General features: G+C 54.5%; 48 protein-coding genes and 2 pseudogenes. 19 read left to right on the top strand and 31 right to left on the bottom strand.

Annotated elements, in window-relative coordinates:
• The 3 genes and pseudogenes from JI62_RS22830 to purE all read right to left on the bottom strand — a co-directional run.
• Positions 1-393, bottom strand: a pseudogene (locus tag JI62_RS22830) (sensor domain-containing diguanylate cyclase); the annotation flags it as partial.
• 279 nt (positions 394-672) lie between these two features.
• Positions 673-1812, bottom strand: coding sequence for a 5-(carboxyamino)imidazole ribonucleotide synthase (locus tag JI62_RS04680; protein WP_088699051.1), 1140 nt, complete (start codon positions 1810-1812; stop codon positions 673-675).
• A gap of 11 nt (positions 1813-1823) precedes the next feature.
• Positions 1824-2339 carry a 5-(carboxyamino)imidazole ribonucleotide mutase gene (gene purE / locus JI62_RS04675; RefSeq protein ID WP_022522693.1) on the bottom strand — a complete coding sequence of 172 codons (516 nt, stop codon included), beginning with the start codon at positions 2337-2339 and terminating at the stop codon, positions 1824-1826.
• Between the two features lie 219 nt (positions 2340-2558).
• Here purE and JI62_RS04670 point away from each other — a divergent pair, with 219 nt between their 5' ends.
• The gene (locus tag JI62_RS04670) at positions 2559-2831 is read left to right on the top strand and encodes an XRE family transcriptional regulator (RefSeq protein WP_008958942.1); all 273 of its coding nucleotides are present in this window, start codon (positions 2559-2561) and stop codon (positions 2829-2831) included.
• A 168-nt stretch (positions 2832-2999) separates the two neighbouring features.
• On the opposite strand, the gene chrA is transcribed toward JI62_RS04670, so the two are convergent.
• Both chrA and ilvD read right to left on the bottom strand, forming a co-directional pair.
• The gene (gene chrA, locus JI62_RS04665; RefSeq protein WP_170938475.1) at positions 3000-4193 is read right to left on the bottom strand and encodes a chromate efflux transporter; all 1194 of its coding nucleotides are present in this window, start codon (positions 4191-4193) and stop codon (positions 3000-3002) included.
• Between the two features lie 112 nt (positions 4194-4305).
• A complete protein-coding gene (gene ilvD, locus JI62_RS04660; RefSeq protein WP_088699049.1) occupies positions 4306-5988 on the bottom strand; it encodes a dihydroxy-acid dehydratase in 1683 nt (560 codons plus the stop codon).
• Positions 5989-6159: 171 nt separating this feature from the next.
• On the opposite strand from ilvD, the gene JI62_RS23180 reads away from it, so the two are divergent.
• Entirely contained in the window at positions 6160-6753 is a 594-nt protein-coding gene (locus JI62_RS23180; RefSeq protein ID WP_430750711.1) for a type II toxin-antitoxin system RelE/ParE family toxin, read from the top strand.
• Positions 6754-6936: 183 nt separating this feature from the next.
• On the top strand, positions 6937-10566 hold the full coding sequence (gene recC, locus JI62_RS04645; protein ID WP_088699048.1) for an exodeoxyribonuclease V subunit gamma: 3630 nt from the start codon (positions 6937-6939) through the stop codon (positions 10564-10566).
• 53 nt (positions 10567-10619) lie between these two features.
• Here recC and pncB read toward each other — a convergent pair whose 3' ends face one another.
• Positions 10620-11801 (bottom strand): nicotinate phosphoribosyltransferase, encoded by a 1182-nt coding sequence (pncB, locus tag JI62_RS04640; RefSeq protein ID WP_088699047.1) that lies wholly within the window; start codon positions 11799-11801, stop codon positions 10620-10622.
• Between the two features lie 118 nt (positions 11802-11919).
• Here pncB and JI62_RS04635 point away from each other — a divergent pair, with 118 nt between their 5' ends.
• The 5 genes and pseudogenes from JI62_RS04635 to JI62_RS22415 form a co-directional block, all read left to right on the top strand.
• The gene (locus JI62_RS04635) at positions 11920-12213 is read left to right on the top strand and encodes a nucleotidyltransferase domain-containing protein (protein WP_088699046.1); all 294 of its coding nucleotides are present in this window, start codon (positions 11920-11922) and stop codon (positions 12211-12213) included.
• Between the two features lie 11 nt (positions 12214-12224).
• Positions 12225-16097: an exodeoxyribonuclease V subunit beta gene (gene recB / locus JI62_RS04630; RefSeq protein ID WP_088699045.1), complete on the top strand. Its 3873-nt coding sequence runs from the start codon at positions 12225-12227 to the stop codon at positions 16095-16097.
• A 20-nt stretch (positions 16098-16117) separates the two neighbouring features.
• On the top strand, positions 16118-18412 hold the full coding sequence (gene recD / locus JI62_RS04625; RefSeq protein WP_088699044.1) for an exodeoxyribonuclease V subunit alpha: 2295 nt from the start codon (positions 16118-16120) through the stop codon (positions 18410-18412).
• A 205-nt stretch (positions 18413-18617) separates the two neighbouring features.
• Positions 18618-19478, top strand: a complete 861-nt coding sequence (locus JI62_RS04620; protein WP_088699043.1) for a hypothetical protein — start codon at positions 18618-18620, stop codon at positions 19476-19478.
• Between the two features lie 30 nt (positions 19479-19508).
• Positions 19509-19772, top strand: a pseudogene (locus tag JI62_RS22415) (ATP-binding domain-containing protein); the annotation flags it as partial.
• Between the two features lie 218 nt (positions 19773-19990).
• Here the strand turns inward: JI62_RS22415 and JI62_RS04610 are convergent.
• From JI62_RS04610 to JI62_RS04560, 10 genes are all read right to left on the bottom strand, one after another.
• A complete protein-coding gene (locus JI62_RS04610; RefSeq protein ID WP_141101299.1) occupies positions 19991-21847 on the bottom strand; it encodes a hypothetical protein in 1857 nt (618 codons plus the stop codon).
• Entirely contained in the window at positions 21748-24426 is a 2679-nt protein-coding gene (locus tag JI62_RS04605) for a hypothetical protein (protein WP_088699040.1), read from the bottom strand. The genes JI62_RS04610 and JI62_RS04605 overlap by 100 nt, the downstream gene beginning before the upstream one ends.
• Positions 24427-24861: 435 nt before the next feature.
• Positions 24862-25602, bottom strand: coding sequence for a hypothetical protein (locus JI62_RS04600; RefSeq protein ID WP_141101298.1), 741 nt, complete (start codon positions 25600-25602; stop codon positions 24862-24864).
• Between the two features lie 228 nt (positions 25603-25830).
• Positions 25831-26199: a hypothetical protein gene (locus JI62_RS04595; protein ID WP_088699038.1), complete on the bottom strand. Its 369-nt coding sequence runs from the start codon at positions 26197-26199 to the stop codon at positions 25831-25833.
• 90 nt (positions 26200-26289) lie between these two features.
• Complete coding sequence (locus tag JI62_RS04590) at positions 26290-27213, bottom strand: hypothetical protein (protein WP_088699037.1); 924 nt, start codon at positions 27211-27213, stop codon at positions 26290-26292.
• Between the two features lie 222 nt (positions 27214-27435).
• Positions 27436-27759 carry a DUF427 domain-containing protein gene (locus JI62_RS04585; RefSeq protein WP_088699036.1) on the bottom strand — a complete coding sequence of 108 codons (324 nt, stop codon included), beginning with the start codon at positions 27757-27759 and terminating at the stop codon, positions 27436-27438.
• 359 nt (positions 27760-28118) lie between these two features.
• Entirely contained in the window at positions 28119-29078 is a 960-nt protein-coding gene (gene mmuM, locus JI62_RS04575) for a homocysteine S-methyltransferase (RefSeq protein WP_088699034.1), read from the bottom strand.
• Positions 29075-30517, bottom strand: coding sequence for an amino acid permease (locus JI62_RS04570; RefSeq protein ID WP_088699033.1), 1443 nt, complete (start codon positions 30515-30517; stop codon positions 29075-29077). The genes mmuM and JI62_RS04570 overlap by 4 nt, the downstream gene beginning before the upstream one ends.
• 202 nt (positions 30518-30719) lie before the next feature.
• Entirely contained in the window at positions 30720-31322 is a 603-nt protein-coding gene (locus tag JI62_RS04565) for a glutathione S-transferase N-terminal domain-containing protein (protein WP_088699032.1), read from the bottom strand.
• Positions 31322-32554, bottom strand: coding sequence for a YbfB/YjiJ family MFS transporter (locus JI62_RS04560; protein WP_088699117.1), 1233 nt, complete (start codon positions 32552-32554; stop codon positions 31322-31324). The genes JI62_RS04565 and JI62_RS04560 overlap by 1 nt, the downstream gene beginning before the upstream one ends.
• A 149-nt stretch (positions 32555-32703) precedes the next feature.
• Between JI62_RS04560 and JI62_RS04555 the strand changes: the two genes are divergently transcribed.
• Positions 32704-33588, top strand: a complete 885-nt coding sequence (locus tag JI62_RS04555) for a LysR family transcriptional regulator (protein WP_088699031.1) — start codon at positions 32704-32706, stop codon at positions 33586-33588.
• Positions 33589-33598: 10 nt separating this feature from the next.
• On the opposite strand, the gene JI62_RS04550 is transcribed toward JI62_RS04555, so the two are convergent.
• The 4 genes from JI62_RS04550 to JI62_RS04530 form a co-directional block, all read right to left on the bottom strand.
• A complete protein-coding gene (locus tag JI62_RS04550; RefSeq protein ID WP_240513133.1) occupies positions 33599-35026 on the bottom strand; it encodes a quinone oxidoreductase family protein in 1428 nt (475 codons plus the stop codon).
• Between the two features lie 83 nt (positions 35027-35109).
• Entirely contained in the window at positions 35110-35808 is a 699-nt protein-coding gene (locus JI62_RS04540; protein ID WP_088699030.1) for a haloacid dehalogenase type II, read from the bottom strand.
• Positions 35789-37006 (bottom strand): MFS transporter, encoded by a 1218-nt coding sequence (locus tag JI62_RS04535; protein WP_088699029.1) that lies wholly within the window; start codon positions 37004-37006, stop codon positions 35789-35791. Before JI62_RS04535 ends, JI62_RS04540 begins: the two co-directional genes overlap by 20 nt.
• Before the next feature lie 35 nt (positions 37007-37041).
• Positions 37042-37377: a zinc ribbon domain-containing protein YjdM gene (locus tag JI62_RS04530; protein ID WP_088699028.1), complete on the bottom strand. Its 336-nt coding sequence runs from the start codon at positions 37375-37377 to the stop codon at positions 37042-37044.
• A gap of 101 nt (positions 37378-37478) precedes the next feature.
• Between JI62_RS04530 and JI62_RS04525 the strand changes: the two genes are divergently transcribed.
• Positions 37479-37868, top strand: coding sequence for an ester cyclase (locus JI62_RS04525; RefSeq protein WP_088699027.1), 390 nt, complete (start codon positions 37479-37481; stop codon positions 37866-37868).
• On the opposite strand, the gene JI62_RS04520 is transcribed toward JI62_RS04525, so the two are convergent.
• The 3 genes from JI62_RS04520 to JI62_RS04510 form a co-directional block, all read right to left on the bottom strand.
• A complete protein-coding gene (locus JI62_RS04520; protein ID WP_088699026.1) occupies positions 37856-39475 on the bottom strand; it encodes an ABC-F family ATP-binding cassette domain-containing protein in 1620 nt (539 codons plus the stop codon). The two genes, JI62_RS04525 and JI62_RS04520, sit on opposite strands and share 13 nt — an antisense overlap.
• Before the next feature lie 175 nt (positions 39476-39650).
• Positions 39651-40121 (bottom strand): GNAT family N-acetyltransferase, encoded by a 471-nt coding sequence (locus JI62_RS04515; protein WP_240513132.1) that lies wholly within the window; start codon positions 40119-40121, stop codon positions 39651-39653.
• On the bottom strand, positions 40093-40467 hold the full coding sequence (locus JI62_RS04510; RefSeq protein ID WP_088699024.1) for a winged helix-turn-helix transcriptional regulator: 375 nt from the start codon (positions 40465-40467) through the stop codon (positions 40093-40095). Before JI62_RS04510 ends, JI62_RS04515 begins: the two co-directional genes overlap by 29 nt.
• A 90-nt stretch (positions 40468-40557) precedes the next feature.
• Here JI62_RS04510 and JI62_RS04505 point away from each other — a divergent pair, with 90 nt between their 5' ends.
• On the top strand, positions 40558-40884 hold the full coding sequence (locus tag JI62_RS04505; RefSeq protein WP_088699023.1) for a nuclear transport factor 2 family protein: 327 nt from the start codon (positions 40558-40560) through the stop codon (positions 40882-40884).
• Positions 40884-41657: an SDR family oxidoreductase gene (locus JI62_RS04500; protein ID WP_088699022.1), complete on the top strand. Its 774-nt coding sequence runs from the start codon at positions 40884-40886 to the stop codon at positions 41655-41657. The genes JI62_RS04505 and JI62_RS04500 overlap by 1 nt, the downstream gene beginning before the upstream one ends.
• A gap of 134 nt (positions 41658-41791) precedes the next feature.
• Here JI62_RS04500 and JI62_RS04495 read toward each other — a convergent pair whose 3' ends face one another.
• The gene (locus JI62_RS04495) at positions 41792-43477 is read right to left on the bottom strand and encodes a methyl-accepting chemotaxis protein (RefSeq protein WP_240513131.1); all 1686 of its coding nucleotides are present in this window, start codon (positions 43475-43477) and stop codon (positions 41792-41794) included.
• Between the two features lie 575 nt (positions 43478-44052).
• Here JI62_RS04495 and JI62_RS04490 point away from each other — a divergent pair.
• The 4 genes from JI62_RS04490 to JI62_RS04480 all read left to right on the top strand — a co-directional run bounded on the left by JI62_RS04490 (position 44053) and on the right by JI62_RS04480 (position 46900).
• Complete coding sequence (locus JI62_RS04490; protein ID WP_088699021.1) at positions 44053-45108, top strand: ABC transporter substrate-binding protein; 1056 nt, start codon at positions 44053-44055, stop codon at positions 45106-45108.
• Positions 45109-45177: 69 nt separating this feature from the next.
• Complete coding sequence (locus tag JI62_RS22570; protein ID WP_170938474.1) at positions 45178-45345, top strand: hypothetical protein; 168 nt, start codon at positions 45178-45180, stop codon at positions 45343-45345.
• A gap of 86 nt (positions 45346-45431) precedes the next feature.
• Positions 45432-46262: a helix-turn-helix transcriptional regulator gene (locus JI62_RS04485; protein WP_088699020.1), complete on the top strand. Its 831-nt coding sequence runs from the start codon at positions 45432-45434 to the stop codon at positions 46260-46262.
• 29 nt (positions 46263-46291) lie between these two features.
• The gene (locus JI62_RS04480; RefSeq protein WP_088699019.1) at positions 46292-46900 is read left to right on the top strand and encodes a LysE family translocator; all 609 of its coding nucleotides are present in this window, start codon (positions 46292-46294) and stop codon (positions 46898-46900) included.
• Positions 46901-46913: 13 nt separating this feature from the next.
• Here the strand turns inward: JI62_RS04480 and JI62_RS04475 are convergent, their stop codons facing one another.
• The 3 genes from JI62_RS04475 to JI62_RS04465 are packed head-to-tail and all read right to left on the bottom strand — an operon-like array spanning position 46914 to position 48386.
• Positions 46914-47273: a VOC family protein gene (locus tag JI62_RS04475; RefSeq protein ID WP_088699018.1), complete on the bottom strand. Its 360-nt coding sequence runs from the start codon at positions 47271-47273 to the stop codon at positions 46914-46916.
• A gap of 42 nt (positions 47274-47315) precedes the next feature.
• Positions 47316-47636 (bottom strand): hypothetical protein, encoded by a 321-nt coding sequence (locus tag JI62_RS04470; RefSeq protein WP_088699017.1) that lies wholly within the window; start codon positions 47634-47636, stop codon positions 47316-47318.
• A 24-nt stretch (positions 47637-47660) separates the two neighbouring features.
• Entirely contained in the window at positions 47661-48386 is a 726-nt protein-coding gene (locus JI62_RS04465) for an ArsR/SmtB family transcription factor (RefSeq protein ID WP_088699016.1), read from the bottom strand.
• A gap of 75 nt (positions 48387-48461) precedes the next feature.
• On the opposite strand from JI62_RS04465, the gene JI62_RS04460 reads away from it, so the two are divergent.
• A complete protein-coding gene (locus JI62_RS04460) occupies positions 48462-48809 on the top strand; it encodes an NIPSNAP family protein (protein WP_088699015.1) in 348 nt (115 codons plus the stop codon).
• The gene (locus tag JI62_RS22825) at positions 48806-48991 is read left to right on the top strand and encodes an antibiotic biosynthesis monooxygenase family protein (RefSeq protein WP_240513130.1); all 186 of its coding nucleotides are present in this window, start codon (positions 48806-48808) and stop codon (positions 48989-48991) included. Before JI62_RS04460 ends, JI62_RS22825 begins: the two co-directional genes overlap by 4 nt.
• A 171-nt stretch (positions 48992-49162) precedes the next feature.
• Here JI62_RS22825 and JI62_RS04450 read toward each other — a convergent pair whose 3' ends face one another.
• The 4 genes from JI62_RS04450 to trpB all read right to left on the bottom strand — a co-directional run bounded on the left by JI62_RS04450 (position 49163) and on the right by trpB (position 52919).
• On the bottom strand, positions 49163-49954 hold the full coding sequence (locus JI62_RS04450) for a carbon-nitrogen hydrolase family protein (RefSeq protein WP_088699014.1): 792 nt from the start codon (positions 49952-49954) through the stop codon (positions 49163-49165).
• A gap of 59 nt (positions 49955-50013) precedes the next feature.
• Entirely contained in the window at positions 50014-50634 is a 621-nt protein-coding gene (locus JI62_RS04445) for a LysE family translocator (RefSeq protein WP_088699013.1), read from the bottom strand.
• Positions 50635-50805: 171 nt separating this feature from the next.
• Complete coding sequence (gene trpA / locus JI62_RS04440) at positions 50806-51645, bottom strand: tryptophan synthase subunit alpha (protein ID WP_088699114.1); 840 nt, start codon at positions 51643-51645, stop codon at positions 50806-50808.
• Between the two features lie 44 nt (positions 51646-51689).
• The gene (gene trpB, locus JI62_RS04435) at positions 51690-52919 is read right to left on the bottom strand and encodes a tryptophan synthase subunit beta (RefSeq protein WP_088699012.1); all 1230 of its coding nucleotides are present in this window, start codon (positions 52917-52919) and stop codon (positions 51690-51692) included.
• 106 nt (positions 52920-53025) lie between these two features.
• Here trpB and JI62_RS04430 point away from each other — a divergent pair.
• A partial coding sequence (locus JI62_RS04430) for a LysR family transcriptional regulator (RefSeq protein ID WP_240513129.1) occupies positions 53026-53799 on the top strand: 774 nt, incomplete at its 3' end.

The following is a 53799-nucleotide window of genomic DNA, read 5'->3' as shown; positions in this document are numbered from 1 at the left end:
CCCCGCCGCCACACCAGATAGAACAATGGCTAAAGCTGCAGCCTGCTCAGGCCGTTCACCGTCAAACATTAGCAAGCCGCCCGCGCCCCACACGCATCCTGTCAGAAATACCGTAAGGACAAACAAACGCAGCCAACGTGGGTGCTCTTGGTCAGTTGAAGAGGCGCGTAAAAAGTAGACGGCTATTCTTAAGCGTAACCCATAAACCAATAATATCGCCATAAGCCAGCCCAGCAGTACAACGGCGCTCACCATTTCTTTCATAAGAAATGCTAATAAAATAGCGCCTAAGACACCCGCGAAAACGGGCTGCCAAACATTGCCATATAGCAAACGTATTTTTTCGTTACGAAGATGTTGTGAACGATTTTTCGCGTCGAATGAATCATCCATTTACAACCTTCCATTTGTTTTTTGCAACATGTCGAAAAACTTAGAAAAAACAAGTAATTCATATAAAAGCGTCGAGCTAGGTTAGGTGCAAAAGAAGAGGCTCGGATAACCTGATGAGGTCAGAATAAAGAAAAGGCTAATACTTAGCACTTCAAAAATTGTTAAATTTCATGAACTTCAAAAAACGCTAATTTCACTACCTATCTAAAATTAAATGCACCTCAGCTCTTGGAAGTTACTCCAATAGCTGGGTGCAGCTTAAACGGACAGTTTTAGAAATTACTGCTTAATGGAAAAGCTTAAGGCTGGAGGCGGCGCCTCCGGTAGTAAGGCACTGCAGGCGTTCACTTTTTCCAGCAGTTCGGCATGGTTGGGCGCGAGGATATTGACGTGGGCGAGCTTGCGGCCGGCGCGCTCAGCTTTGTCATAGCGATGCAGGTGGGTATTAGCAAGCGCCAGAATCGCGGCGTTGTCGCCTTCACGACCAACCACATTAATCATGCAGGTGGGCGCAATCGCCTGGGTATCGCCTAAGGGCAAGCCCTGTATCGCGCGCAGATGGTTTTCAAACTGGCTGGTCACTGCGCCATCCATCGTCCAGTGGCCGGAGTTATGCACGCGGGGTGCCATTTCGTTAGCGAGCAGGCTACCATCGCGGGTTTGAAACAGCTCTAGCGCTAGCACGCCCACGTAATCAAGCTCATCCAACAGCGCACGAATATAGCCATCAGCGGTTTGCTGCACGCTAGCATCCAGATCCGGTAGCGGCGCCACGGAGTAGCGCAGGATGCCACCCACATGCTGGTTTTCGGCCATGGGATAGAACACCACCTCACCATCGCGACCGCGCACGGCAATCATCGAGACTTCCCGCACGAAATCGACAAATGCTTCAACAACTAACTGAGAGTGGCCAATAGCACTCCACGCGTCGCCAGCCTGCTCGGGCTGCTTCAAGACTGCCTGGCCTTTACCGTCGTAGCCTTCAGTGACCGATTTAGCCACTACCGGGCAACCCAATTCACGGGCGGCCGCTTCGAGCTGCTCGGCGCTCTCGACCACCCGGTAAGCGGGCGTGGGGATGCCTAAACGATCAAACAGCGTCTTCTCCTCGACCCGGTTCTGGCACACTTCAATGGCGCGGCTGCTGGGATAGACCGGTTTGTGCTGTTCAATCTCGCGCACCAGTTGAACGGGCAGGTGTTCGAACTCGTAGGTCACCACGTCCACCTTGGCCAAAAACTCAGCCAAGTGCTGGTTGTCAGGATCGACAATCACATCACCAATCCCAGCACTGGGATTACCCGTAGTATCTAAAAAAGTGAACCGATTACCCAGCGGATAACCCGCTAGTGCCAACATGCGACCTAATTGACCTGCACCCAGTACGCCAATGTTTTTTGCAATACCAGAGTTCATAGCCAGGCTCCTTATTCTGCTTCCGGCTCTGGGCGCGGATCAGGGTTATCAAGGACTTTCTGTGTCTGCTCAGCACGAAACGCTTCAACCGCGCTGCGTACGGTTGCATCTTGCAGGCCAACAATCTGCGCTGCTAACAAACCTGCGTTGGTTGCGCCCGCTTTGCCAATCGCCAGGGTGCCCACCGCGATGCCGCCGGGCATCTGGGCAATGGAGAGCAGTGAATCCAAGCCTTTAAGGGCTTTCGACTCCACCGGCACACCCAACACGGGTAGCGGCGTTTGCGAGGCCACCATACCTGGCAAGTGGGCAGCGCCGCCTGCTCCTGCCACGATAACCTGCAAGCCACGCTCGGCAGCACTCTTGGCATAATCGAACAGCAGGTCAGGCGTGCGGTGCGCCGAGACCACACGGGTTTCATAAGCCACGCCCAAACGCTCCAGCATGGAGACAGCATGCTCCATAACCGGCCAATCAGACTTGGATCCCATGATCACGCCCACCTTGGGTGCGCTGTTCGACGACATGCAAAACTCCTCGGCCCAACGGCCTAAAAAAAGCGAAACTAAATTAAAAAACAGCGTGCGCTGCATCAGGCACACATCAAAATTGGAAGGCGGATAGTCTACCAGAGCCACGGCGTTTGCGGGCTTTGTCGAGGTCGTGAAATTTTCATCAAAATAGGCATTGAAATACGCACCGGTTGGCGGCATTGTGTGATTGTCATTTCAGACTGATGGAGCCACATGAGCACGGCACGCGCAACTGCCACTGCGGAACAGCTTGATCCTCCGCGAAGCAGCCCTGACCTCGACGTCAGGGAACTTGAAAAACGTACGCGATTAATGCGTATTATCACGCGTCTGATCGCCGTATCAGACCTAGGAAGCCGAGAAATTGCCCGCCGGGCAGGGCTTCCCGTTCAGAAAATCAGCGACCTGCTCGCCGGAAGGCTTGAGCACCTGGGAGTGGATGAACTTCACGCCCTGCGTCGCACCCTAGAGCTGGAGGCGCCATAGCAGACACTTTTTTCTGCTGTTCCCACTTCTCCACTCCACGCAGGCCGCCTCCCGGCGGTCTGCCAAGAAACTTTTTCCTTCTCGCTCAAGCCCTATCTCAAGTGTTTTCTCAAGCCCTACTCCGAGCTTACTTCACTTCGTTCGTGATAGCTGTTTATGTGTCATTGCTCACGGCGCAATCGCAATTCCCCCAAAGGCTACAACAGCCACCACTACCAAAGCGGGCAGCTTCCATACGGTTAAGAGCAAGAAACCGGTGAGCGCCAGCGCAAACTCCTCTGCACCAATGATTGCGCTCGTCCACACCGGCTGATAAAGCGCTGCGCCTAAAATACCGACCACCGCTGCATTGGCACCGCGCATCAGTGCCTGGGCACTATCCCACTGACGAAATTGATTCCAGAAAGGCAGCACGCCCACCAACAACAAAAAGCCAGGAATGAAGATGGCCAATAGCGCTAGCAAGGCGCCGACTAAACCATTGATACCAGGCAGCAGCGCACCTAAGTATGCCGCAAACGTAAACAGCGGCCCCGGTACCGCCTGGGCAGCCCCGTAACCGGCTAAAAACTCATCCGGCGTCACCCAGCCCGACTGCACCACTTCCGCTTCCAACAGCGGCAGCACCACATGCCCACCGCCAAACACTAATGCACCAGACCGGTAAAATGCATCGGCGATATCTAGCCAAGCTGCCGTTCCCGCCAGTAGCGGCAGCAGAATCAACAGTCCAGAAAATAGCCCCAGCGCCACCATGCCTGCCTTGCGCGATACTGGAAAATGCAGCGATTCACTTGCTGTGGCAGCAGCACTATTGCGACACAGCGCTAGTCCGACCAAGCCGCCCAACACAATCGCTGCGACCTGGCCCAGCGGGCCGCTTACCAACACCACCGTAAATACCGCCGCAAGCGCAATGCCCGTGCGGGTTTTATCCGGGCAGAGATTACGCGCCATGCCCCACACGGCATGGGCCACAATCGCTACTGCCACGACTTTTAAGCCGTGAATAATACCACTGGCAATAGGGCCATCCAGCACCGCCGCACCAAATGCAAACAGCATCAGGATGATCGCTGAGGGCAGCGTAAACGCCAGCCACGCCATGGCAGCCCCCCAAGGCCCCGCACGCAATAGGCCAAGTGCAAAGCCCACCTGGCTGCTGGCTGGCCCCGGCAAGAACTGACACAGCGCCACCAGATCAGTGTAGGCGCTTTCAGTTAACCACTGGCGCCGCTCGACAAAGGCCGTGCGAAAATAACCAAGGTGCGCTACCGGGCCGCCAAAGGACGTTAATCCGAGCGCTAAAAATACCCAAAACACCTCACCTATGCGCCCGCGTGCCTGCGTTTGCTCCATCATGTTGGCCACCTGTTATCCCATTAAAAAAGCGCAAGGCTCTTATAATAAGCCTTGCGCTTTAATTCTTTATGACAGCATGCTCATGACGATGCGTTCATAGCGGCAACGCGGATTACTCCTGGTCGGTCACCGCACCGGTGCTGGCCGAGCTAACCAAGCATGCATATTTAGCCAGCACGCCGCGGGTATAGCGGGGTTCTGGCTGCTGCCAGGCGGCGCGACGGCGCATCAGCTCTTCATCGGAGAGGTCAACGTCGATGGTATCCGCTTCTGCATCAATGGTGATGGTATCGCCATCCTCTACCAGCGCCAGCGGGCCGCCATCAAAGGCTTCCGGGGACACATGGCCGACCACAAAACCGTGGCTGCCACCGGAGAAGCGCCCATCGGTAATCAGCGCCACATCGTTACCCAAACCACGGCCCATAATCGCCGAGGTCGGTGTGAGCATTTCGCGCATACCGGGGCCACCTTTCGGCCCTTCGTAGCGAATCACCACCACATCGCCTGCAACGACGGTGCCATCGTTAATGCGCGCCTGGGCCTCTTCTTCCGAGCCGAATACCCGCGCTGAACCAGAGAAGCGAGTGCCCTCCTTACCGGTAATCTTTGCAACCGCACCTTCCGGTGCCAGATTGCCATAGAGCATGCGCAGATGGCTTTCGGTTTTAATCGGATTGCCCAGCGGTGCGATGATCGGCGGTTCGGCAGGATAAGGCGCAACCTCAGCCAGGTTCTCTTCCAGCGTTTTACCCGTGACGGTCAAACAGTTGCCGTTGAGCAGACCCGCGTCCAGCAGGATCTTCATCAGCGGCTGAATACCGCCAATCGCCACCAGTTCGCTCATCATATAGTGGCCGCTGGGGCGCAGGTCAGCGAGTACCGGAACACGCTTTCCAATCTCGGTGAAATCGGCCAACGACAGCTCAACGCCGATGGTGCGCGCCATGGCGATCAGGTGCAGCACCGCATTGGTCGAACCGCCCAAAGCGATAGTGACCGTAATGGCATTCTCAAACGCCTCGCGGGTCATGATATCGGAAGGCTTGATATCGTCAGCTAACAGCGACAGCACCGCTTCACCGGCTGCTTTGCAGTCGTCGCGCTTCTCCTGGGAGATGGCGTTCTGTGCTGAGCTACCGGGCAGGCTCATGCCCAAGGCTTCAATCGCCGAGGCCATGGTGTTGGCGGTGTACATGCCGCCACAGGAGCCGGGGCCCGGAATGGCGGTCTCTTCGATATTTTTGAGTTCGATGAGGTCGATATCACCACGGGAGTGGGCGCCCATGGCCTCAAAGACCGAAACGATATCGGTATGGCCTTTACCAGGCATAATGGTGCCACCGTAAACAAACACGCTGGGGCGGTTTAAGCGCGCCAGGCCCATCAGGCAGCCCGGCATGTTTTTATCACAGCCGCCAATGGCCACCAAGCCATCAAAGCCTTCGCAGCCCGCCACGGTTTCAATGGAATCGGCGATCACTTCCCGCGATACCAATGAGTACTTCATGCCTTCGGTGCCGTTGGCAATACCATCGGAAATCGTAATGGTATTGAAAATCACACCTTTACCACCGCCTGCATCGGCGCCATCGCGGGCAAACTCGGCCAGCTCATTAATATGGCTATTGCAGGGCGTCACCATGCTCCAGGTAGAGGCAATGCCCACCTGAGGCTTCTTGAAATCTTCGTCGTTAAAGCCCACGGCGCGCAGCATGGCGCGGCTGGCGGCTTTGCCGGGGCCATCGACCACTTGGGAAGAGTGGCGGCGGGAATGATTAGTCGGCTCGGTCATTGGAATTTTCTCTCAGTATTGCTCACAGTATCCGCATAGCTTGGCGATATATATCGCATCCCGCAAGATGATTAACTCCTGACACCATAGCGCTCCCCCATCGTTTCTTTGCTTTTGATTAGGCGTTAACCAAAGTTGACACCCGCAGAGTTGCCAACTATAGTTATCACCATGATCGAGTTGATTAAAACTGATGTCTTCGATAGATGGCTACGCGAGCTTCGCGATGTTCGTGCCCGCGCCAAGGTTGAAGCCCGCATCCGACGTTTGAGTCTGGGCAACCCTGGAGATGTGAAGCCGGTCGGTAAAGGCGTTTCTGAACTGCGAATTCCTTATGGGCCAGGCTACCGCATCTATTATAATACCAAGGGGCCAGTAATCGTGGTTCTGCTGTGCGGTGGTGATAAAGCCACCCAATCCCACGATATCGAACTAGCCAAAGCCATTGCCGCGCTTGGAAGGAGTAACCCCATGACCGTTCCTAATGTCACTTTCAGTCACTACGATACTGCTGATTATCTTCAAACTGAGGAAGATATTGCGGCCTACCTTGATGCAGTAATGGAAGAAAATGATCCTGCTCTTCTTGCCGCCGCACTTGGTGATATCGCCCGTGCCCGCAACATGAGCCAACTCGCCAAAGACGTTGGAATGAGCCGGGAAGGGCTCTATAAAGCTCTTTCGGGGGAAGGCAATCCTGCATTTTCGACCATCAGCAAGGTCGCTAACTCCTTAGGGTTGCGCCTATCTATTAAACCGCTATAGCAGTCAGAAGAGTGCCGCTAGGACGCTTATCGCGAATTCTTACACTCCATGGATGCTTTAAGGCGCCACCCCGCCTCTTGCCTGAAGCTCCTTGGCACGCCAACATGGCGCCAAGCTGACACATCAACAAATCTTAGCCACCCCGCACCATACATGAAGGCACCATCCATTAAGGAATCGTGCATGTCTGCAAACCCGTTGCTCTCAAAAACGCCGCTAACGCCGGGCTTTATGGTGGTGCATGCCAATCGCCTGGAAGATTTGCGCGGCTTGGCGGTGGAGTGGATGCGCCGACACCCGCTCTCGCCGCTGGAGAACGAGACCATTCTGGTACAGAGCAACGGCATTGGGCAGTGGCTAAAGCTGGCGCTGGCGGAAGACCCGGCCCAGGGCGGTGCGGGCATAGCGGCGGCATTGAACGTCACGCTGCCCGCGCGCTTTCTATGGCAGGCCTACCGCACGGTGCTGACGCACCTGACCCATGATAACCAGGCCGTTCCTGAAACCTCGCCTTTCGATAAGTCGCGGTTGATATGGCGCCTTCTGCGCCTGTTGCCCAGTCTTGCCGAGCAGGAAGCCTTCGCGCCGCTGGCGCGCTTTTTAGAAGTCGATCGCGACCAGCGCAAGCACTACCAACTGGCCGAGCGTCTGGCGGATCTGTTCGATCAGTATCAGGTGTATCGCGCCGACTGGCTGGACGCCTGGGCCAAAGGTAACGATGTGCTGATCACCGCCCATGGCGAAGCCCGCCCGCTGGAAGCCCACCAGCTGTGGCAGCCAGAACTATGGCGCGCACTGCGCGACGATGTGGCTAACAATCTAGGCGAGGCGGGCCTTAACAGCAGCCGTGCCCAGGTGCACAGCCGTTTCCTGGAAGCCGCCGTTCAGCTTGAAGGCCAAGCGTGCCCGAACGGATTGCCCCGGCGACTGATTATTTTCGGCATCTCATCGCTGCCGCAACAGACGTTAGAAGCCCTGGCGGCACTATCACGCTGCTGCCAAATCGTGCTCTGCGTGCACAACCCCTGCCAGTTCTACTGGGCGGATATTATCGAACACAAGGATCTGCTACGCGCCAGCCGCTACCGCCAGCGGCGCAAGGCAGGCATGCCCGACGCCCTGGACGTACTCGGCACCGGGGATGCCGACGACGCCCTGCACCTGCACGCCCAACCGCTGCTGGCCGCTTGGGGAAAACAGGGGCGCGACTACCTGCGCCTGCTAGACGAACACGACGACGCGGGCAACTACCAAACGCTATTTGAGCAGCAGGCGCTGCGCATCGATATGTTCGAGCCCTTTAGCGATGGCGAACACAGCTGCCTACTCAGCCAGCTCCAAGACGATATCCGCGAGCTGCGCCCGGTAGCAGAGACCCAAACCCACTGGCCCGCCTTAGACTCGGCCAGCGACAACTCCATCGTGTTTCATATTGCCCACGGCCCACAGCGGGAAGTGGAGATCCTTCACGATCAACTACTGGCGGCCTTCAGCGCCGACCCGGATTTGCGCCCGCGGGATATCATCGTCATGGTGCCGGATATCGACCGCTACGCGCCGCACATAGAAGCGGTGTTCAGCCAGTACCGCTCCGCCTTCGGCGGCTACAACGTGAACGCTAAACCCGACGACCCGCGCTACATCCCTTACACCCTTTCGGATCAGGCCAGCCGCCACCGCCTGCCGATGATGATTGCGCTGGAAAAACTACTGCGCCTGCCAGAACTTCGCCTTTCAGTGAGCGACCTACTAGATCTACTGGAAGTCCCCGCGCTGCGCACCCGTTTTGGCATTGACGAGCACGACCTACCGACGCTCAGCCGCTGGATCGAGGGCGCGGGCATCCGCTGGGGACTCAATGCCGAGCAGCGCACCCGGCTGGATCTACCCGAAGGGCTTACCCAGAACACCTGGGCGTTTGGCCTACGACGTCTGCTGCTGGGTTATACGGTGGGGAGTGCCGATGCGTGGCAAGGCATCGAGCCATTCGATGATATCGGCGGGCTGGAAGCATCGCTAGCAGGCCCGCTGGCAAATCTGCTGGAAAAACTGGAAAGCACCTGGGAGACCTTCTGCAAGCCCACCGATGCCGCCACCTGGGTGGCCCGGCTACGCGAACTGCTAGAAACCTACTTCCTAACCGACGACGCCCAAGAGAGCGTGATGCTCACCAAGCTGGAAACCGCACTACAGCAGCTGTTGGACAGCACCGAAGAGGCCGAGCTTTTTGACCCGCTGCCGCTCTCCATGGTGCGCGAGCACTGGCTAGGGCAAATCGACGAGCATAGCCTCTCCCAGCGCTTTCTCGCCGGGGCGGTCAACTTCGCCACGCTAATGCCGATGCGGGCCATTCCCTTCAAGCACGTGTGCCTGCTCGGCATGAACGACGGCGAGTACCCGCGCTCCCAGCCGCCGCTGGATTTTGACTTAATGGGCAGCGACTACCGCCCCGGCGACCGCTCCCGGCGGGAAGACGACCGCTACCTGTTTCTGGAAGCGCTGCTCTCCGCCCGCCAGCAGCTTTATATTAGCTGGGTGGGTCGCAGCCAGATCGACAACAACCCCATGCCACCCTCGGTGTTGGTCGGCCAACTGCGCGACCATTTGGCAGCGGGCTGGCGAACACAGAGCGGCGAGCCGCTGCTGGAAGCGTTAACGACCGAGCACCCGCTGCAGCCATTCAGTCGCCGCTACTTTACCGAACCATCCAGCAACTCCCCCGCCCAGGCACGGCTGTTTACGTATGCCCACGAGTGGCACGCCCTGCACACCCCCAGTGGCGAAAGCACCCAAGGCTCACAATCACAAGAGCTTAAGGCGGACAGCGAGCAGCAGAGCACGCTAACCCTTAATCAGCTGGGCAGCTTTCTACGCGAACCCGCCAAGGCGTTTTTCAACACCCGCCTGGGGGTCTATTTTGAGCAGGAGGAGCTTACCCAACTGGATGTAGAACCCTTCACCCTGGACGGGCTTCAGAACTGGCAGTTACAGGATCAGTTAATCGCCGCCCAGCGCCACGCCGTGGATAACGGCCAGCCGCGAGTGGAAGCGCTGCATGCAGCACTGGAGCGCTTCAAAGGCCAGGGTGTATTGGCAGTGGGCGCCTTTGGTGAGCGGATGCGCGAAGCGCTGGCAGAACCCATGGACGCCCTGTTTGGCGCCTACCAAGAAGCGTTGCAAGAGTGGCCCCACGTGGTAGCAGCGCCCCAGGCGGTGCATGTTGTTGTTGAAAGAGCTGAAAGAGCTGAAGGGCGGGTAACGCTGGAAGATTGGCTGGGAGAGCTTCGCCAGGATAGTGAAGGCAACCGCTGCCGCTTGCTATTGCTCAGCAGTAGCCTGGTCAGCCAAGGGCGCGGCCGTGGTCAGTACCGCTGGCAGCACCTGCTACGCCCCTGGGTCGCACACTTGGCGGGCAATATTGAGCGCCCGATGACCACCCAGCTACTCTCCAAAGCAGGCCATGTACGCATGGAGCCTGTAGAGGCCGAGAATGCCCGCTTCCAGCTAGATGCCCTACTTAGCGTCTGGTGGGATGGCATGCAGACCCCGTTACCGCTGGCTCCACAGACCGCTTTCGCCTGGCTGGCAAAACTTGGCACGCCTGACAGTGAGGCCGATAGCGATGCCTACGCCGCCGCCGAAACCGCCTACGAAGGCGGCCGCTTTCAAACCGGCGAAGTCGCCCAAAGCGCCTACCTTGCCCACCAATGGCCCAGCTTCGAAAAACTATTCAACGAGCGTGCTCTGAGTCACAGCTTCGCCACGCTGACCGAGGCGCTCTACGCGCCGCTGCACCGTTCGGTCAAGGGATGACTAAACGTTACCGAACCTGGAGTAAACGATCAGCGAAAGCAACCAGCCACAGGCTAAATACTATTCCCATTCAGCGACAAGATCCGCTTCGCCAGCGAGATCATCTCCGGGTCGCCGGTGTTCTTTTCCGCTACGTCGGAAAGCTTGATCACCGGCAGCCAGCCCTGCCCTTCTGGGCGCGCCTCGACCATCTTGATCACCATGTTCATGGGTTCAGCGCCCACATCGTTGGTGAAATTGGTGCCGATACCGAACGCCATGCCGATGCGATCCTGGCAAAAAGCCTGGATCCGCTCGACCTTCTCCGGTGTTAGCGCATCGGAGAAGATAATCGTCTTGCTCAGCGGGTTGATGCCCAGGCGTTCGTAGTGCTCTATGGTCTGGGAGGCAAACTCGATAGGGTCGCCGCTATCATGACGAACGCCATCGAACAGTTTGGCGAACTTCTTATCGAAGCTGTCGTAAAACGCCTTAGAGGTAAAGGTATCCGTTAAGGCGATCCCAAGATCCCCCCGGTACACATCCACCCAATGCTCAAGCGCCAGACTATTGGCCATTTTAAAACCGAAGCGGGCACCGTGGAACATAAACCACTCGTGTGCGTGAGTGCCGATCGGCTTAACACCGTGGCGCATGGCCATCAGCACATTGCTGGTGCCGCTGAAGGCCTCACCGCCGTGGTGGCTAAGCGCACCGACCACCCGGTCATGAACGTCAGAAGAGAAGCGCCGACGGGTACCAAACTCAGCAATTTTCAGCCCTAAACGGCGGTAAAGTTCGATCTTCTCCTGGGCGTGCTGCTCAATCTTCGCATCGGCGTCAGGCGTGATCGTCACACCACGCAACCGATACCAGAGCTCGCTGATCAACGCCATCAGCGGCACTTCCCAGAGAATGGTGCGGTACCAGGGCCCTTCAATGATCACCGAAAGATCACTCCCCTGCTGCTCTACAGTCACCTCGCTGGGGTTGTAATGAAACCCAGCGAGGAAATCGAGATACGTTGGGTCGAGATAAGGGCAGGTTATTTCGAGATAACGCTTCTCCTCATCGCTCAAGCGCAGCGACGCCATCTTATCGACTTCGCGGCGAAGTTCGGCGCCGAAGCCGTCAGGAAAAGCATGCTCGCCACGATTGATAAAGGCGTAGCGCGCATGGGCATAAGGAAAGCGTTTGATCACGGCGTTCTGCATCGTGATCTTATAGAAGTCATTATCCAGCAGCGATGTCAGCATGAGATCCCATCGTTAGAGTGAACCGAAGCCGCCGGTAGCGTAAACTCATTGTACCTAGAGTGGCTTAGCAACAAGATTATCAGGTGGCGGGGTTCTCATACAGTTTAGGAGCTGTCTTATGCGTATTACTCAAACACATCGAGCAATCATTCTCACCGGGGTAGAGGAATATATTGACGCTGATGTGAACGTTCATGTCTTCGGTTCGCGACTTGATGATACCAAGCGAGGCGGCAGTGTTGATCTACTGTTGACCTCCAAGACAGAGATCTCCGAGCTTTCTTGCGACGAACTCAAAGGCGTACTGGAAGAATATCTTAAGCTGCCGGTTAACATTGTCACCTATGATCCGTCCGATGAACCAAGCCCGCTCCAGGCGAAAGCCTTAGCTGAAGCTCTGCCTATTGATTAGAAGGATACGTCATGAGCCAGCCCGCACCTCTCAATCCACTAAGCCTCCCGCTTCACGGCAGCCGACTGATAGAGGCCAGCGCTGGCACCGGCAAAACCTTCACCATCGCCCTGCTCTACGTACGGCTAGTACTCGGCGGCCACAGTTTTGACGACGACACCGCGTTTATCCGCCCGCTCACGCCGCCGGAAATCCTGGTCGTCACCTTCACCAACGCCGCCACCCAAGAGCTACGCGAACGCATCCGCAACCGGTTGGTAGAAGCAGCAGAAGTGTTTCGTGAGACTCCAGATGCTAAGGAAGCAGGTCACGAAGAGGGTCTTTTTCCATGGATGGAAAAAGTAGCGCCCAAGGACGGGTTCACAGCGCCCTCGCAGTGGCCTGCTTCCGTGCCACCTGCTCATGATCCACTGCTGCTCCAGCTCCGCGACCAATATGACCCCGCGACCTGGCCCGCGTGCTCGCGGCGCCTGGCGCTGGCCGCCGAATGGATGGACGAAGCTGCGGTTTCCACCATCCACAGCTGGTGCTACCGGATGCTGCGCGAACACGCCTTCGACAGCGGCAGCCTGTTCTCCCTCAACCTGGAAAACGACCAGCGTGAACTGGAACAGGAAGTGGTGCGCGACTACTGGCGTAGCTTCTACTACCCGCTGGACAGCGACGCCCTCGGCATTGTCACCCGCTACTGGAAATCACCGGACGACCTGCACGCCCCGCTGCAACGGCTACTGCCCGAAAGCGAAGCGCTGGGTGACGAAAAGCCCGAACCTAGCAAGACCCTGGCCGCCACCCAGGCCGAACGCGCCGCCCAGCTCAACGAGCTCAAAGCCCCCTGGGCCGCCTGGCTGGACGAACTAGTGCCCGCCCTGGAAGAGTCTGCCACACGCAAAGCCTTCAAGGGCCAAAGCTTCAACGCCAAAAGCCGCGCCAACTGGCTGGGCGCACTGCGGGAGTGGTGCGAAACGGATGCCGACCGCCCCGCGCTCACCGACGCCGCCTGGAAACGCATGACGCCAGACGGCATGTCCGATATATGGAAAGAGGGCGCACCGCCCTGCCCGCAAGCATGGGAAGCGCTAGCACAGCTACCGAAAGCGCTGGATGCCCTGCCCGAGCCACGCAACGACCTGCTGATTCACGCCGTACAGTGGTGCCGCGCCCGGCTGGAGCGCGAGCAGGAACGCCGCGCCGAGATGGGCCCCAACGACCTGCTCACCCATCTGGATCGCGCCCTCAAAGGCCCCAACAAAGAGGCCCTGGCCGCGCAGATCCAGCGCCAGTTCCCCGTGGCACTGATCGATGAGTTTCAGGATACCGACCCGATCCAGTACCGCATCTTCAATGCCGTGTATGACGTTGCAACGCCCCGCCGCGACAGCGCCATCCTGCTGATTGGCGACCCCAAGCAGGCGATCTACGCCTTTCGCGGCGCGGATATCTTCACTTACCTGCAGGCCCGCCAAGACACCGATGGCCGCCACGTTACGCTGGGCACCAATTTCCGTTCCAGCAGTGCCATGGTGGCAGCGGTCAACCACTGCTTTAGCTACGCCGACCAGCATGACGCAGGCGCGTTTCTGTTCCGTGCCGATGGAGGCGAAAACCCACTGCCGTTCAACCCCGTCAACGCCAAAGGCACCAAGGAGACGCTGGTACTCAAAGGTAAGCCACTACCTGCGATGACCCTATGGCCACTGGAAAGCGAAGAGCCGCTCTCCAAAACCGCCTACCAAACCGAGATGGCCGAGCGCTGCGCCTCGCACATGGCCATGCTTTTGGAAGCAGGCCGCCAACAGCAGGCGGGGTTTGCGAAGGTCGCTGATAGCGATGACGATGACGGAGAGCAATCACTCACTCCGCTGGCCCCCTCAGACATGGCCGTGCTGGTCAACGGCCTGCAGGAAGCGCGGGCGATTCGACTGGCGCTGGCCAGCCGAGGCATCAAAAGCGTCTACCTTTCCGATCATGACAAGGTGTTCAGCTCCCCCATTGCCCCGCAGCTAACCATTTGGCTGCGCGCCTGCGCCGAGCCGCAGGCCAACTCCCGCCAGGCGGAAGCCAAACTGCGCGCCGCCCTGGCAACATCAGTACTTGGGCTAAGCCTTGAGGAACTAGATCACCTCAATCAAAGCGAGCTGGCCTGGGAGCAACGGGTCGAGCAGTTCAGCGACTACCACCGCCTATGGCAGCGCCAAGGCGTACTGCCGCTAGTGCGCCGCTTGATGGTCGATTTTGATCTCGCCGCGCGGCTGCTGGGCGAGTTCGCCGAGGGTGAGCGTTTGCTAACCGACCTGCTCCATCTGGGTGAAATGCTCCAGCATGCCAGCCAGGAACTGGATGGCGAACACGCGCTAATTCGCTTTCTGGCGGAAGCCATTGCCGACCCCGATAGCCACGGCGACAGCCACAAGCTGCGCCTGGAGAGCGATGCCGATCTGGTCAAGGTCGTGACCATTCACAAATCCAAGGGGTTGGAGTACCCGCTGGTGTTCCTGCCATTTATCGCCAACCACCGCCCGGTCAGCGACACCGACCTGCCGCTGCGCTGGCACGACAGCGAAGGCAGCCTGCAACTTAGCCTAAGTGCCGATGAAGCAACGCTGGCCACCGCCGACCGCGAACGGCTGGGCGAAGACCTGCGCAAGCTTTACGTGGCGCTCACCCGCGCCCGCCACGCCACTTGGCTGGGGCTGGCATCGCTAAAAGGCAGTGAGAATAGCGCCATCGGCCACCTAATCAACGGCGGCAAGGCCATCGCCCCCAGCGCGTTTACCCACGCGCTCGGCGAACTGGTGGAAGGCAGCGATATCGATTTAAGTGCTGCCCCGGAACCCACCGCGCTGCGTTTCACCCCGGCACCGGAACAGCAGGCACTGGGCCACGCCCGCACCCCGCTGCGCCCCGCTCGGGAACAGTGGTGGATCGCCAGCTACTCGGCGCTGCGCACCTCGGGGGCTGTTTCAGAAGCGATTCAAGGCGCAGCGCAGCCAACGCCCACGCCGGAACCCACCACGCCCCAGGAGGCCACCACCCTGGAAGTGCTGGATGAACCCCACGACAACGCCATCAACACCGAAGCGTTTCACCTGCACCGGTTTCCGCGAGGCCCAGGCCCCGGCACCTTCCTGCATGGATTGCTGGAGTGGGCGGGCCAGCTAGGCTTTAACAATGCGCTGAAAGACCCCGCCGCCCGAGAAGACATGCTGCGGCGGCGCGTGCAGCTGCGCGGCTGGCAGGCGTGGCACGACACCCTGGCAGGCTGGCTGGAAGAACTGCTCGCCACACCGCTTCCCCTGCCTTTTTCGATGTCCCCGTCCCTGAAAGAGCCCAGCGAAGGCAGCCAAGTGGCGCTATGCGAACTCGAAAGCTATCAGGTGGAACTGGAGTTCTGGTTTGCCGCGCACCAGGTACAAACTCGCAAGCTGGATCAGCTGGTCAGTGACCACTTACTGCCAGGGGTATCACGCCCCGTATTGGATGCCGACACCCTCAACGGCATGCTCAAAGGCTTTATCGACCTCGCCTTTGAGCATGAAGGCCGCTTCTACGTGCTCGACTGGAAATCCAACTACCTGGGCAGCGACGACAGCGCCTACACTGCGGAAGCCCTGCGTAACGCTATGCTCGAAAAGCGCTACGACCTGCAAGCCGCGCTTTACCTGCTCGCGTTGCACCGGCTACTCAAAGCGCGCCTGCCCGACTACGACCTGCACCAACACCTGGGTGGCTCGATGACGGTATTTCTGCGCGGCAGCCGCACCGTCGCCAGCGGGGTTCACGCCGTGCCCGCCCCGGTCGCGCTGATCGAAGCGCTGGATGCGCTCTTTGCAGGCACAGCGGCAGATGCAGTATCAGAAACAGGCCTAGAGGCGTTGGTATGAGCAATAGAGACACACAATCTATGAACCTAGACCTGTTCGCCGATGAGGCGCCGCCCGCTGCACCTGATTCAACCGCATCGGTAACACCACCGACAGAATCAGCCGCCAGTGCCGCCCAGCCGCACCCCGCGCTAAGCGATACCGCCGCGCTATTCCTGCTGTGTGAACGCTGGGTTTCCCGTGGCTGGCTGCGGGATCTGGATTTGGCCCTGGTGCGCTTTCTCGACCGCGAAACCCAAAACGCCCCGCCACTGCTGTTGCTAGGTGCGGCGTTGGCCAGCCACCAGCTTGGCCGAGGCCATGTCTGCCTGGATATAGCCGCTACGCTGGAAGCGCCGGATTTTGCACTTTCGCTGCCCCCGGAAGGCGACGACCTGAACGACCCGCCGCCGCTGCCTAGCCATGTGCTGGCCACGCTAACGCTGCCCGAATGGCAGGCCGTGCTCAACCACCCCACGCTGATCAGCGACGGCCCCGGCAATACGCCCCTGGTGAAAAGCGATTCCTCACTCACTACACGGCTCTACCTACGCCGCTACTGGCAGTTCGAGCAAACCCTGCACCAAGAAATTGCCGCTCGGCTTAGCTTGGATAGCCCGGTGCATAGCTCGATGGATAGCCCGGAGCATAAGGCAGAGCAATCACCGCTACTCAAAAGCGCGCTGGATGCGTTATTCCCCGCCACCGAGACATTGGATTGGCAAAAAAACGCCTGCGCCCTAGCTGCTCGCAGCCCGTTCGCGATCATCACCGGCGGCCCAGGCACCGGCAAAACCACCACCGTGGTACGCCTCCTGGCCTTGCTGCAAACCCTGCAACTGGCAGAACCCAACGCCCACCCGCTGCGCATTCGCCTGGCCGCCCCTACCGGCAAAGCCGCCGCACGCCTGAATGAATCCATCGCTGGGCAAGTGAGCCAGCTACCTTTCAAAGGTCTAATATCATTGTGGGAGGCAGCTTCAGCTGGCGAAGAAAAGGCCACAGAGCTGTTTCAAGCCACTATTCCCACAGAAGTCACCACACTCCACCGCTTATTAGGCGCAAGAACCGACACCCGCCACTTCCGCCATAACGCCGCCAACCCGCTGGCGCTGGATGTACTGGTGGTGGATGAAGCCTCGATGGTGGATATCGAAATGATGACAGCGCTGCTCAGCGCCCTGCCCGCCAGCGCCAAGCTGGTACTGCTGGGGGATAAAGACCAGCTGGCATCCGTTGAAGCAGGCGCCGTGCTGGGCGACCTATGCCGCCGCGCCGACGCCGCCCACTACACGCCCGCCACGGCGCAGTGGCTAGCCGAACTCACCGACCACCCGCTGCCAGAGGCATTAACCGACCCCAACGGCCAACCCCTGGATCAAGCCATTACCATGCTGCGGGTAAGCCACCGCTTTACTGAAACAAGCGGCATCGGCCAGCTCGCCCAGGCGATTAACCAGCCGCTAAGTGAGACATTACGGGAACGGGATAAACACCAAGCCGTGCATGGCGTTCTGAATAACGGCTACGCCGACCTGCACCACTTGGTGTTGAAGCCAGACGCACAAAACGAAGACAGCGCCCTGGAGCGCCTGGTGATCACCGGCAGCCCGGAACGTTTTCCCAACGCAGGCGAAGGCCGCACCAATTTCAAGGGCGAGCCAATTGCACCGCCCACCGGCTACTGCCACTACCTAAACACATTAGATAGTGAGCGGCCTGATAAGGCATTGGCGTTTGAAGAGAACAGAGACGTTTACGATGCCTGGGCGAAGCAAGTAATCAAGGCTTACAGCCGATTTCAGCTGCTGTGCGCGCTACGCAAAGGCCCCTGGGGAGTAGAAGGCTTAAACCTACGTATCGCCAAAACTCTACGTAGTGAAAAGCTGCTATTCGGCAACGACCACACGCTAGAAAAAGGCTGGTTTGAAGGCCGCCCGGTGTTGGTCACCCAAAACGACTACGGCCTGAAACTGATGAACGGCGATATCGGCATCACAATGGCGGTGCCTGATCCACGCACTCCCGGTAGGGCACTTTTCCGCGTCGCCTTTCCGACCAGCGACCCGGAAAACCCCATTCACTGGGTGCTCCCTTCACGCCTGCACGCGGTAGAAACCGTGTTCGCGATGACGGTACACAAATCCCAAGGCTCAGAGTTTCAGCACACCGCCCTGCTGCTACCGCAAACGCCCAACCCCATCCTCACCCGCGAGCTGGTCTACACCGGCATCACCCGCGCCCGCGACTGGCTCACGCTAATCGAAGCCAAACGCGGGATATTAAATGATGCGGTGGCTAGGGAGGTTATGAGGGTTAGTGGGGTTGGGGGTTAACACTTATCGACCAAGCCTGCGCGCCGAGCACCGATGGGCTTGTCTATCCAAACATGTTTGATTCGGGGCGTTGTGAGTGTACGCGAAGCTTCAGCCACCTGTGTTGTCGGCCAACATGCTTCTTGCGGCTATAAATATGATTGGAGATGAGAGCCTCCCTCCACCATGCGCTATTAATCGATGCATACAGAAAAAGAGATCGCCCATGACATTGATCACATCCGTTAGATGCTTAGGACATGCTTTCCTAACTATTGGCCTGTTATTCACAGCGGCACCCATCAGCGCTGGCACGACACCGACAACCGTAGATGATTTTTTCGCCAGCGAAGGTTGCGCCATCGGCCCAACAACACGCGATGCAGCACTAGCTAACGGTTTTCAGGAAAGCGAAATTGACGCCTTAGTCAACGAAGCAAAGCTCGATGAACACACCGTGGTGACCGGAGAATGGGTCGTTCTTCCGCCCGACAAGTGCACGATACGTCTTCCAAACCCTTCAGGTGCACTGGCGCTTAGCGACCCTGAGGTCATGGCGGCCACCTCCTCGACGATTACTTACTATAGTGAGGCTTATAGCGATAAAGAGGACTTGGGCTGTTTCTTATCCAGCCCAAAACTACATAACAACTTAAGGCAGTCACGCGGTTGGGATGATTATACTATTAGCCTCGAATATACGCGGATGCTAAGTAGCGCCATTGCCCAAGGCAACGCCTCTTTATACTCCAGCTCTCCACTGCGTACCCCACCCGGCTATCAGATACTCACAGGAGATTGTGCCAACGTACCGATGATGCCTGAGATCCGCGAGAACAATGATTTTTTGCGCGATAACTTCGACTATTTGATCCGCACTCTTGGCCAGTCACTTACATGCGACTCAGATGCTAACCTAATCATGGTATACAACGAAAACGTCGCTGGCATTTTAGAGGAAGAGACACCATCTAATGCATGGCGGGGTATGGAGATCATGATTATCGCGATGGGCGTAGGCTGGTACGAGGACATGAGCACCACAACCCCAGGCACCCCACGGCCACCACTCTGTCATTATCCATGACGGAAGTGCCCATCCAGCTGCACCGAAAAGTCCATTCACTGGGTGTTACCTTCCCGCCTGCACGCGGCAGAAACCGTGTTCGCGATGACGGTACACAAATCCCAAGGCTCCGAGTTTCAGCACACCGCCCTACTGCTACCGCAACCCCCCAACCCGACTCTCACCCGCGAGTTGGTCTACACTGGCATTACCCGCGCCCGCGATTGACTCACGCTGATCGAAGCTAAGCGCGGGATATTGAATGATGCGGTGACGAGGGAGGTTATGAGGGTGAGTGGGATGGGGAGGTTATAATCAAAACCGACATTACCGTTGGTGGTGTCGGTTTTCGGCCAGAAGCAGTCTTTGAGGTAGTGTTGATATAACGCCGCCAACACGCGCAGCTTTGAAGTGGAGGCGAAGCCGCAACGGAAAAGCTGTCGCTGTGCTTGGCTTTGTTAGCGCCAGGATTTAGCTCAATGAACATTAATAATCAACTTTAAAGAATAAACTATATTAAATATTTTCATAAACTAAACTGGCAAAATAGCAAACGTTTTAATTGGCTCCGAAGCGTGAGCAAAATCACGTCTGTCGACACAAGTCATCTCGGCAATTAGAAAATAATTGCCGTCAGTTTGTCTTTTGAACTCTTCAAAAAAATCTTTCGATACTGAAAAATAGGTTCCAAGAGAGTTGCCTGCGTCTCGATGATGGACTGGATACCATTGGTTTACCCAGTATCTCCAAGCGCCATTACTTATGCTGCCGCCGAAATACTCTACGCTAGATTCGCTTTGATTGACTGTGTTGATTGGTAAGTTTCCTACGGAGTATGTAGGTCGAAAATAGCCTCTCGATAGCCAATCAGTTTCCCACCTACCAAAAGAGGAAGGCCAGGACCATTTGGCTAAAGGAAATATGCCTTGCTCAGAATTCCGTACATGATGAATTGAATCAAAAATCATCTTAGGGTCGTCAATTTCAGAGCTTTGAAGAAGAATTAGAATGACCTTTAGATCAATGCATACTCCAGTGTGGTTTCTTAAGATGGGGCCGTTGGCATGAAGCAATATTTCATTAGGAGAAGCGGCCAAATCTGCTAAGTATCGCTCAAGTTCATTCTGTCCGGGCAAAGAATCATCTTTGCTCAAATTGCCTAATACGGGCCAACTGTATGGTGGATCGGAAGGAGATAGATTTACAGCAATAGAGCCAAATGGTAATGCCTCTTGTGCATAGGAATAGCAAACCTCGGAAGGGATGGAGTGCTTGTGCATAGCATAAGCTAATGTACGAAGGAATGCAGACACTATGGAGGTCTCTGCACGCCATGAGAAGCTTATTTGGATTCTATCCTGACGGTAAAACTGATCGCCGCAAAAATCATATGGGTCAAACATGTAGCATGGCCTTCTCTCCCATACTTTCTCCCATTCAAGAAGGAAATGCTTCTCAAGCGGTACATTGTGCTCCTGTTCAAGCTCTTGAATAATACCTATAAATCTCAGGGGAACGCCGTTGGCATACTTATCATACTTGGCTTTATTTGGAGTTAAGTTATCGGAGAAAATAGAATATAGAGTTGATAAGTCATCTCGGTCTTCATCCATCAAATCTAATGACTTCAATAGTGCATCAGAAATAAGTGAAGGGTATTGAATTGCTTTTGTAACCTCTTCTTCGGTAAAGGGGGGAGTTTCGACAAGTAACAATACAGATAAAAAATCTACGATATCAGCCTCGTAGGGTTGCTGATTCAAATAATGTAAATATAAGGCACGAAATTCGATATTTGAGTCATCTTGTAAGAGGGCTGCTATTTGCTTAGCTGTTAGGAGTCGGGCGTATCTATCGGGCCATTTGAAGTGTAATAGAGTTAGATGGAATGGAATATTCTGGTTTGATACAGGGTCGTCATACCAATACAGTTTGCTCAAAGGAAGATGCGCTATATCACCTTCAAGGCTAGTTACCATAGTTTCAGTAATCTCGGCAGCTAGGGCAATCTGTCCCGCTGAGACCAAGTATGTAACAAGCTGAGTAGAAGGAACGACTATATTCTCATCCCTCTGTAGGCGGGAAGAGCCTGGTGCCATCGTATCGCGAAGGAGATTTTCCCAATGCATTCTGTAAGTATTGCCATACTCCCTTAATACCTCTTTTGATCCAGAAGAAAAATAAGGGTTCCAGCAATTGTTTAGTTTGATATTTCTGACAGCCCACTTATAAGCTGCGTTCTTTCCCTCGGTTTTTTTGCTTAGCAAGAAAATTTGATGTAAGCACCTATTCAGTTCGTAATCTGATTTGCTTTGGTCATAGTAGTCGCTGAATGCAGTGAGAATGGAGCTCGCTTGGCCTTGTTCAGCCCAATAGTTAATCCAGTCCAAAATAAATTTTTCACGATTAGGTATGAAACTGAATGTAAGGCTGCCGTAAAATCAGTAAGGTTGACGGGGTGTATAGTGGATGCTTCAGGACACTCTGTGTTGACATCTTCGTTAGTGGAAGAGCGCTCTCTTGGCGGTGGAGGCATGCCTCCAAGAATGTGGTACTGGTCTTCGTAAATACCTCTCAGAACATCATTATCTTTGCTTCTTTCATCTAATGCAGTCATTGCATCAAATGTTGTCATGCACTTTAAAAATGAATGATCTGGCTGCGTAGAAAGTGAAGATGACTTTACGAAACTTTCAAGTACAAGATGTGTTTTATGCCAATTTTCTTCTGATAGATGATAATCAAATTCGTCTACAAGTCGTTCTGGGTTGTGCTTTGCCAATAATTTAGTGAACCATCCGGGAATATGCCGAATTTCTCGCTCTGAAAAATCAAAGACATCACTTGTGAAAGTTGTTATTCGTTTTAGCCAATAAGAAACTTGTGGGCAGTTTGAATCAGAGCATTCCTGTATCGCTTCAAATACCTCATGTAAAGTAATGTCTTTTCTATGGCCATAACCGACTGCATTGAGCGCGGTACGTTCTAGAAATTTAGCGGCTCCATCGTAAAGGCCAAGGTTGACTGCCAACTTTGCCAGATCAAGACTGTCATTTGCCAATATTGCTGTATCATCTCTCCGGAGCATCTCGGCATCAAATAATTTGGAGAGTTCTAGAGATGCAGTTTCTTTAGGGAAATTGAAGATTGAGTTTTGAGTAGCAACATCAAAAAAACCGCGAGAATCCCACCAAATACTTTTGGACAGGACGCCTAGCTGATCTTGATTAAGCTTTCCGAATTCATCAACAGAGTTGCATAAAATGCTTAGATGAATCGAGATTTTGGCTAATGCCTTTCTAATGTCGAATAGGACTGCGGTGATTTGATAGCCCATTAAAAAATTATCTGGGTGTTCGAGAATGACAAAAGAATCATACAAATCTGATATCTTGAACTCTTTGCCTTGCTTTAGTGTTTTAGCAGTATTGAATGATGCAAAACGGAAGGTTAACCATGCGTTTTTGAGAAATTCCTGAAGATTCGTTGGATTGGTGAACTTCGGAGCTTCAACGTCTGGGCAATTATTGAAGTTTGATACGAGTGTGCTAAAAAAGTATTCATAAAACGGAAGATGGCGGGTGTCTTCATACTCAACAGGGCATTCAATTTCTTCAAGTTCGCCTATTTTAGGTTCGTTTCCAGCTAAAAGTTGATAGAGCAAATATATGCTGGACTTCGCGTCTCCAACTTTAGGGTTAGTGGCTTCGAGTGCGGCGCCTTCAATACTTGCCGCTAAAACTATTTCATCATAGATGACCGGAGCAATATCTTCTGGAATTTCAAAGCGGGATAAATCAAGGAGTAAGTGCCTATGCCCATATTGAACAAGTAGTTCAACTATTTTCAGGAAGGAAGAAGCCTTATCATTTAGCCTGCCATAGAAATCGTTTATTCGCTCTAAATCAGGATTGTTATAGCTAGTCAGCGTATGAAGATAGTCATCGACTAGAGTGTTTAGAGTCTGGTAATGATTTGAGTCTTCTTGGCGGGCATAAAAACGAATTCTTCGATAGATTTCCTGGGCGCAGGCATCAACGACCCTTTCGTCTTTGTCTTGGAAATGTTTGGCTACGATTGCGATTTCATTGTCTGAAATAATTCTTAGGTTGTCGGCTCGCCAAAGAAGACCGAAATTGTCTTGCGAGATACTAAGTGAGCAATCGAGAAAATCACTGAAGTTCTGAATCTGAAACTGCGGTCCATTCAGCAGTCTCATTTTTAATATCCGTAGTCTTAATAGTTCTGGATATAGACTTCTTTCAAAAGCGATGCGTTCGGCGATGTTAAAAATGTGCTCGATGTGCTCTAAGGGGTAGCCCTTACAAAGCGATTGTACCAGCCAGTCTCTAGTGGTTCCTTGTAATAGCGGGGCTGCATTCCCTAGATTGGCTTCAATAATCCACTCCCAGCCCCACTTCCAATACTCAGGCGCATGCGTATTGATCCACGTTTGAGAGATTCTATTTAGCCTATCTCTTGATTGAGCGAAAACATCTTTACGCTTTAAATATACGAATAGACTGCTATGAAAAGGGTTTATACCACTTAGTCTCTGCTCAACGAGGTGTTGAATTTCAGAAAAGCTGTTTTGAAAAATAAGGCTGTCGTGTAAGCAGTAGCCTAGGTGGGTTTTGTCTGGCCAGGAAAAATCGGCATTCGCTATAAGAAGAAGAATTTCTTTTGCGCTCTCAGAAAGCTTCACCCATAAATACTCGTAGTACGCATGTATGTCTCCGTCTGGGCAGGTCGGAAGTTTCTCCACATCATATTTATTTATTTTGTCATTTTTTAGCTGCAGGCTGTTCAAGGAATAAAGAATATGGAGAGGGTATCCATGAGAAATGTCCAACAACGCTTGTGATATTTCTACAATTTCACTACGTTGATGCTCATCATCACCAATTACATTAAGTTCTTCGCTAGACACTAGGAAGTCAATTCTTGACTTAATTGCTTCAAGACCCATGGAGGGGATGTCTAGCCAGGATTTATCCCTTGGTGCTGAGCGTAACAGTGAATTGGGAAGATGCGAGTCGCTTATTGGCTGCGTTCCGAATAGCAAAGAAACCTTATCTTTGAAGGGGATAATTCGATTAACTAAGTGTTCGAGTTGGCTTATATCTGATCTTTCACGATAAACATGATCCAACCCATCAATAATGATAACTAGAGTTTTGTTGTCTTCCGCAGCTTTATCTGCCGCCTTACTTATCCAGGTCTCAAGCTGCTGGGGGTCAAATTTTTCACTATCGAAGTCGTTGGGATAAAGGGTTTTGATCTGACTTTGTAAAGACTGAGCTGCATTATTAAAAGCAATCCTGTCGCCTATAAATTGGGGTGATAAATAGTAGTGGTGTCTAATTACAGGTGTCTTCTTCTCAATTAGTTCGTCAGTTAAGAATTATAAATATGTGCTCTTGCCCATGCCCGGCAGGCCTGAGATAACTGAACTACCTTGCTTGGCTGTTCTATTCAATATTTCGGTATGAAAATCGTCTGTGGGAGGTGTATACCCGCCTGGAATTTCAAAAAATTGGGAAATTGTTTTTCTAGTTCCCAGAGATAAGATTTCGTTTATATGTCTAAGATAAATTTTGCCATCTGGTGTTGGTTCGTTTTTTCTTGTAGCCCAGCGTTCAATAGCTTTCAATAATTGGAGCCAGCTTTCATTGCTAGCATGGTCTGGTACAAGCGAGTCATGCAGTTTAAGTTCTAGGTCGTCAATTGCCTTTTGGCTATGTTCAAAAATTAGTATTGCGAAAAAATCCCTAGCCTTTTGTTCTGTTCCTAGCTGGCCAGAAATTTTGGACTTAATATTATCGGGTATGAGGGAGTAGTCTATTTTGTCTTCTTTTAGACAATTTGAAATAATCTGGTCAGGTATTCTGTTTGTAATAAGCTTGGCAATGGATATTGTACTGGAAGTACCAAACTTCTCGATGTCGGCTGACCATTTTTCTATAAGAGATGTGCCATTGCCCTTCTTCTTGAGTAGCCAGTCAAAATCTAAACGCAAATCTTCACGTTCAGAATCAATTGTGAATTTGACTTGGTAGAGCTCGTATTTTCCACTGGCTGTGAAGCAAATAACATCATCAAGGCTCTTTACTTGGCCAAGTCCTAGATTACCCTCTATGCTCATCCATTGATATTTCTCTGGTTCGTGAAACCAATTTATCAGTGTACGAATACACATAAGGTCTTGGTATGTATACCCGACTCGAGTTAGTTGCGATGGTTTAATTTTGGAGGTTGTGACCAAAAGAAGTATCCTAGTTATGACTTCGGCTCGCTAACGCCACCATAAACGGCGCGAGCTTGCGAGCGACCGGCGACCGTAGGGAGCGAATTTGATGGCCTTGTTAAGCATCTACAGCACGTAACTCAATGACTTCGCAAGACTGGCATACTTTGAGTCACTGTATCCGCACTGGGTGGTCGTATTTCCTACCTCTGTGCTTTGAGGCTGGGCACTGGCTCCGAAAGTGCTTGTTATCAATGCACTGTCGTCTTGGCTTTCGACCGATATAGCAAAACCGACCCCTGAAATAGTCGTAGAGGCCCAGTCTCCCGTGAGGTTGTTCTTTGCCCATTCACAGAATAGTCCATATGGCGTGGGTAGCTTTTTCTTGTTTTTATCAAACTGCATTTTTTTCGGTAAGGTAGCAGACACTGCAGACGTGTACGTTACCGCATTCGGCCTGCTAGAAAAAAATCCATTCCATTGTTTCTTCGCCATTTCACCTCTCCTAAATTTTACTGCTTAACGCCGCGCTCTGGGGCAAGCCGAAGCGTAGGTTTGTCCCTAGCAGCGCTTTGTTACGTGTTTTCAACCTAGAAGATCCTCGTATTTCTTAGGAAGCAGCGCAAGCTCTCCCCATCCTAGATTCTTGAAGCAGAGTCCTGTTCCATTGTCACTTACTTCTCCATAGACAATAACTGTTCTTCCAACTGAAGCGTCTGTAATACCATGACTTTTCTGATGACGATCCTCTAATTTAATACAAAAATCTTGCAATCCTGGCTGATTATTTTTTAGATAGGTCATGCGTATATTGTCTGGCCTTTTATGCTCACCTAAATGAACTGTGCTTTCAATCACCCCATAATAAAGTTTCGGTTCATCGTGCTCTTCCTGAATTTTTTCAACTGAATGAAGAAGGTCAACTAATCGAATTGAATGCTTTTGGTTCGGAAAATAATAATACTTGTATAGATTCTCATCAAAATTCCTGCATATTCCCGCAACGGTGGTAATCTTGCTTGGCAATTTGAAAGATTCACCTGTATGGCGGGCAATTGGAATATCCGAGATAGGACCTGCTAAATCTTCTATTGGGGTTTCGTCGTATCCATCCCCTGCATCTTGAGGAAGCTCTGGCTTTTCTTTCATGAAACCGTTGACAATAACTAGATTTTCATCATCTATAGCTTTTTGGGCTTCTTCATGTGTCTCATATCTCTTGCCTTCCGGCCGACTAGAGCGGAGATCACATTTTATTTCTTTGTACGCGGCAAGGTGGCAAAAATATGCTTCTCTTCCATTGGAGAAGTGCTCTTTCTGTTTGGGCACCCTGTTGAGATTTGTATAGCACACTGGGCAGAATGTAGATCCGTCCATTTCAACTTGATATTCAGAAGGAGCAACCTTTACAGCTTCTCGCCTTAAACGGTCACGATTTCCGTTTTCAAAACTCCATCCGGGTAGCTGAAATGCATATTTAATTCTTCGATTGCTTTCGCCTTCAGTCATATTCCAGCTTCCTTTCGGTGCTCAATTTTGGACACGTAACAGCGTATTAGAGGGCGCGTTCTATGATTGAATGAACGTGCTGGCACTTTTTCCCGGCAAATGCAGCCTGCCAGATTCTTCCAAGACTATGATTTTTAGAGCGATTTATTTCTATTAGGCTATATATCCAAAATTCGCGCGCCTACTGCATTTCCTGGCATGTCCGCTCAGGGTCGAAAGACGTCATTTGCTAATTTGCTCATAAAACGCCACCTTACCCGTTATAGCCTCCATCCCTTCAATCGGCTGTTCATAGCTCCAGGCAATATCTTTATTTTCGCCTAGCGAGAAATACACCGTGCTGCCTTTAAACGGGCAGTGGGTCGACGTTTCTGAGGTGTTAAGCAAATCCATCCGCACGTCTTCGCGTGGGAAGTAGTGGCGTGGCGGGTAGCCGCGCTCGCGGAGTTCGAGAGTGTTGGTCGAGTCAGCAAGTAGCTTGCCATCAACATGCACCTGCACGCGTTGGCTAACGGGATGAAGCTCGATGCGAGGTGCCTGTGGCATTCGGTTGTTCCCTGCGGCTTTTAAGCTCTAGTAAAATGAGCCTAGCAGCAAAGTTCGTTGAATCCCATGCTCTCCTCATCAAACTTTAGGCTACGAGCATGACCTGGGTCATGTTGATGCCATTGGTACCCCCTACCAATGTCTTTGACTGGAGTAATAAATGCTTGGGTTTTGAGAAAGGACAGCAAGAAAGGGTTCAGGGAAGTGGGCAACGTACTCTGGAAAGCAAACGCAACGCGGCTCGGAAGCTGCTCGCTCGCACAGAAATGGATGATCAGACAATCGCGGACATCGAAGAGATGCCCGTCGAATAGGTAGAAAAGTTACGTGCCGAGACTCAGCATTAAGGCCTAACTAAGTTAGCGTGACCGCCGCCACTCAGCCAGCGCCTGAATATCCTCTGGTGTCGTCCGGCAGCATCCGCCAATGCCTGACGCGCCTGCCGCCAGCCAATGCTCAACGCCTTGTGCCAACCCGGAAATATCCGCAGCGGTATGATCGCATTGGGCCGGGTGCCAGGTTTTGGTCACTGCGTCGTACACTTCCCCAGAGTTGGGATAGACCAATATAGGCAGATCGCACTGACGGCGGATCGACTGAATCAGCGATTCAATATGGGCCAGGGCCGTACAGTTCACACCGATTGCCGCTACGCCCGGGCAGTTGGCCAAAGCTGCCGCACACTCCTCGATCGGCGTGCCATCGCTGATATGTTGGCCATCCTTCGCCGAGAAGGTGACCCAAGCCTGGGCGCCGGGGTGCTCGGCCAGCAGATCGGTGATCGCCAGCGCTTCCTCTAATGAGGGCAAGGTTTCAGCGGCCAGTAGATCCGCCCTCGCCGCCAGCAAGAGTTCAAAACGCTCACGGTGAAACTCGACCAGCCCGGCGCGATCCAGATCATAGCCGCCTCGGTATTCACTGCCGTCCGCCAGATACGCGCCATAAGGGCCGACGGATGCTGCCACTAGCGGTTTGGGGCGATCGGTTTGACCGGGCTGCCAGACGGCATCCCGTGCCTGCTGCGCCAAAGTGACCGATAGCTGAATCAATGCTCGCGCCTCTTCTGCCGTCATTCCCGCCTGCATAAAACCCGGCACCGTGGCCTGATAGCTGGCGGTAATCGCACAATCGGCACCGGCTTCAAAATACGCCTGATGAACCTGACGAATCTTCTCCGGGGCTTGCGCCAACAAGCGCGCCGACCAGAGGGCGTCATTGAGGTCACAGCCTAGCGCTTCCAGCTCGGTGGCCATGGCGCCGTCGATAACCATAAAGGGCACGTCGGCCAACAGGGCTTTGATTGGATTCAACTCATTCATACGGTGTTTTCCTCAACGGCGTTGGGCAAAGGTTCAGAACGTTGGGAGGCCGAACGGTGGCGCACATAGTGCACCAGGTAGCACAGGCCAATGAAAGGCACACCGAAATAGAGCGCAACGCGTTGATGCGGATCGAAGGCAATGCCAATGCACGCGGCCAGACAGGCTGCAAACGCAATAATCGGCACCCAGGGGTAGAACGGCGTGCGATAAACCAGATCCTTCAGTTGCCCGCCTTCACGCAGGTAGTGGCGCCGGAAGTTAAACTGGCTGAGCGCAATCGCCATCCAGACCACCACCACGGCCAAACCAGAAATCGAGACCAGAACCAAATAGACGGTTTCAGGGGCATACACGCTGGAGAACAGCGCGCCCAGGCCGCCGACCATGCTGAGTAGCAGGGCATTCATCGGAATGCCACGCTTGTTGAGGCGGCCAAGCGACTTGGGCAAGGTGCCTTGGTCAGCGAGCGTCCATAGCATGCGCGACGAGGCATAAAGCCCGGAATTGGCCGCCGACAGCAGCGCGGTAATGATCACGAAATTCATGATATCGGCTGCACCCGGCACGCCAAGGCGCTGGAATACAGCCACAAAGGGGCTTTGACTGAGTCCGGCTTGATCCTGGGGTAGCAGCGCCGCAATCACGACGATGGTGCCGACGAAAAACAGGATCAATCGCCACAGGGTCGCGCGGATCGCTTTGGGTACATTGCGGGCCGGGTCTACCGTTTCTCCGGCGGCAATGCCAATCAGCTCGGTGCCGGAAAAGGCAAACATCACTGCCAGTAAGGCGGTACCAATGGCCATCAGGTTGGGCGGCATGGCGCCCTCTCCCCACAGTGCCGAAAGGCCCGGTGAGGCGACCTCAGCGCCAGCGGCATCATGCAGCGGTACCCAGCCAATGATCGCCACGGCGCCCACCAGCACAAACACCACCACCGCAATCACTTTGATCAGTGAAAGCCAGAACTCAGACTCGGCAAAGAAGCGCGAGGTAAACGCATTAACGCCAAAAACAATCGCCGCAAACATGCCGCTCCAGTACCAGCCGGGGATGTCGGGAAACCAGCGCCCCATAAAGACCGCCGCCGCGGTGAACTCTGAACCTAGCGCCACCGTCCAGGTGAGCCAGTACATCCAAGCCACCATGTAGCCGGTGCCGGGGCCGATATAGCGGCTGGCATGCGCGCTGAAGGCGCCTGAATTTGGCATATGCACCGCCAGCTCGCCCAGGCACATCATCACCAGCCAGGCAACGATGCCACCCACCAGATAGGCCAACACCGCCCCAATAGGCCCAGCCTGCTGCACGGTATAACCGGAACTCAAAAACAGCCCGGTGCCAATCACGCCCCCCAAGGAGAGCATCACCAAATGGCGCGTCTGCATACTGCGCTTGAAGTGCGCCTCTTCTTGATCACTTACTGGCTCACTCATGGTGATATCCCTATCTTTGGCCTAACACGGCGGTAGGCGCCCAGTGGCTTGGCTCAGAAAGGGCACCATTTTAGTGCATCCTTAATTTACTAAAAAGCATAAAAATATTATTTAATATTCTTATTTTGAATATGCAGCCTGAAATGAGTGATAAGCGCGGGGGGGGGGCAATTTGGATAATGGCTGGTGCCAATCAGCGATACTAACTGAATGCAGTCTGTTCAAAGCTTGCACGTGCTGTCACACCAGCATGCCATTCCTGTAACTCTGGATACTCTTCTTTCCAGTTCGCCTCTGGCAGCCTGAAGGCGAGATAATCCAGCGCCACTGCGGTGGCGATGTGACCCAGATTGATAGTTGAGGTCTGTTGTATTTCGCCAAGCTCACCGTCCAGCTGCTTTAATAGCCGCTGAATGGCCCGCGAACGCCTCTGCCCCAGCTCGCTATCATCAATCCCATTGCCGTAATGCTTTCTGGCAATCACGGTGTTGAACGCGGCATCCATCAGGTTTTGGCCAAGCCCTGCCAGGTGCAACACCTCACCCAAACTGTCTTGGGCAATCATCGGCTTGTTAGGGCTAACGCCATCCAGGTAAACGGCAATTAGCATGGATTCGCTTAGCGTGGTGCCCTCCTCCGTTACCAGCGCGGGAATACGCCCGGCGGGGTTGGCCTTTAATAGATCGGCATCGTCTGCCCAAGGGTCGCACCACTTCAGCGTGACGCTTTCCGCTAGGCCTTTTTCCAGTAAAACGATTCGCGCCAGGCGCGCATAGGGTGATGTGGTGTTCAGGTAGAGTTCCATTATTGCCTCCCTGGGTGTGATGTAGATTGCTGAGTAGTAAGGTGCGCGTGACGTTGCTGTACACCACGGCTAAGCAGCACCAACAAAAAGCCTGCTGCAAGCATGAAGCCGCTGATGGCAAATAGCGGCGCGTAGGTCTCCCATGCACCATAAAGCGCAGACATGGCATATCCCGCCAGCGCTTGGGCAGCAGCAAAAGCAGCGGTTGCCTGCCCCCAGAGCTTCTTATGGGCGGTTGGCCCTACCAACTCAGCAATGCGCCCAGAGGTGAGTGCGACAATGCCGGGGATCATCGCCCCCACCATAAAGGAGGAGACGGATTGACTGAGCAGTGCTAGCGAAAATACCGGCAGCGATACAGCGGCAGCCTTCGCCACAAAGGCAATCGCTAAGCCCCGATGCCAACCCACTCGATGCGCCAAGGCGCCCACCATCAGCGGCCCACATACGGCGCCCAAGCCGAAGATGCCCCACTGTAGGGAAGCGGCGTGATTACCCAGGGCGTTTTCCCTAGCAAGATAGTCCACCCAGAACACGGTATGGGGCACAAACCCGACCGCGTCCAGGGCATAGGCGCCGATGACCAACCACACCACTAGCTTGACTCCCGCAACGCCCTTTTGGCTATTGGCCGATGAGCTAGCTGCCGAAGGTGAGGCTACGGATAAGTGGTTAACTCCCCAGTCACCTAAAAGACCCACCGCAATGCAAAGCAACCCCAGCGTGCCCCAGGTGACCGTTAGGCTTAATTCAAGAAGCATGGGCACAATGGAGGCCGAAAGCAGCGCGCCGAGGCCAATACCGGTAAACACCATGGCACCCACACTGGCTCGCCTTTCAGGCGGCGTGGCCGCCAGCGCCAGCGAAGGGCCAATCACCATTAAAACGGCTCCGGCCATACCGGATACCAATCGCCAAAAGAAGAACCAGGCGAAACCACCCGCCCCAGCGCAAAGCATAAAGCTGAGAGCAATAGCCGCGAAGCTTGCGCCGATGACTAAGCGAGGAGAAAAACGCTCACTCAGCGAGTGGGCGGCGAGTGCGCCGATAAAGTAGCCCAGCAGGTTGGCAGCTCCAAGGTAGGCGCCTTGGCTAGCGGTGAACCAGCCCTCTTGAATAATCGCAGGCAATAGCGGCGTATAGGCGAACCGCGCAATGCCAATCCCCGCCAGGGTCGCCATTATCCCTGTCATCAGGGCGGGCAGATCGTGGGTAGTAAGTGTTCGATTCATCATGTTGTGTCCTTATTCGTGCCCCCTTTCGGGCAAGGTGGGCAGCGCGTTAGTACACAGCCAGACTACGCGTGAGGAACTATTTCTAGAAACGATTAGTTTTGATGGCTACTATCTTGTTTAAAGATAGCCTGACAGGGAGACGGCGCGTGCAATTAAAATCACTGCGACTATTCATGGCCGTGGCCGAAACCGGCAGCTTCGTGACGGCGGCCAAACAGCTGCACACGGTGCAATCCAATGTAACGGCCCACATCAAGAAACTTGAGGAAGAGTTAGGCGTACAGCTTATTCACCGTGCAGGGCGCGTTCGCCCTACCAGCGCCGGATTGGCGCTGGTGGAGTACGCCGAGCGCATGCTAACGGCCCACGATGAAGCGGTGTCGCTGTTCAAAGGCCAGGAGAAGGCGTGTGGGCGGCTGCGCATAGGCGCCATGGAGACCACGACGGCGTTGCGCCTTCCGCCGATACTGGCGGCGTACCACGCAGCGCAGCCTGACGTTGATATCCAGATAAAGACCGGGCCCACGGCTGAGCTGGTCGAGTTGTTGCTTAACGGGCAGGTGGACTGTGTCTTCGTGGCCGGGAGGCTTGAGCATGGCCGCTACCACTCGCTCAAAGCGTTTAGCGAGCAGCTTGTCTTAGTAGGCTCAACGCCTATGACGAAGATGCCCTCTTCACAAGAACTGCTGACGTCTGCTTTCTTGGCGTTTCGCCAGGGGTGCAGCTACCGCCAGCGTATCGAGCTGTTGCTGGCATCCTACGGCGTCAATGCAGGCCGAATCTTCGAGTTCGGTTCGCTGGACGCGATGCTTGGCTGCGTTGCTGCCGGGATGGGTTACACGGTGCTGCCCCGTGGGACGGTTGAAGCCCACCAGCACCGGTTCGAGATTCACACGCTGGAATTGCCCACGTCCATCGCCAATATCGATACCTATTTTGTCGCCCCCGAACCGGAGTCCTGGACACCCGCCCTGGCAAGCTTCGCTGAAACGTTACGTGACGCAGTGGTTAAGGAGAGTGCGGGGATCTAGAAGAGGAGTATCAAGGATGCATAACCACCCGACCAAACGGCTTTCCACGTTCAGCATACTCGTGGGCATCGACCGCTTTCTCCAAAGGAAAGCGCCGGTCTATAAGAACCTTGAGATTGGCGTTAGCGACATCGTCGAGCATACGATCCACCGTGGCAGCGACGTTTGGGTACCCGAATTGTGTGCCCATAAAGACGCCAAAAAGAGAGTGATTGGCCTGTAGCGCTGGCCAGAGATCCACAGTGAGCTCGCCGCCTCCCGCATTACCGACGAAAACCAGTCGCCCTTCAGGGGCCAGCGACTGAAGCGAAGTCTGCAAAGTCGATCCGACAGGATCAATAGCGAGATCAACGCCCCTGCCCTGTGTGTACTCAAACACTGCCTTAACCACGTCTTCTCTTTGATGGTCGATTACATAATCAGCGCCAAGTGATGTGAGTTTCGCAAGCCTTTCCGAGCCGCTTGAAACGGTGATGACAATAGCGCCCATCCGTTTCGCAAGTTGAATAGCGGCAATACCGACACCACCCGCACCGGCCTGTATTAAAACGGTCTCTCCACTCTGGAGTGCACCGCGCGCGAATAAGCAGTGATGTGCGGTGCCAAAGGATATGGGCAACACCGCAGCCTCAGCAATATCAACGCCATCTGGAACGAGCCAAGTCTGGCTTTCGGGAATAGCGCGTAGTGTTGCATGCGAGCCATCCAATCCGAAGCTCGTTACTCTGTCACCAACCTTGCGCGTACTCACCCCGCTACCCAATGCAACGACAACGCCTGCCGCTGCATATCCCACAATGTAATCTACTCGGGGAGGGGGCGTCATCTGGCGGTTGATTAAATCACCACCCTCTATCGAGATCGCCTGAACTTCAATGAGCACGTCAAATGCTCCGAGCTCTGGGTCAGGAACATCCGCATAGCGCAGAACCGTTGGATCTCCGCATTTGTCATAGACTGACGCTTGCATCTTAATCTCCGATTTTAAGGCACGAACATCGTCGATATCCACTGGCCTTGATAGCATAGATTTATACCGGATCAAGTCTTCCTTCAACATCAGGGGAAGCGCAAGGCCCAATAAATTGACGGTTTCATAACGATCAAAAGCTATATCGAGCGGTACCCAAGTCTGGCTGGCGGCATCTAAAATATGTGCGCCTGCGGCGTTGCCTACTTCCACCTTAATGTCTTCATACTTGAACTGGACATAGGTTAAATCCCATCCCTCTTCGCAGTAGTGCGCCGCGGGTTTGGATATGTGCGCCTGCCCTGCCTGCACCACTGTCATAAAATGCTCATCGGGGACAAACAGGTCAATATCATTCAGCGCTCGGTCAGCACCATAGCCCTTTGCGGCGAGCCCTCCGCAGATTTGAAACGGGATATGTCTATCTCTGAGTAGACCCACTATCCATTGGGCTGCTAACGGGTACATGACTGTTCCATCTTTTAGCTAAGTTTTGGTTAACCGTCGGCGAATGGATCTATTGTTGAGGACACTGCGGGCGCACGAAATGGCTAGTATCCTATTAGACGCTCGCTCAACGCGACGAGATCTTCAGCCACAAAATCCCATTCTTGCTCGGCTGTTAAATCTTTGCTCTGTTGCGGGCCATACTCTGTGCGCCGGGGTATAAACGCCGTTTTCATTCCCAGTGCACGGGCAGCCGCCAGGTCGTAATTGTGTGCTGCGCATAGCATCACCTCTTCAGGCGGTAGGCGCAGCAGGCGGCAAGCCCCTAAATAGACCTCTGGGTCAGGTTTATAGTGCTGGAATAGCTCGGCGCAAAACACCATATCCCATGGCAGTTTGGCATAACGGGCAACGTCCACCATTAACGATAAATTACCGTTGGTCAGGGTGGCGATGATGGTGTGCTCTTTCAATTTTTGAAGACCGCGCTGAACATCCGGCCATGGCTCTAATTGGTGCCAAAAGTGATTGACGCGATCAATGGTCGCTTCGTCTAGCGTAATCCCGTGTTGCTTGAGCAGTGTGACTAGGCTTTCCCGATGCAGATCATCCAATCCCGTCCACGGAATTTCGCCTTTACGCACCCGGTCCATAGAGGGCGCATAATGCTGACGCCATTGATCCGTCAGCGCTTCGCTGGGTAGCTCAATTCCCAACTCTTTTTCTAACGCCCGGAACTGGTTAATCAAACTGGAGCGCCAATCGACAATAGTGCCAAATACGTCAAAAACGATCGCTTTCATTAATTTCTCCTTGCCGCTGGATGGTCATTAATAGCCCCAATAACGTCATAGCGATCAGCAGGCCCCAGCCGAGCATAAAGCTGCCACTTATATCTAACAGCCACCCAAGGAGTGGTGGTATCGATACAATCGCCAGTTGGTTAATCGCCATGGCCAGGCCTAGCACAAAGCCGGTTTTATCAGCAGGTGCAGACTCCGCCACATAAGCCACCCAAGGGCCGTACCAGCCGAAACCAAAGAAACCCAACCAGCCCATCAAGCAACCCAGCATAAACATTGAACTGAGCGGTAACCAAACCAATACCAGCAACCCGACGATTACCGCTACCATGCACACCATGACCGGAAAATAGCGCGAGCGACAGCGGTCGCTCCAGGCCGCCAGCAAAATACGTCCGGCAACCCCAGCTCCCTGGGCTACGAATAGCAACGTCGCCGCCTGCAGCACCTCCATCTGCAAACGGCTATGCAGATAGAGCACGGTAAAAATCAAAATACCGTACTGAACCGAGATCAGACTAATACCGGACGCCATGATCTGTTTCATGACCGGTTCGCGAATCATCGCCAATCGCGATAAGACGACGTTTGTTACGCTACCTTCAGAGGCTTTTGCGACCGGCACCACGCCACCAGGGGCACGGTAAAAAAGCATAAAGACCAACGCCCCGAAGATCGCAATCAGCCCGCCCACCAGAAAAGAGGCGCGCCATCCCCAGGTGATAGCGACGGTTGGCAGCATGATCGCCGCCAGCGCCCCGCCCATGGGCAAGCCTGCCTGACGAATGCCCATAGCAAAGCCACGCTGGGATTTATCGAACCAGGCAGCTACCGATTTGCTACCGCCAGGCTGGGCGGTACTGTAGCCCGCCCCTACGATGACCAAAAACAGCAGCATGGCCCAGTAACTCTCAGCCAGTACGGTCGCGCTAAGCGCGATGCCCACGACGAGGGTGCCTCCCCCCACCACCAAACGCTCACTGAACCTGTCCAGCAACTCCCCGGCAACCAACAGCCCAACTAAAGGCACCAACTGAGCCGCCGAAACCAGCGCCCCAATCTGAAATGCGGAGAGCCCCATATCGGCCTGTATATAAACGCTGATGGCGCCGATACCCTGAACGAAGAAACACGCCGCTGCTTGAGCCAGGGTGGCTATCAGCAGAATAACCCAGCGGTAATGTCGGTTAGCGGTCATCGGTGGCACGCTTATCAGGTAAGTTCAGATTTTAGTCAGGCCTTCTTCACAAAATGGGCGGTCACCATCATGTCGCCGACGCCGTCGACTTTGCAGTCCAGTTGGTGATCCTTGCTATCCACGAGCCGCTTGATAACGGCTTTGGTGCCCACTTTGAGTACCAGTGAGCTGCCTTTGACCTTGAGGTCTTTGATCATCGTTACCTTGTCGCCTTCCGCTAACAGCGTACCGTGGGCATCTTTTACCGTCACGGTGTCTTCTGCCTCAGCCTCAGAAGGGTTCCATTCGTGGGCGCACTCGGGGCAGATGAACAGGCTTTGATCCTGATAAACGAAATCGGATTGGCAATGGGGGCAAGGTGGGCACGACATGAATGATGACTTCTGTGGCTTGGTTTAGGCTGTTTATGATACTGAGCCTGTGTACCCTTGGCGAGAATGCCTTCACGCCTGCCCAGGAAAGGAGAACCAGGATGAACAAACGTGACCTGGAAGCAACTTACCGTGATTACATCACCTGCCTCAATAATCAGGACTGGACGAGCCTAGACCAGTTCGTGCATGACGATGCCCACCACAACGGCAAGCGCCTAGGAGTGGATGGCTATCGCGCCATGCTGGAAGCCGATTACGAGCAGATACCTGATCTTCACTTCAACATTGAGCTTTTGGCCGTTGATTCACCCCATGTCGCGTGCAGGCTGCGATTCGATGTCACGCCTAAAGGCAACTTCCTGGGCTTACCTATCAATGGGCAAAAAGTGACGTTTTGCGAGAACGCGTTCTACCGCTTCCAAGATAATAAGATTCAGGAAGTCTGGTCGGTGATCGATAAGACCGCGATAGAAGCTCAACTGGATTGAGGCTCCAAATGCCACCCTTGCTCGGTTGCCATCAGGCGGTCTGTCAGGGCGAGGTTTTCCAGAAAAGCATCGTCATGGGATACCACCACTAACGCACCTTGGTAACTGCGCAGCAGGGTTTCCAGTGCCTGTGCCGATGGCAGGTCGAGGTGGTTATTGGGCTCGTCGAGCAGCAACAATTGCGGGGGCGAATCGGCGTAGAGGATGCAGGCCAGCGCCCCTTTTAGGCGCTCACCGCCGCTAAGCAGTCCGCTGGGCGTGGTGATCTTCTGCGCATCCAGGCCTAACTGGGCCAGTAGCATGCGCAGCTCACCCTCCGTTGTTGAGTGGTTAGCCAGTTGCAGCTGTTCGAGCACGGTTTTTTCCGGCTCAAGATTCTCCAGTCGCTGGTCGAGATAAGCCTTTTCTGGGGTCACCTTGCAGGTTCCGGATAATGGTTCGATCTGGCCCGCTAGCACGCGAAGCAGCGTGGATTTACCGCAGCCGTTGGGGCCTACAACCCCTATGCGCTGTTGCCCTCTCAGCAGTAAGCTAATGTGACGAGTGGCTCCCATGACGAACGGTAACTCTACCCTCTCCAATTCTGCCAAACAGCGCTTGGCGACCTGATTAACGGGTATCCCATGCAGGGTGATGTGCGCTTCGCTTTCAACCTGTTTTGCCGCTTCCCGCACGCGCTGGTTAAGCTGATCACGGCTGGCTGCCTGCTTTTGGCGCAATGAGCCGATGGAGTTCTCGCTGCGCTCTTTCTGGCCATCCAGTATTACTTTGGCCTGGTTGGCCTCCTTGCCCTGCCGATTTCCGCGGGCCTGCCGTTTCTCCTGGCGTTCACGCTGCTTACGCATCGCCCTTTCTTGGCGTTGGCGCTCTAGCTTGTGCCTATTGAGTTGGTCAATCGCATTTCGCTGCTCGTGTGCTTTCGCCTCTGCATAGAAGGTGTAGTTGCCGCCATAACTGTGCAGCCCTGAGGGGGTCAGTTCTACAATACGTTCCATGGCTTCCAGCAATTGCCGGTCATGGCTGATCACAATCAACCCACGCGGCCAGCGTTGCAGTTGTTCGATGAGTGCTTGGCGGTTTGGTCGGTCGAGATGGTTGCTTGGCTCATCAAGAATCAGGAAATCGGCATTCGAGAGCATGGCGCCCATTAAGGCAACCCGCATGGTTTCCCCACCGCTCAGTGTGCTGGCCGGTGTTGTAGCCTCAAGATAGCCCAAGCCGTTGCATTCAAGTTCATGGCGAAATCGCTGGGGCAAATCCCAACGCTCATCCACGGCCTCAAAATCCTCTATGGCAGTGCTGCCAGCCTCAATGCGCGCCAGCGCATCCAGCGTTAGTTGAATACCTGCGAGATCGGCGACAGAAGCCCCCTTCGGATGGGCCACTTGCTGGGCAAGGTAATGCACGCTGCTGGGGCGCTGACAGTCGCCGGCGGTGGGTTGCAACAGACCCGCGAGAATTTGGGCTAATACTGTTTTACCGATACCATTGCGCCCAACCAGCCCTGTTGGGCGTGCATCGAACTGCTCATGAAGGTCGGTGAAAAGCGTTCTGCCATCCGACAAAACGTAGGAGACACCTTTTAAGGTGAGAGGGGTAGTGGTCATAGTTGATTCCAGCGATGCCGAGTTCTCCCCCTGGGTCAGGGGCTAATGGAGACTGGCCGTCATTGCAACGGCGGGCATCAATGGTTCATTTGGACAACTACCTCTGTTTAGCGCTGAAAGAGCCATCATAGTACAAAAAAAGCTGGCGAACCGACAAGGGTATGACAGTCCTGATCTAGATATTTGCATTATCCCCATTCACAAACGAGTAAAGCAAAATATCGGATCGGTAGGCCCAGCCTTGGTTTGACCAGAACTGCTGGGCGGCTTCGTTCTCGGGGAGAATCATTAGGTGTGATTTCAGGATGCCTTCATGCTTTAGCGCTTCCATGCAGAGGTCTACCAACCGCATGGCGATGCCTAACCGGCGATGGGAATCCGCCACCGACAAGTGCTGAACATAGCCGCGCTTGCCATCGTGGCCCGCCATGATCGTTCCCACCAGCTTTCCTTCGACTTCTGCCACGAAGCTCAGGCCGGGGTTGCGCAGCAGGTATCGCTCAATCCCCTCTCGGGAATCGGCATCACGCAGGCGCACGCCTTCACTTTCGCTCCACAGGGCAATGGCGGCTTCGTAATCGTTGATGGTCATGGTGCGGTAGTGCATCAGGCGGCTCTCATTGGGTGGTGGTATCGTCTTGTTCATTCTGCTCGTCAGGGTGGTTGAAGTGCTCCTTCTGCTCTGCCCATTTCAGCAAGGCATCCAGCGCCGGGCAGAGCGTTTGCCCCCATTCGGTCAGGCGGTACTCCACTTTCGGCGGCACCTGGGGGTAGACCTTTCGGGCCACGATGCCATCCGCTTCCAGTTGGCGCAGCTGTTGGGCCAGCATTTTCTGGGAGATGTCAGGGATGAGTTTTTCGAAATCGGAGTAGCGCTGCACTTTTCCATCGAAGAGATGAAAGAGAATAATGAGCTTCCAGCGCCCTTCCAGCATTTTTAATACATTTTCCACATCGCTTGCGGCGGTAGTGGGCGTATAAATCTTTCTCATTGGTAAGCCACTTACCTTTTTGTGCGTTCTTGATAACGCGTAAGTCTAGGCAGAATATTCTCTCACATTACCTTGCGAGAGATGATCATCATGAGCTTGTCACTGCCAGACGCGATCACCACTTATTTCAGCATCAGCAACGGTGCGGATGACACCCACCTTGGCGATTGCTTTACCCAAGATGCCTGTGTGTTTGATGAAGGAGGGACGCACCGCGGGCGAACTGCTATTCAAGCCTGGCTGCGCGCCACCCGTGCCAAGATTGCGTATCGCGTCGAGCCGGTCAGTGTTTCCCATCAAGGCAACACGATGGTGGTTACCGCCACTGTGACCGGCAACTTCCCCGGCAGCCCGGTGCAACTTGACCACGCTTTCCAGCTTGCTGAGTCGCAAATCCAGTCATTGGAGATCCACTAATGAACTTGAACTTGAACGGGCGACGCGTATTGATCACCGGTGGTAGCAAAGGGGTTGGCGCTGCTGTGGTGTCACTCTTTCGCGAAGAAGGCGCGCAAGTACTAACAGCCGCCCGTACTCGCCCCGCTGACCTACCTGATGAGCTGTTTGTCGCCGCTGACCTGACGACGGCCGAAGGCTGTGCCACGGTGGCCGATGCGGTCAACGAACGCTTGGGCGGAGTGGATATTATCGTTCATGTGCTGGGGGGCTCCTCCTCGCCCGGCGGCGGGCTCGCTGCCCTTGGGGAGGAGGAGTGGCAGCGCGAGCTCGACATCAACCTGTTTCCTGCCGTACGGCTGGATCGCGCCCTGCTGCCAGGCATGCTGGCCCAAGGCGATGGCGTGATTATCCACGTGACCTCCATTCAGCGTGAGCTCCCCCTGCCCGAATCGACCACGGCTTACGCGGCGGCCAAGGCGGCGCTATCCACCTATAGCAAAAGCTTGTCCAAGGAAGTGTCACCCAAAGGGGTGCGCGTGGTTCGGGTATCGCCGGGCTGGATCGAGACGGAGGCCGCTGTTGCGCTGGCCGAGCGGATTGCCCAAGACGCAGGCACCGATTACGCAGGTGGCAAGCAGATCATCATGAATTCGCTGGGCGGCATCCCGATTGGCCGCCCCTCAAAACCTGCTGAAGTGGCCAACTTGATTGGGTTTCTGGCGTCACCGCTGGCGGCCACCATCACAGGTACCGAGTACGTAATCGATGGCGGTACTGTGCCTGTTGCTTGAGGGGATTAACCCCGCGTTAGACGCGAATAGCTTACAGTGAAGGCTAGCTTCGGGTAGCAAACGTCAGCAGCCTATGGCAGAAACGCCCAGACAAGGGCGCTTCTGCGTTTTTAGTGGCTTAGAAATTTAGTGACTTAGAAAGATGCCCATTCATCAGTTTCCTGCTGGCTCCCCAGAACATGGTTCTTCGGCCGTTGGGCGATCCGTGGCTGACTGGCATTGTGCCGCACTGTTGCAGGTAACGCTGCCTGATTCTGCCCAGTGGTCGCTCCCCTAAAGAATGAAACCTCCTTCAATAACGCCGCTGCCTGAATTTGCAGCGAGCGGCCTGCCGCGCTGGACTCTTCCACCAAGCTCGCATTCTCCTGGGTAACAGTGTCCATCTGAGCAATAGCCGTGTTGACTTGCTCAATCCCTTGAGACTGCTCGCGGCTGGCGGTGGCGATCTCACCCATCAGTACCGAGACACGCTGTACACCGCTGACGATATCTTCCAATGACTTGCCTGCTCGGTTGACCAGATGAGAGCCGTTATCCACTTGGCCGATACTTTCATCAACCAGCTGTTTGATCTCTTTGGCCGCATTGGCACTGCGCCCAGCCAGATTACGTACTTCGCTGGCCACTACCGCAAATCCGCGCCCCTGCTCACCCGCACGCGCCGCCTCAACCGACGCATTCAGCGCCAACAGGTTGGTTTGGAAAGCAATCTCCTCAATCAAGCCCACGATACCGGCGATTTTGCGGCTTGAGGCATTGATCCCCTCCATCGCTTTTACGGCTTGACCTGCAACCTCCCCACCAGCGTTGGCCTGCTGGCTCACGTCGTAAACGAGCTTGTCGGCTTCTGAGGCGTTGTCTGCGTTCTGCTTCACGGTAGAGGTGATTTCATCCATTGATGCCGCGGTCTCCTCAATGCTAGCGGCCTGTTGCTGAGTTCGGCTGCTCAGATCTTCAGTTCCCTGAGCAATTTCATCAGCGGCGGTATTAACGGACTCGGCGTTATTGCGCACAGACATTACTACTTGGGAGAACTTGGCTTCCATGGCTTTTAACGAATTCAGCATGTCACCGAACTCATCTCTGCAGGTAATATCGATTTGGTTATCCAGTTTGCCTTCCGCCATGGCATTGGCAAGTGCTTGCGCCTTACCCAGCGGTGCCATAATGCCGCGAATAAGCCATATCGCCAGCAGAATACCAGCAATAACCGATACCGCTATCAAACTGATGACGAAGTTACGCGTCCATGCATAGTCTTCAGACGTTTGATGATTGTATGCAGCGGCTTGAGCGGTGTTGCGGTTAATCAGTTCCTGAAGCGACGATAGCACCGCCGTGTAACCAGAACGCAACGTGGTGGTAGCTATCTCACGAGCGGCATCGAAGTCATTACCGATCATTGCCGCGTTGATGTCGTCGATACCGGCACGTAGCTCACCCAAAGAGGCGATAAAATCTTGGGCGATAGCACGCTCGACATCATCGGATACACGGCCCGGGTAGTAATCAGCCCAAGCGGTATCGATAATTGCATCGTTTTCAGCAATTTCTTGCTGGGTGGTCAAAGCAGTTGCTGGGTTCCGGTCACGTTGTTCAGCCGTTATCTTCACTCGAGTGCTGAGCAACGCTTGGTTGACTTGGCTCAAGCTCGCCAAAGTAAGCACATTTTGCTCATAGGTGTCGGTAACGGCATCGTTCGTCTTGCTGAGATTGTAGAGTCCGATCGTGCCAACCACGATCAGCATCAGGATAAAGGCGCCCAAACTCACGGAAAGCCGCAGCTTGACGCTTCGATTCAGAAATAGCATGGAGGTCATGGGGGAGGTATCTCATTAAACCCGTAGCGAGCTGCCTTGGGTTATTGAAAACACTCGCTTCACGGCTAGCACACAGTTTAAGCACGTATAGCGATCAGTCACCGTGGTAATCAACGGCACTGGATTATCGGCACGATTACAGATAAATTTAATTTCTAATGTGAAAAAATAGCCGGCTATATTACATGACCAAACACTAATATCTAACGTGGCTAAATACCGCACTTAAAATGCAGCGCAGCAGGCATGAGGCTAGATTAATGCTAGGGAGATAGGCGGAGTGGAGCGCATGCATATCAGATTTTTATCTCTTTAAACAAGGCCCTTTAGCTAGGTAGGACTCCAGCTTTAAATCTGGATTCTGCTTCGCTACATTCGCGACGTCATTGCGTGTTTCTTCTATTATCCACTCCCACACCTGCTTGGCCGCATCGCTTAGCGGCTTTTTGCGTGAGTGAACCAGGTGGCATAGCCGCTCGATCGCAATCGCTGTGGGCGTGGCGGGTAACAAGCTCCTTGATGCAATCGGGCGTTGATACAGCGTCGGAGGCACTTACTCAGTTGGAGGTCGCAAGATGAAAAATATTAACTGCTCCAAATACTTGCTTGGCTTCTCGGTAGTGCTTATTGGTACGCTTGGCGCTGGGCAAACGCTGGCCGATGGCGAAATCACGTTCGTCTCTCAGGGAGGTGCTTATCAGGAAGCGCAGACGGTGGCCATTCTCGACCCGGTTGCCAAGGCGTTGGGCATCACCATTCGTCAGGAGAGCACCTCCGACGCCTGGCCGATGATCAAGACGCAAGGCACCACCGGCCAGGCAGTATGGCACGTGGTCGATACCCCACCATTGAACTGTGTGCGTGGCGGTAACCAGGGGCTGATTGCAGAACTCGACTTCAGCCGGATTCCCAACGCCGAGTCGATGCCCGAGGCGTATAAAACACCCTACTCTGTCGCTTACGAGTTTTATTCCAGCGTACTGGCCTACAACCCGGAGGCCTTCGAGGGTAATCCGCCCCAAAGCTGGGAGGACTTCTGGAATGTGGAGGAGTATCCTGGCAACCGTGCCCTTCGCAACCACCCGCTGGGAACACTTGAAGCTGCTTTAATGGCTGATGGCGTGGCGCGAAAAGAACTTTATCCGCTGGATGTTGACCGGGCTTTCGCCAAACTTGAAGAAATCAAACCACATATCACCACTTGGTGGACTTCCGGCGGTCAGTCGGCGCAGTTGCTCTACGATGGCGAGGTGGACATGCTGATGATGTGGAATGGACGTGTTAGCGCGATCATCAATGAAGGCGCCAGCGCTGAGTTCACCTATAACGATGGTGTGTTGCAGAACACGCACCTGTGCATTATTGAAGGTGCGACCCATCAGGATACTGCCATTGAGTTCATCAACGCGGCCATCGCCCCCGAGTATCAAGCCAACCTGCCCCTGCACATCGACTACGGCCCCGGCAACCCGGCCGCTTTCGATACAGGCAAAATTCCCGATGAGCGAGCCAGGGAACTGCCGAGCTTCTCAGAAAATGCCGAGCGTCAGGTGTTGATGTCTTACGAATGGTGGGCCTCCTCTGCGGGCGAAGAAGCTGAGCGTCGCTGGCTGGCATTTATGCAACGATAAGTGGGTCATTGCCGTGGCCCACCTGTGGGTTACGGCAACGCTTGTCGATTTCCCGCTAGGAGGTATCCTTTGAAAGCGACTGACATCAACAACCATTACCTTCACGTTCTTCACCAAGATCACTCCCGCGGCTATCAGCGGCGCGAGCATGCGCTCATGCTGCTTTTGATGTCGCCCGCCATGTTGGCTGGTACTGTCACGCAAGCAGTCACCGGTATAAAAACGCTTCCCTGGTAGCTGTCACTGCCGATTAGCAATTATGTACAAGCATTCAGAACCGGTGCTGGCATAAGCTAGTGGTGTGACCAATCAGGAGGGGCGGCATGAGTAACGCGAGCCGATTTCAATTCATCAAGAGCCAGCACATGCCAACGCTGACGGTGCTTCACGCAGCGATTGAGGATTTCAGCTACGACCGCCATGCCCACGAGGAGTATGCCTTCGGCGTCACGCTGGCGGGACGTCAGGATTTCTTCAGCGGCGGGCAGTTTCATCGTAGCCCACCGGGCAACGTTATTCTGTTCAATCCAGAAGAAGTTCACGACGGCCAACCGGGCGGAGAGCGCTCACTGGATTACCTGATGGTATATGCGCATCCCGAGCAGGTTAATGCCCTGTTTGCTGATGCTCTTGGGAACGAGCACACGGCTGACTTTCGCTCAAATAACACCCTTATCCAGGACATTCGGCTACGTAATGCCATTTTGGAACTGGCCCGTTTAGTCACTTCTCACTCTGGAAGCTGTATCGATCAGGAGAATGCGCTTTATCAGGTAATCGAGCGAACCGTGCAACTCGGCGGGATTTCTCATCCCAATCAGGTGACTACTCGGCCCGATGCGCTGCTGGGCTTGGCGAAAGAGTACGTTCATGCACACCTGGCCGCCGATATCTCCCTTGATGACATCAGCCAGGCAGCACACCTATCCAAGTACCATTTCTTGCGTCTGTTCCGTCAACATTACGGCATCACCCCCCACCAATATGTGATTAATTGCCGGATTAACGCGGCTCGTTCGGCGCTAGACCTTGGCGCTTCCCTAACGGAGGTCGCTTTGCGTTATGGATTTGCCGACCTCAGCCATTTCAATCGCCGCTTTAAGCGCATTTATGGCATGACGCCCTATCAGTACCAGCGCGATATCGCACGCTAACACCTAAATACCACCATAGAGGTTTAACCATGTTAGGAATTGTCGCCTATGCTCTAGGCGCGATGTATTCGCCTGGGCCTGTGAATCTGCTTGGTTTGAATATTGGCATCAATGGGCAAGCCAGGCAGTCGGTTGGGTTTTGCCTTGGCGTGGGTACTGCGATGCTGGCGTACTTATTAGTATTGGGTTGGGCGGGTGCCGCCTGGATCGATGATGAAGCGCTCATCGTAGTGAGTGCCTTGGGCTGCGGCTATATTGTTTATCTCGCGAGCAAAATTGCCCGTTCAAGTATTGATATAAGCGAGCCAGACAACGCCCCACGGCTAGTCAGTTATCGTGATGGGCTGGTCATGCAGTTGCTTAATCCCAAAGCCATTGTGGCCACCCTGCCCATCACCACACTGCAGTTTCCTGCCGCTGGCATTCAGGGGCTTAGCTTAGTGGTTTGGGCGTTCGGGTTGGCGCTGCTGGCCGCGGGCGCCCCCGGTAGCTATATCGCGATTGGCAGCATGGTCGGCAGCCGTATTAAAAACACAGGCGTCGTTAAGGGCTTCAATTGGCTGATGGCAGCTTTGCTGGTGGCCGTGGCGCTTACCATCGGATATGAGCATGTGTGGTTACCGCTCACGCCTACCTAGCCTAGCTGCTTGATTAGGATCGCAACTCCGACCAAACCGCAAATTCGTTACCACTGGGCTCCTGAAAGTGAAAACGGCAGCCGCCGGGAAACTCGAAAATGGGCCGAATGATATTACCACCGCTCTTCTCAACCTTGTTAAGCGTTGCGTCAATGTCAGCACTATAGAAAACCAGCAATGCCCCGCCGTTTGAGGTTTGGTTACAGGCATCCGCCTGGTAGAAGCCACCATCCAACCCTTGGTTGGAAAAGGCGGTGTATTCAGGGCCGTAATCGACAAACTCCCAACCAAACGCCGCCGAGAAAAACGCTTTTGTTGCGGATAAATCTTTCGCGGCGAACTCGACGTAGTTGAGCTTTTCATGCTGGTTCATAGCCTGCTCCTTAGTTGTTTTTTTCAGACGTAGAAGCGTTACCTATTGGCCGAAGCCGATGCCTAAGCGCAGAGCTTGCAGCCCGTCGAATTCGACACTTACCTCGTCAGAGAATAAGGGATGACCCTTTACTATCAAATCCAGCGTCGCCTGTGAGCCGCGATAAGTGACGGTTACTTCGAGATTCGCGATCGTGTTAATAGGCGCCAGCACCCCATACTCAATGTTATCCACACTAACGGCAGAGAGGCCGCGGTCATCCAACTGCTGCTGAACTTCTCGTTCAACGACAACGCCGTAATAGAAGTAGATACCGGCATAGCCAAGCGCTACCAATACAACCAGTGAAAAGAGCTTTCCCATTATTTCTCTCAGTTTTATAGAATCTTAAAAGGTGACAGCGGCTTGTTGGACTGAAACCGTTGGCGCACTCTGCGGTGCGAGCATTGCCCACAGCAACTTTTCCCCTTGGGTGCTGAATACGATAACGCGGGAATGCTCCTCTCGCTTCGCCCAGCCAAGCTCCTGAATTCGGGTAAGCAGCGCACTGCCGAGCGCGCCCGCTAGATGATACCTGCGCTCGCTCCAGTCGAGACACTCCCTACAAAATGAGCGTTTTGAAGAAGCAAGCGCGTCTGTATCGATGCCAAATTGATTAAACCACACCCTTCCCTGCTCAGTGAGCTGTAGCCCTCCCGGGTGTTGATAAAGGATATTCGTTCGCAGCATCTGCTCATACACTGAAACACCCAACTCCCCGGCAAGGTGGTCGTAACAGATACGGGCCTTGCGCAGGGCGGGATCGCGTGGCCCGGTAACAAGGCGGTTCCCCTCACTGCGGCAAGCGAGATCCATCAGCGACTCCAGGAGACTGGTCACCTCAGGCCCCATCAACCGGAAATAGCGGTGACGGCCCTGCTGCTCCACCGTGATCAGCCCTGCATCCAGCAGCTTGCCAAGGTGAAAACTGATGGTCTGCTTGGTAACACCAGCCGTATTCGCCAGTTCGGTCGCCGTCAGCGCACGACCTGACATCAGGGCGGAGAGAACCTCCGCCCGGGCGTTATCGCCGATAAGCGCTGCAACGCGCACAATGTTAGGGCCTTCACTCATGGTTCGATTCTAGTCGAACCACCAGGGGGCGACAACGCGGTATCGTCCTAGCTACCGTTCAAAGGAGATACCCCCATGAGCATTACCTGCTTTATCCGCTATGAGATTGATCCCTTCCAACGTGACGCCTTCAAGGCGTACGCCAAGAATTGGGGGCAAATCATACCCCGCTGCGGTGGCCACCTTATCGGTTATTTTCTTCCCTACGAGGGCACTAATAATATTGCCTGGGGGCTAATCGCATTCGATAGCCTGGCTACCTATGAGGCCTACCGCGCCCGACTGAAGTCTGACCAAGGCGGTCACGCGAACTTCACCATGGCTCAAGAGAAGAAGTTTATTCTCAAGGAGGAGCGCAGTTTCGTTGAGGTGGTGGACGGCACACTGGGCGTTGAATCTATCTATCCTTGGAGTGTTTTATGATCGCCGTGATATTTGAAGTGCTACCGCATTCGGATCGGAAACAGGACTACCTGGACGCTGCCAGCGCACTGCGTCAACATTTAGAAGATATCGACGGTTTTATATCGATAGAGCGGTTCGAAAGCCTTACGCACCCTGGAAAAATCCTGTCGCTCTCCCTTGGCGGGACGAAAAAGCCGTGAAGCAGTGGCGAACGTTTGAACCTCACCGATCCGTCCAGACAGCGGGCCGACAGGATATCTTTGCCGACTACCGGCTCCGCGTCGCTTCCGTCATCCGGGACTACGGAATGAATGACCGCCGCGAGGCACCGAAGGATTCGCTTGACGTGCACCCATCATAAATCGGGCGGGCTAGCCCAATGGGCAGCTGTCTTCGATAGGTAAATTGGTCACTAGCGAGGCGTCGAGTGCGCCTCCGTTTATAGCGCAAATCACAATGCAGGCTTCAGTGCCGCCTGCAGTGATCGCGAGTTCACCATCCGCATTCCAGCCGCCGCTTTTACCGCAGGTTTGCCAGCCGCCTGTGTTGGAGATGTGGTTTGCAAGCAGCACTGGAAACTGATGATGTTTCGCCATGGCCGCGAGTAGCTGCGCATCGGTCTCGTAACCTGCTTCAGAGATCAGCGCGCTGGCGATATATACGTCTGCTTGCTGGGCGGCAGCCGCTTCTGAGTGGACAGGATTAGCGAAGTCTGCACAAATAGCCAAGGCTATTCGAGTACCATTAACCGTAAATAGATAGCTTGCATTGCCTGTCGAACAGTAAACCTCTTCCCCTTCGTGCAGGTACTGCTTTGCGTAGAACGCTCGCTCGCCGTTGGGGAAGCAGATTACGGCCCCTATCTGCGGTTTTCTGCCTTCGCTAACGAGCGGGCAGCCTGCTATCACGACTATATTATTCGCCGCTGCGGCATCGTAAAGCGTGCTGAATACCTCTGAATCTTTCGGCATCGCTAGCTGTTCTAACAGCTCAAGCTCGTAGCCGGTCAGCGAAAGCTCAGGGAACACCACTACATCAGCCCTTCGCGTGGCAGCTTGCTGAATATAGGTAAGGTGCGTTTCAAGATTCTCGGCCACTGCACCTTTTACTACGGGTAGTTGAGCGAGTGCGATAGTGACGCTGCTTGTGCCTCTGGGTTTCATTTCAACACGCCTCGCATACAAATATTTTGTTCACTTCATCCCTGAGCCCAAAAGCGCTATCACTCTTTTTTAAACAATAGTAACCCTACTCCTGCGCTAGCCAATAAGCCTGCGCAGCCGCGGTTGAATAAACGACGCATGGCGGGGCGTGAAAACCAGTGGCTTAAAAAGCTGCCTGCATAGGCGTAACCGGCAATCGCTACCCATTCCAGCAGCAAAAACAGCGCACCTAGTACTATAAATTGCTGCCCTACATTGCCGCTGGGCTCCACAAACTGCGGTAGGAATGCGGTAAAAATCAGGATGGCTTTTGGGTTGCCGGCGGCAAGCAGGAACTCTTGTCGCGCCAGCTCAGACAGGCTCTTAGGCTGGGTGTCTCCGCCATCGCTTTCAGCGCTGTCGGCACCCCATAATTGATACGCCAGCCATAACAGATAGAGGCCACCAATTACCTTGATGACCAGGAAAATCTTTTCAGAGGTGTAAAGCAGCGTCGCCAAACCGGTAGCAGCCAGCGTAATCATGCCAACAAAGGCTGCCAGCCGCCCAATACCTGCGAGACAAGCGGCCCTAACGCCATAGCGCTTGGCATTGGCCAGTGACAGCAGATTATTAGGCCCCGGCGCCATATTGAGAGCGAAGCAGGCCGGAATAAACAGCAGCAGCGTGGTCAGGTTCATGAAAATCGCCTCTCTCGGATCTCAGCAAAGCCCTTCATTAGCATTAGACTGTATGCCCAAGTGCTTAGATTAGCTGCTCACGAAGGCTTGGCTCAATCTTTGATACCCAACAGAGGCGATACCTTTCCCAACAACAGTGTTAATCGGTAAGGGACGAAGCCTGTGCCCTTATCAGCAAACTTGCGGCTCACTCACCTCCCGGCACGCCCTGACGCTTTCCGCCAGTTCACTTACCAGGCCATGCACACGCTCCACGGCTTCATCAGGCGTGTTGGCATTTTCGATACAGTCGACGAGTGCAGAGCCGACGACGACTGCATCGCTGAAGCGGCCAATGGTGGCGGCTTGTTCGGCGGTACGGATGCCAAAACCCACTGCGATAGGCAGTTCAGTATGTTCACGAAGCCCGGCTACTGCGTCTTCCAACCGTTCTGGCGTGGGTGCACTGCCTCCGGTGACGCCTGCCACGGAAACGTAGTAGATAAACCCAGAGGCGTTCGCCAGCACCTTGGGCAGGCGTTTGGCATCGGTGGTCGGCGTGGCCAGACGGATAAAATCAATGCTGTGTTGGGCCGCTGGCTGGCAGAGCTCCTCGTCGTGCTCGGGCGGCAGGTCTACCACGATTAGGCCGTCTACTCCGGCCTTGGCGGCATCGGTCAAGAAGCGCTCGACGCCGTAGCAGTAAATGGGGTTGTAGTAGCCCATCAGCACAATGGGCGTAGTACTGTCTTCTTCACGGAAACGGCGCACCATTTCCAGCGTTTTGGCTTGTGTCTGGCCTTTATTCAAGGCACGCAGCGCGGCTTTTTGAATGGCGGGGCCATCGGCCATTGGGTCGCTGAACGGCATGCCGAGTTCGATGATATCCACCCCCGCTTTTGGCAACCCGTGCAACAGGCGTTGGGAGGTGTCGGCATCAGGGTCGCCGGCGGTCAGGTAGCTAACCAGCGCCGGGCGGTTTTGCTGCTTGAGTACGGCAAAGCATCTTTCAAGACGAGACGTGTTTTTCATGGCCTGATTCATAACATCGTTCATTGCGTTGTCCTGTATCGCGCTCATAAATTTTTCACTCCGAATTTATCGCCCAAGTGATGGGCCACGCTCATCATGTCCTTGTCACCACGGCCGCTGAGGTTGACCACCATCAAGTGCTCGCGGGGTAGGCTTGGGGCACGCTTGCCCACTTCGGCCAGGGCATGGGCGGTCTCCAGGGCGGGAATAATGCCCTCCTGGCGGCAGCAGACCTGGAAGGCTTCCAGCGCTTCGTCGTCAGTGGCAGAGACGTACTCAACCCGACCCTGTTCGTGCAACCATGCGTGCTCAGGCCCGATTCCGGGATAGTCCAGCCCGGCGGAAATCGAGTGAGCGTCGATAATCTGACCATCTTCGTTTTGCAGCAGATAGGTGCGGTTGCCGTGCAGCACACCGGGGGTGCCGCCGTTCAGGCTGGCCGCATGTAGGCCGCTTTTAACGCCCTTGCCACCCGCCTCCACGCCAATCATCTTCACATCAAGGTCATCAAGGAACGGGTGAAACAGCCCCATGGCGTTTGAACCACCGCCAATGCAGGCCACCAGCGAATCCGGCAGGCGGCCGTGCTTTTCGAGCATTTGCGTGCGGGTTTCGTGTCCGATTACCGCCTGAAAATCACGCACCATCGCGGGGTACGGGTGTGGCCCCGCCACGGTGCCAATGATGTAGAAGGTGTCGTCAACGTTCGTTACCCAGTCGCGCAGCGCTTCGTTCATGGCGTCTTTGAGCGTGCCGGTGCCCGAGGTAACGGGGATTACCTCCGCACCCAACAGCTTCATGCGGAATACGTTGGGTTGCTGACGCTCTATGTCGGTGGCGCCCATGTAGATGACACAAGGCAAACCAAAGCGGGCCGCAACTGTCGCGGTGGCAACGCCGTGCATGCCCGCACCGGTTTCCGCGATGATGCGCTTCTTGCCCATCTGCTTGGCCAGCAGTACCTGGCCAATGCAGTTGTTAATCTTGTGGGCGCCGGTGTGGTTGAGCTCTTCACGCTTTAAATAGATGCTCGCCCCGCCAAAGTGCTCAGTCAGCCGTTCGGCGAAGTAGAGCGGGCTGGGCCGTCCAACGTAGTCCCCTTGAAAATAGGCCAGCTGGCGCTGGAATTCGGGGTCGTTCTTAGCGATGGCGTATTCATCTTGCAGCTCTAGAATCAGCGGCATCAGCGTTTCAGCAACAAAGCGGCCGCCAAAGCTGCCAAATAATCCGTTGGCGTCGGGCAGGCTCTTGGATACGTCTACAGGTTGATTCATCACGACCTCTGAATGCGTTATCAAACAATGCAATGAAAGTAGCGCAAGCAGACCGAGATAAAAATCGATAAGATGTCATCAACATGTGAGCTGGAGTCACGTATTAATGCAAAACAGCATGCCACCGCTTAGCGCCTTGCGCGCCTTTGAAGCCACCGCCCGGTTGGGTAGCGTGACTGCCGCTGCCGAGGAGCTAAGCGTTACTCACGGCGCTGTTAGCCGCCAACTAAAGAGCTTGGATGACCATTTTGGCGTGGCGCTTTTTGCCAAAGCGGGCCGAGGCATTGCGCTTACGCCGCATGGTGAGAAGCTTCAAAACGGAGTGGGTGAGGCGTTCGCCCGCCTCAAGGATAGTTGCGCCGCGCTCAAGCGTGATATGGAGGAGGCGCCCTTCACCCTCGCCTGCCCCGGCAGCCTGCTGGCGCGCTGGCTGATTCCCCGTCTTGATCGCCTGCACCGCGAACTGCCAGAGCTGAAACTGAAAGTGGTCGTCAGCGAAACTGAGCAACCCGGCATACAGAGCGACGCCAGCGCTACCCTGGCATTTTCCGAACCACCCTGGCCTGCAGACGTAGAGGTATTCGAGCTAATGCCGGAACAGATCTGCGCGGTAGTAAGTCCCCAGTTGATGGCCCACATCCACGCCACCAAGCCAGAAACACTATTTGCCAACAAGCTGCTGTACACCGCTTCCCGCCCCCAGGCATGGCCGCAGTGGGCCAACGCTCATGGGCTTGAACTCGCTCAGCTTGAAGGGGCGTTAAGCAAAGGCCAGGGATTTGAGCACCTTTACTACTTGATGGAAGCGGCAGTGGCGGGCCTGGGTATCGCCATCGCGCCGCGGCTATTGGTGGAAGACGATCTGAGGAGTGGTAGGTTG

The sequence above is a fragment of the Halomonas campaniensis genome, from assembly GCF_002211105.1.
Classification (GTDB): domain Bacteria; phylum Pseudomonadota; class Gammaproteobacteria; order Pseudomonadales; family Halomonadaceae; genus Vreelandella; species Vreelandella campaniensis_A.
This window is presented reverse-complemented; position numbering and strand designations above follow the sequence as displayed.

Bases quoted from the DNA above. Each gene is read 5' to 3' on its own strand.
- JI62_RS04520 (WP_088699026.1), bottom strand. From the start codon at position 39,475: ATGACCACTACCCCTCTCACCTTAAAAGGTGTCTCCTACGTTTTGTCG.
- JI62_RS04475 (WP_088699018.1), bottom strand. From the start codon at position 47,273: ATGAACCAGCATGAAAAGCTCAACTACGTCGAGTTCGCCGCGAAAGAT.
- purE (WP_022522693.1), bottom strand. From the start codon at position 2,339: ATGTCGTCGAACAGCGCACCCAAGGTGGGCGTGATCATGGGATCCAAG.
- JI62_RS04510 (WP_088699024.1), bottom strand. From the start codon at position 40,467: ATGAGAAAGATTTATACGCCCACTACCGCCGCAAGCGATGTGGAAAAT.
- JI62_RS04540 (WP_088699030.1), bottom strand. From the start codon at position 35,808: ATGAAAGCGATCGTTTTTGACGTATTTGGCACTATTGTCGATTGGCGC.
- JI62_RS04620 (WP_088699043.1), top strand. From the start codon at position 18,618: ATGACATTGATCACATCCGTTAGATGCTTAGGACATGCTTTCCTAACT.
- JI62_RS04450 (WP_088699014.1), bottom strand. From the start codon at position 49,954: ATGAAACCCAGAGGCACAAGCAGCGTCACTATCGCACTCGCTCAACTA.
- JI62_RS04635 (WP_088699046.1), top strand. From the start codon at position 11,920: ATGCGTATTACTCAAACACATCGAGCAATCATTCTCACCGGGGTAGAG.
- JI62_RS04535 (WP_088699029.1), bottom strand. From the start codon at position 37,006: ATGACCGCTAACCGACATTACCGCTGGGTTATTCTGCTGATAGCCACC.
- JI62_RS04530 (WP_088699028.1), bottom strand. From the start codon at position 37,377: ATGTCGTGCCCACCTTGCCCCCATTGCCAATCCGATTTCGTTTATCAG.
- JI62_RS04565 (WP_088699032.1), bottom strand. From the start codon at position 31,322: ATGGAACTCTACCTGAACACCACATCACCCTATGCGCGCCTGGCGCGA.
- JI62_RS04560 (WP_088699117.1), bottom strand. From the start codon at position 32,554: ATGAATCGAACACTTACTACCCACGATCTGCCCGCCCTGATGACAGGG.
- recC (WP_088699048.1), top strand. From the start codon at position 6,937: ATGTCTGCAAACCCGTTGCTCTCAAAAACGCCGCTAACGCCGGGCTTT.
- pncB (WP_088699047.1), bottom strand. From the start codon at position 11,801: ATGCTGACATCGCTGCTGGATAATGACTTCTATAAGATCACGATGCAG.
- JI62_RS04465 (WP_088699016.1), bottom strand. From the start codon at position 48,386: ATGAGTGAAGGCCCTAACATTGTGCGCGTTGCAGCGCTTATCGGCGAT.
- JI62_RS04570 (WP_088699033.1), bottom strand. From the start codon at position 30,517: ATGAGTGAGCCAGTAAGTGATCAAGAAGAGGCGCACTTCAAGCGCAGT.
- JI62_RS04505 (WP_088699023.1), top strand. From the start codon at position 40,558: ATGAGCTTGTCACTGCCAGACGCGATCACCACTTATTTCAGCATCAGC.
- JI62_RS04600 (WP_141101298.1), bottom strand. From the start codon at position 25,602: ATGAGCATAGAGGGTAATCTAGGACTTGGCCAAGTAAAGAGCCTTGAT.
- JI62_RS04670 (WP_008958942.1), top strand. From the start codon at position 2,559: ATGAGCACGGCACGCGCAACTGCCACTGCGGAACAGCTTGATCCTCCG.
- JI62_RS04585 (WP_088699036.1), bottom strand. From the start codon at position 27,759: ATGCCACAGGCACCTCGCATCGAGCTTCATCCCGTTAGCCAACGCGTG.
- chrA (WP_170938475.1), bottom strand. From the start codon at position 4,193: ATGATGGAGCAAACGCAGGCACGCGGGCGCATAGGTGAGGTGTTTTGG.
- JI62_RS04445 (WP_088699013.1), bottom strand. From the start codon at position 50,634: ATGAACCTGACCACGCTGCTGCTGTTTATTCCGGCCTGCTTCGCTCTC.
- trpB (WP_088699012.1), bottom strand. From the start codon at position 52,919: ATGAATCAACCTGTAGACGTATCCAAGAGCCTGCCCGACGCCAACGGA.
- JI62_RS04480 (WP_088699019.1), top strand. From the start codon at position 46,292: ATGTTAGGAATTGTCGCCTATGCTCTAGGCGCGATGTATTCGCCTGGG.
- JI62_RS04550 (WP_240513133.1), bottom strand. From the start codon at position 35,026: ATGTACCCGTTAGCAGCCCAATGGATAGTGGGTCTACTCAGAGATAGA.
- JI62_RS04470 (WP_088699017.1), bottom strand. From the start codon at position 47,636: ATGGGAAAGCTCTTTTCACTGGTTGTATTGGTAGCGCTTGGCTATGCC.
- mmuM (WP_088699034.1), bottom strand. From the start codon at position 29,078: ATGAATGAGTTGAATCCAATCAAAGCCCTGTTGGCCGACGTGCCCTTT.
- JI62_RS04495 (WP_240513131.1), bottom strand. From the start codon at position 43,477: ATGACCTCCATGCTATTTCTGAATCGAAGCGTCAAGCTGCGGCTTTCC.
- JI62_RS04485 (WP_088699020.1), top strand. From the start codon at position 45,432: ATGAGTAACGCGAGCCGATTTCAATTCATCAAGAGCCAGCACATGCCA.
- JI62_RS04680 (WP_088699051.1), bottom strand. From the start codon at position 1,812: ATGAACTCTGGTATTGCAAAAAACATTGGCGTACTGGGTGCAGGTCAA.
- JI62_RS04605 (WP_088699040.1), bottom strand. From the start codon at position 24,426: ATGGGTCTTGAAGCAATTAAGTCAAGAATTGACTTCCTAGTGTCTAGC.
- JI62_RS22825 (WP_240513130.1), top strand. From the start codon at position 48,806: ATGATCGCCGTGATATTTGAAGTGCTACCGCATTCGGATCGGAAACAG.
- JI62_RS04595 (WP_088699038.1), bottom strand. From the start codon at position 26,199: ATGGCGAAGAAACAATGGAATGGATTTTTTTCTAGCAGGCCGAATGCG.
- JI62_RS23180 (WP_430750711.1), top strand. From the start codon at position 6,160: ATGATCGAGTTGATTAAAACTGATGTCTTCGATAGATGGCTACGCGAG.
- JI62_RS04500 (WP_088699022.1), top strand. From the start codon at position 40,884: ATGAACTTGAACTTGAACGGGCGACGCGTATTGATCACCGGTGGTAGC.
- JI62_RS04460 (WP_088699015.1), top strand. From the start codon at position 48,462: ATGAGCATTACCTGCTTTATCCGCTATGAGATTGATCCCTTCCAACGT.
- recD (WP_088699044.1), top strand. From the start codon at position 16,118: ATGAACCTAGACCTGTTCGCCGATGAGGCGCCGCCCGCTGCACCTGAT.
- JI62_RS04525 (WP_088699027.1), top strand. From the start codon at position 37,479: ATGAACAAACGTGACCTGGAAGCAACTTACCGTGATTACATCACCTGC.
- JI62_RS04490 (WP_088699021.1), top strand. From the start codon at position 44,053: ATGAAAAATATTAACTGCTCCAAATACTTGCTTGGCTTCTCGGTAGTG.
- JI62_RS04515 (WP_240513132.1), bottom strand. From the start codon at position 40,121: ATGAACAAGACGATACCACCACCCAATGAGAGCCGCCTGATGCACTAC.
- trpA (WP_088699114.1), bottom strand. From the start codon at position 51,645: ATGAAAAACACGTCTCGTCTTGAAAGATGCTTTGCCGTACTCAAGCAG.
- ilvD (WP_088699049.1), bottom strand. From the start codon at position 5,988: ATGACCGAGCCGACTAATCATTCCCGCCGCCACTCTTCCCAAGTGGTC.
- JI62_RS04590 (WP_088699037.1), bottom strand. From the start codon at position 27,213: ATGACTGAAGGCGAAAGCAATCGAAGAATTAAATATGCATTTCAGCTA.
- recB (WP_088699045.1), top strand. From the start codon at position 12,225: ATGAGCCAGCCCGCACCTCTCAATCCACTAAGCCTCCCGCTTCACGGC.